The sequence below is a fragment of the Roseomonas sp. BN140053 genome, from assembly GCF_047690175.1.
Classification (GTDB): Bacteria; Pseudomonadota; Alphaproteobacteria; order Acetobacterales; family Acetobacteraceae; genus Roseomonas.
This window is the reverse complement of the sequence record NZ_JBLLEB010000002.1, coordinates 277,379-333,413: the sequence shown is the minus strand read 5'-3', so window position 1 is coordinate 333,413 and position 56,035 is coordinate 277,379. Positions and strand designations below refer to the sequence as shown.

Sequence of the window (56,035 nt, the reverse complement as noted above, 5' to 3'; positions counted from 1 at the left end):
CGCATCGCCGCCAGCACCCGCGGGTCGGGCGGGGTGGTGGCGTGGTTGTCCAGGTAGATCGGGCGGTTCGCCCCAGGGGTGGGTGGCGCACTCATGCCGGGCAAGATGGGTCCTGTGGCGCCGCGACGCGAGAGGGTCTTCGCATCCCCGGCATGTTGGCGCCGCACCCCCGGCCGCGAGGCTGAACCGTGGCCCCCGCCGCGCTGCCAAGCCATGGCCCCGGCCGCACCGTCAGAGCGCGCCGCTAGGCCGCGGCGGGCTGCTCGCGCCGCAGGCGGGACCGCATGGCGGCATAGGCGTCCAGGAAACGCGCCGCGGCGTCGGGCGCGGCATTCCAGGGCAGCGACACGCGGATCGCGCAGCCCGCCTCTGCCCCCAGCCCCATGGCGTCCAGCACGGGCGAGCGCCCCACCTTGCCGGAGGAGCAAGCCGCCCCGGCGGACACCCGCACCCCCGCGAGGTCCAGGGCGATCACCTGGGTTTCCGCGGGCACCCCCGGCAGCACCAGGCAGCTGGTGTTGGGCAGGCGGGGCGCGCCGGCCCCGGCAACGATTGCGCCGGCGCCGGCCTCGATCGCGTCGCGCAGGGTGGCGAGGCGGGCTGCCAGGGCGGGGTCGGCGGCCTCGGCTGCGGCGCCCAGCCCGGCAATGGCGGGCAGCGCTTCCGTGCCGCCGCGCCGGCCGCGTTCCTGCCCGCCGCCGGTGGTGCCGGGGGCGAGATCCAGCCCGGGCCGCAGCAGCAGCGCCCCGGCGCCCTTGGGCCCGCCCAGCTTGTGGCCCGACACCGCCAGGCTGTCGGCCCCCAGTTCACCCAGGGACACCGGCACGCGGCCGCCGGCCTGGACGGCATCGACGTGCAGCCGGGCGCCGTGGCGGCGGCACAACGCCGCGGCCTCGGCGACGGGGTGCAGCACCCCGGTCTCGTTGTTGGCCAGCATCAGGCAGACCAGGGCGGGAGAACCCTCGGCAAGGGCCGCCTCCAGCGCCGCGAGGTCGAGCACCCCGTCCGGCGTGACCGGCAGGCGCGCGGCCGCCGCGCCGCCGCTGGCCTGCGCGTCGGCCGCCGCGAGAACCGCCGGGTGTTCCGTGCTGCCCACCAGCAGCCGGCGCCCGGCGCCCAGGCCGCGGATGGCCAGGGTGTCGGCCTCCGTGCCGCCGGAGGTGAACACCACCTCGGGCGGCCGGGCGCCGAAGCGCTGGGCCACCTGCGCCCGCGCCCGTTCCAGGATGCGGCGGGCGGCGCGGCCATCCGCGTGCACGGAGGACGGGTTGCCGGGAAGGTCGAGCGCCTCGATGGCGGCCCGGCGGGCTTCGGGGCGCAGCGGCTCCGTGGCGTTGGCGTCGAGGTAGAGGCTCACGGCACCGCGCGCGGGGTCACGGCCCGTCCGGGTGGTTGTGGCCGGGACCGGCGCGGTGCGCCCCGTTGTGGCCCCAGCGATAGGGGGGCGCGGCGCGGTCCAGCACCCGGCCTTCCACCACGTCCGCCAGCGTCACCCCGGCCAGGAACAGGCGGATCTGCTCGCCCAGTTCGGCCCACAGGTCGTGGGTGGTGCAGCGTCCGCCGGCCAGGCAGCCCGGGCCGCCTTCCTCGCAGCGGGTGGCGGCGATGGGCTCGTCCACCGCGTCCACGATCGCGCTCACGGCAATGTCGGCCGCCGGGCGCGACAGCCGGTAGCCGCCGCCGGGGCCGCGGGCGGACCCCACCAGCTCCGCCCGGCGCAACCGCGCGAAGAGTTGTTCCAGATAGGCCTGCGACAGCTGCTGGGCACTGGCGATCTCGCCCAGGCTGACCGGGCGGCCCTGGGGCGTGCCGGAATCGCGGGCGCGGCCGGCGAGCTCCACCATGGCCATCACCGCGTAGCGTCCCCGGGTGGACAAGCGCATGCCGGTCAGCTCCACCGTGGATGGGGCAGGGGGGCCGGGCACGGCGCGGGCCTGTGCAACAGGGGCAAAGCATCGCCTCGGCGCGTGAACATAGGCGACATGCCATGATTCCGTTATGAAAACTGCGAACTGACGCCTATATTGGCGCTGCCCCGGGCTTCGTAAGCCCTTCCCGGGGCATCACGGCGGGGTTCGGAATCGGTCAGGCGCGGGACGCTGACCCTATGGCAGGCCAGGCATGGCCGCCAGGGGGCTCCCTGGTCGCGGGCGTTTTCCGGATGTGATCGCACGGCTGGCTGCGATGCCAGGCCAGGGCTTTGGCTCGGGATGCGTGTTCGCGCGCAGCCCCAAGGATGTGGATGCAAGGGTACGATGCCCGAAGTGATGTTTGCCGGCCCGGATGGCCGGCTCGAGGGGCGCTATCACCATTCCAAGCGCCCGAATTCGCCCGTAGCCCTGATCCTGCATCCCCACCCGCTGCATGGCGGGACCATGAACAACCGCGTGGTGCACGGGCTCTACACCCGGTTCCAGGCGATGGGCTTCTCCACCCTGCGCTTCAACTTCCGCGGCGTTGGCAAGAGCCAGGGCCGCTACGACGGCGGCATCGGCGAAATCTCCGACGCGGCCTCGGCGCTGGACTTCCTGCAGACGGTGAACCCCGCGGCGCCCATGCTGTGGGTCGCGGGGTATTCCTTCGGCGCCTATGTCGGCATGCAGCTGCTGATGCGCCGGCCGGAGATGGGCGGCTTCGTGTCGATTTCCGCCCCCGCCAGCCATTACGATTTCGGCTTCCTGGCGCCCTGCCCCTGTTCCGGCCTGATCCTGCACGGTCAGGACGACGAGCTGGTGCCGGAGCCGAGCGTGCGGAAGCTGGTGGACAAGCTGAACACCCAGAAGGGCGTGAAGATCGACTACCGCGTCATGGAAGGCGCCGGCCATGTGTTCACGCCGGAACAGACCGAGCGCGTGGCGGATGCCACCCAGGACCACGTGATGACGGTGCTGAACCGCGCGCGCATGTCGATGGCGGCCGACTGAGCTCCGGTATCCCGGACGAAGCCTGAACGGGCGGAAGGGCGCGAAGCCTTTCCGCCCTCTTTCTTGCCCGAAGCTCCGGTCCGATCGCCGCCGCCTAGCGCTTCCGCGTGGCTCGCGGCCTGCCGGCACGGCCCTTCCGCCCCGTGGCTGCCAGCTCTCGAATCCGGCTTGAAGCAGCTCTGGATACCGGGCATCGCAGCGCGCATGCCCAACGCGAAGCCTTTCCCACACCCGTTCCGGGCGGCCTCGCCGCTGCGCAACTTCCTGGACAAGGAAGCCTCCGGCGGGCTGGTCCTGATGGGCGCGGCCGCCTTCGCGCTGGTGGTGGCCAATTCGCCGCTGCGCTTCGCCTACGCGGAAGCGCTGCACCTGTCCCTCGGCCCGCTCAGCCTGTCGCACTGGATCAATGACGGGCTGATGGCCGTGTTCTTCCTGCTCGTCGGGCTGGAGATCAAGCGCGAGATGCTGGACGGCCAGCTGTCCACTTGGTCGCGCCGCGCCCTGCCCGGGATCGCCGCGGCGGGCGGCATGGCCGTGCCCGCGGTGATCTACGCCGCGCTGAACTGGCACGACCCGGCGACGCTGCGCGGCTGGGCCATTCCCACCGCCACCGACATCGCCTTCGCGCTGGGCGTGCTGTCCCTGTTGGGGCCGCGCGTGCCGGTGACGCTGAAGGTGTTCCTCACGGCGCTGGCGATCATCGACGACCTCGGCGCGGTGCTGATCATCGCGCTGTTCTATTCGGGCGACCTGTCCTTTCCCGACCTGGCCGCGGCGGCCGCGGTGCTGGTGGTGCTGGCGGCGCTGAACCGGGCCGGCGTGCGCCGCCTGTCGCCCTTCCTGCTGCTGGGCCTGGTGCTGTGGGTCTTCACCCTGCGCTCCGGCATCCACGCCACCATCGCGGGCGTGGCGCTGGCGCTGTGCATTCCCATCCGCACCACGCCGGGGACGCCCGACACGGCCGAGGGCTCGCCGCTGCACCTGCTGGAACACGTGCTGCACAAGCCGGTGGCCTTCCTGATCGTGCCGCTCTTCGGCTTCGCCAATGCGGGCGTGTCGTTTGTTGGGCTGGACCCGTCGGTGCTGCTGCAGCCGCTGACGCTGGGCGTGGCGGGCGGGCTGCTGCTGGGCAAGGTGGTCGGGGTGTTCGGCAGCGCCGGGCTGGCCATCCGGCTGGGCCTGGCCGACCTGCCGGCGGGGGCGAGCTGGCCGCAGCTCTTCGGCGTGGCGCTGCTGTGCGGGATCGGCTTCACCATGAGCCTGTTCATCGGGCTGCTGGCCTTTGCCGATGATCCCCTGCTGCAGGACGAGGTGAAGCTCGGCATCCTCGGCGGCTCGGTGCTGGCGGGACTGGCGGGCTGGGCGGTGCTGCAGGTGGTGCCCCGCGAAGCGCCGCAGCCGGAGGTGTCCCGCTAGCGCGCCGCAGGGCGGCGCATCGCGACCCGAGGCTGCCGCGGGGGCAGGGCCGGGGCCGGGCCCACACGCGAACCGGGCATTCCGCGGCCGGTTCGCGGCGGCCGTTGGCGGGCGGTTCGCGGCCGCTCCGCCTCCGGCGCGATACGCCGAGCGCCCGCCTGCTGCGGACGAACAACTGGCCCGGACGTCTCCGCCTCCGGGAACGGGGCCGCCCGCGGCCCTACGCGGCCGCGGGCCGGACGATCATTCCCGCTCCATCCCGGCCTCTCGCGCCAGGCTCGCCCAGCGGGTCAGCTCGTTGCGCCAGAAGGCGGTGAAGGTCGCCACCGGCTCGCCGCCGCCGGCCACGCCGTTCTGCGTCCAGGCAGCCTGGATGGTGGGGGTGGCCAGCACCTCGGCCACGGCGCCGCGCAGGCGCTGCACGATGGCGTCCGGCGTGTTCTTGGGGCCGAACAAGCCGTACCAGGTTTCCATCTGGATGTTGGGGAAGCCGGCCTCCGTCATGGTCGGCAGGTCCGGAAAGGCCGGCGAGCGCGCCGCGCTGGTGACGGCCAGGGCGCGCAGCGCGCCGCCGCGGATCTGCCCGGCCGCCGAGGGCAGCGTTTCGAACATCAGGGTGGTGCGGCCGGCGACGAGGTCGTTGATGGCCGGCGCGCTGCCGCGATAGTGCACGGCGGTCATCTCGATCCCCAGGGCGCGGGCAAACATCGCCCCGGTCAGGTGGTGCAGCCCGCCCGGCCCGCCGGTGGCATAGGTCAGCGACCCCGCAGGCTGCGCGCGCATCCAGGACACCAGCTCCGGCATGCTGCGCGCGGGCAGCGAGGGCGGCACCAGCAGCGCATTGGGCGAGCCGCCGATGCCCGTTACCGGCGTCAGGTCGTTGGCGCTGTCGTAGGGGACGTGCTGCACGGCCGGCAGGATGGCGTGGTGCACGGCACCGAACAGGAAGCGCGTGCCGTCGGGCGGCGACTTGGCGATGTAGTCCGCCCCGATGGCCCCCGCGGCGCCGGCCCGGTTCTCCACCACCACGGTCTGCCCGAGCGGCGTGCGCAGCCCTTCCGACAGCAGCCGCGCCAGCGTGTCCAGCGATCCGCCCGGCGAGGAGGGCACCACCAGCTGCACGGGGCGGCTGGGCCATTCCTGCGCCCGCGCGGAACGACCCGACAAAGGCAGCAGGCCGAGGGAGGCCCCCGCTGCCAAGATGCTCCGCCTGTTCATGGTTCTTCTCCTCCCTGCCAGCCCTGCCGTCGCGCCGTTCCGCGAAGGCCGTCGCGCGGGCACAGTGCCGGGTTTCTGCTGCCCCGTGGTGGGCGATCTTGTCGGTGGGTCCGTTTCCCGGCCGTGAAAACCGGAAACGGCGCCGCCGCGGTTCAGGCCTTGCCCTTGCCGCGCGAGGTCGGCACCCGCGCCAGTTCCCGCACCGCCGCCGGGTCCGGCGAGAAGCCCAGGCCGGGCGCTTCCGGCAGGGTGATCCAGCCCGCTTCCGGCCGCGGCAGGGCGCCGAAGATGCGCTCGGTCACCAGCACGGCGAGGTGGTGGTATTCCACCAGCCCGCCATTCGCGATGCCGGCGTGGAAGTGCATGTTGTGGTGCGTCCAGGCGCCGCCGTTGGCGATCGGCTGGTTGAAGGCCGCGGCCAGCCCCGCCGCGCGCAGGCACTGGGTGTAGCCGCCACCGATGGCGACGTTGGGCTGCAGCACGTCCACCGCCTGGGCTTCCACCAGGCCGCGGAAGCGGTGCAGCAGGCCCTCGTTCTGCCCGGCGGCCAGCGGCACCCGCACCTGCGAGCGCAGCAGGGCGAGCTGGCGCGGGTCGTTCTCGGCGATCGGCTCCTCGAAGAAGCCGATGTTCAGCTCCGCCACGCGTTCCGCCAGCCAGCGCGCGTTGTAGGGGTCCAGCGAGCAGTTGGCGTCGAGGTAGATCAGCGGCTCCGGCCCCACCGCGTCGCGCACGGCACGGACCCGCTGCAGGTCCTCGCGCAGCACGTCCAGCACCGGGCGCGGCTCGTCGCGGCGCTGCTGCGCGTGGTGGCCCACCACCATCTTCAGCCGGGCATTGCCCTGGCCGGCCCAGTGCTTGGCCGCGGATGCCAGCTGGTCGCGGTCCATGGAAGCGAAGCCGAAGGTGACGTAGACCGGCACGCGCGGCCGCGCCGCCCCCAGCAGCCGCCACACCGGCTGGTTCAGCGCCTTGCCCTTGATGTCCCACAGCGCCAGGTCGATCGCCGCCATCGCGTGGCTGGCGTAGCCGGTCTGCCCGCGCGGCGAGAGCAGCCAGTACAGCCGGTCCCACAGCTTCTCGTGCGCCAGCGCGTCCTCGCCGATCAGCGCAGGGCCGGCGACCTCGTTCACCGCCGCGGCGACGATCTCTTCCTCGGTGATGGCGGTCAGGCCGTGGCCGACCAGGCCGCCCTGGGTTTCCACCTCCACCAGCACCAGGGAAAGCGACGCGTCGCGCGCGAAGCCCGGCAGGTCGAAGCGCGCCTCCACGTTCAGGGGGGTGGCGGTCACGCGCGCGATGCGGTGCCGGTCGGCGGTGTCTTGGTTCAAGGGACGTTCCTCACTCGCGCGATTGGCGCGCCGGGGCGGCCCGCTGTCCAGCACGAATACGCGAAGCGGGCTTTCGCCGGGGGCGAAGGCTGGCGGCGGGAGCGAGGTATTCCGCGAAGAGCCGCGCCGGCTCGGTCAGCGCGGCGAAGGAGCGGGCGGCGACCACGTGCTGCCGGCGCGCCCAGGGATCGGCCAGCGGCAGGGCGGCGAGGTCGCGGGCGGAACGCGCCAGGGATTCCGGCAGCACGGCGGCGCCCAGCCCGGCGCGCACCATGCGCAGCGCAGCCTCGAAGGAGCCGACCTGCACCCGCAGGCGAAGCTCCTGCCCGGCCTCGGCCGCGGCGCGGCGCAGGGCGGCGTGCAGCGCCGTGCGGTGGTCCAGCCCCACCAGGTCGAAGGCCAACAGGGCGGCGAAGGGCAGGGGGGCGCCGCGCTTTTCCGGCCACAGGGGATGGCCGGGGGGCACCACCGCCACCAGCCGGTCCTCCTGCCAGGGGCGCCATTCCAGCCCCGGCGTCACCCAGGCGGCGTCCAACAGCGCCAGTTCCACCGCCCCGTCGCGCAGCGCCACCGCCGCGTCGCGGCTGGTCATTTCCCGCAGGTCCAGCCGGCAGGCCGGGTGCGCCGACAGGAAGCCGCCCAGCAGCCCGGGCAGGAACTGCACCACCACCGACACGCTGGCCGCCACGTGCAGGTGGACGCGCCCGCCGGCGCCGATGTCGCCGCTCTCCACCAGCAGGCGCCGCAGCCCTTCCGCCAGGCCGCGCCAGCGTTCCAGCGCCGCCTCGCCCGCCGGGGTCAGGCGCATGCCGCGGCCGCCGCGTTCCAGCAGCCGCGTCCCCAGCGTCGCTTCCAGGTCCGCGATGCGGCGGCTGCCGGCGGCCACCGCGAGGTTCAGGCGGGCGCAGGCGGCGCTGAGGCTGCCGCTCTCGGCCACCGCCTCGAACAGCGACAGGGAGGTGAGGTCGAGCCGTCGCAGGCGGCCGCCCGAGGCCGTGGCATTCTCTCCGCCCGGCAAGCGTCGCACGTCCTGCCCGTCCCCCCACCGCTGCGCCGGCCCCGGCCCGCGCGCGACGACCTTGGCGGAGGGGGATGGCGGCGGGAAGCCCGCCCCGGCGGCGCGGCGAAACTCCGCGCGAGATCGCGCCGGGATCGTCGCCGCGGCCGGCCGCGCGGTGTATCCTGCCGGCGCGATATCGGATGATGAAGTTGCGAGTCGAGGACGACCGGCCGGAAGCGTTCGAGCCTTCCGGCGATGGGAGCGGCATCACCGGGGACGCGGCCAGCCCGGCGCTGCGGGCGGAGGAACGCGACGCGGCCTTCCTGCACGCGCTGGGCGAGCGGCTGCGCGTGCTGCGGGCCCGGCGCGGCATGGCGCGGCGGGTGCTGTCGCAGCATTCCGGCGTGTCGGAACGCTACATCGCGCAGCTGGAATCCGGGGCCGGCAACATCTCCATCCTGCTGTTGCGGCGCATCTCGCGCGCGCTCGGCGTCGGGTTGGAGGAGCTGGTGACGGCGCAGCCGGAACGCTCCATGGAGCGGGTGCGGCTGGACCAGTTCCTGGGCGGCCTGTCGGACACCGAGCTGACGGAAGCGCGCAGCCTGCTGGGGCGCCGCTTCGGCTCGGCCGAGGCGCGGTCCCGGCGCAACCGCCTGGCGTTGATCGGGTTGCGCGGGGCGGGCAAGTCCACGCTGGGCCGGATGCTGGCGGCCCGCCGCGGCATCGCCTTCGTGGAGCTGGACCGCGAGGTGGAGCGCGAGGGCGGCATGGACCTGCGCGACATCTTCGAGACGCAGGGCCAGGAAGGCTTCCGGCGCCTGGAACGGGCCACGCTGCAGCGGCTGGTGCGCGACGGCGAGCCCGCGGTGATCGCGGCCGGCGGCGGCATCGTGGCGGAGGCCGGAACCTTCGGCCTGCTGCTGGACACCTGCCTCTGCGTCTGGGTGCGCGCCTCGCCGGAGGAGCACATGCGCCGGGTGATGCTGCAGGGCGACCTGCGGCCGATGCGGGACAACAACCGGTCCATGGACGACCTGCGGGCGATCCTGGCGAGCCGCGAGGCGCTCTACGCCAAGGCCGACTTCACCCTGGACACCTCCGGCCGCTCGCCGGAGGAGTGCCTGGAGGAGCTGATGGGGCTGCAGGACGGGGCGGGGGGCTGAAAAGCCGGGGGGAAGTATCCCCCCGGACCCCCTTCTATTTTCGGGAGTTTGGGGGTGCCTTCCAGGGCACCCCCAAACTCCCGAAAGAAGGAGGGGGACTGGGGGAGTTCACTCCCCCAGCCTTCTCAGACCCCCGGCTCGGCCCGGCTTTCCAGCGCCGCCCGGAACTCCGCCGGTACGGGGATCGGCTTCATGCTCTTGCCGTCCACGAAGGCGCAGGCGAAATGGCCTTCGAAGCTCAGGCGGTCGCCATTGGCGTGGCCCTGCACCAGGAAGCGCAGCGAGGAGCCGCCCAGCCGTTCCAGGCGCACGGTGATCGCCAGCGCGTCGCGCGGCGTGAGGGGCGAGCGGAAATCCAGGTCCATGTGGACGAAGGGCGTGCCGATGCCGCGCCGGACGTTCAGCTCATACCAGTCGGCATCCAGCACTTCGAGGAACCAGGCCTCCAGCGCTTCCATGCAGAATTGCGGAAAGCGCCCGGTATAGGCGATGCCGGCGGCGTCCACGTCACCCCAGGTGACGCGGCGGTGGAACACGAAGGACATGCGGGGCCTGATACGCTAGTACGTCTCGACGTGGTAGCGGCCGGCCTCGCGCATGGTCGCCCGTAGCGCCGGCCAATCGAAGCCGCCCACGGTGCCAATATTCGCGAAGGCTTCCTCCACCCCGGCCTCCAGGCCGCGCAACCCGCAGACGTAGATATGCGTGGTGGGCTTGCGCAGCAGCTCGGCCAGGGCCTCGGCCCGGGTGCCCATGCGGTGCTGCACGTATTCCTTGGGCGCGTCCGGCAGGCGGGAGAAGCACAGGTCCTGCGCCAGCACGCTTTCCGGCACCTTCTTGAGCGGCCCGAAATAGGGCAGCTCCGCTGGGGTGCGGGCCCCGAAGAACAGGTGCAGCCGCCCGCGTCCGGCCGACGCCAGACGGCGGCGGCGCTCGGTGAAGCCGCGGAAGGGCGCGGCGCCGGTGCCGGTGCAGATCATGATGATGTCGGCATCCGGGTCGTCCGGCATCAGGAAGGTGGAGCCGAAGGGGCCGATCACCTGCACCGTGTCGCCCATGGCGAGGTCGCACATGTAGTTCGACGCGATGCCGCGCAGCACCGTGCCGTCGTGCTGCGGTTCCAGCACGCGCTTCACGGTCAGGGCGAGGTTGTTGGTGTTGGGCCGCTCACCGTCGCGCGCCGAGCAGATGGAGTAGAGCCGCATGGCGTGCGGCTTGCCGTTGGCGTCCACGCCCGGCGGGATCACGCCGATGCTCTGCCCTTCCAGCACGGGGAAGGCCACGGCACCGAAATCCAGGATGATATGGTGCACGTCCGAGCCGGTGTCGGCGCGAGTCACCCGGATATTGCCGGTCACCTTGGCGATGGCGGGGTTGCCGCGGTTGAACAGGTTGACCCGCGGCTTGGAGGCCGAGGCCGGCGCCCGCACCTTGCCGCCCGCGCCCTTGTGGGCGTCTTCCAGCAGTGCCGCGGCCTCGTCATCCAGCGCGTCGACGCTGGCCGTCTCGGCTTCCGGGAGTTCAGGCTTGGGCGGCAACTCGTCCCAGGAGAACTGTTCTTCCAGGGAAAAGGGCTGGATCACCTGGAACCAGTTGTCGATGGCGCCGGTGGGGCAGGGCGCCACGCAATCCATGCAGAAATTGCAGCCTTCCAGCCGCACGACGTAGTTGTTGTCGTCATGCGTGATGGCGTCCACCGGACAAGTGGCCTCGCAGGTGTTGCACCGGATGCAGATTTCCGGATCGATCAGGTGCTGCTTCAGCCCCGCGCTGCCGCCCGTGCTGCCGTCCATGGAACCGCTTCCTTCCCGATCGCGTCACCGCCGCGCTTCCCCGGGCATGGGAGCCCGGGGAAGCGCGGCTCGTCCCGAAGCCTCAGGACTCCCAGATTTTCACGTATTCGAAGTTGCCGGGCTTGTTGTCGATGCCGACCTTCGGCGCGGCGATCCAGCTGGCGTACTCGCCGACCGCGCTCACCGGCTGCATCAGGCTGGTGATGTAGAGGTTGTCCGCCGTGGAGGGCAGCCACTCGTCGCGCTGCGCTTCCCACTGCTCCGCCGTCAGGATCTCGCCGGTGGGGGAGACGTGGTGGCCCTTGAACTCGCCGATGTTGCGGTTGAAGGCGACGTGCGACAGGGACAGGCGGAAGTTGACGCCGGCCTTCTCGATCGCCTTGTTCCAGCGGCCCACGCCGCCGGCGCAATCCGCCACGTAGTCGTCGCGCAGCCGCAGGTTCAGGGCGGACAGGGCCGGCACTTCCTCCGTACCGATGGCGCCGTCGATCATCCGCACCACCGGGTAGGTGGCGTCGAGCAGCTGGTGGTCGTCCTCCAGCTTGTCCTCGCGGTAGCGGCCCTTCATGCCGGCGTTGAAGGCGTTCGCCGCATTGGTGGACACCTCGTTGCCGAACAGGTCCAGCGTCAGGGAGAAGTGCAGGTTGGCCTTCTTCTGCAGCGTCGGCAGGTCGATCACACCCAGGGCGCGGACGCGCTCGATGTCGTAGGGGTCGGTGATGCCGGCCTCCTTCATCGCCTGGCAGGTCTTCTCCACCACGCGCATCACGCCGGTCTCGCCCACGAACATGTGGTGCGCTTCCTCGGTCAGCATGAAGCGGCAGGTGCGGCTCAGCGGATCGAAGCCCGACTGCGCCAGCGCTTCCAGCTGCATCTTGCCGTCGCGGTCGGTGAAGAAGGTGAACATGAAGAAGCTCAGCCAGTCCGGCGTCGCCTCGTTGAAGGCGCCCAGCATGCGCGGGGTGTCCTCGTGGCCGGAACGGCGGCGCAGCAGGTCGTCCGCTTCCTCGCGGCCTTCCTTGCCGAAATACTTCTGCAGCAGGTAGACCATCGCCCAGAGGTGGCGGCCTTCCTCCACATTGACCTGGAACAGGTTGCGCAGGTCATACAGCGAGGGCGCGGTCTTGCCGAGGTGGCGCTGCTGCTCCACCGAGGCGGGCTCGGTGTCACCCTGGATGGTGATCAGGCGGCGCAGCATGGCGCGGTATTCGCCCGGCACTTCCTGCCAGACGGGCTCGCCCTTGTGCTTGCCGAAGGGGATGGTGCGGCCTTCCACGGCGGGGGCCAGCAGCACGCCCCACTTATATTCGGGCATGCGGACGTAGTCGAACTTGGCCCAGCCCTTGGGGTCCACGCTGATGGCGGTGCGCAGGTAGACCAGGGCTTCCTGGAAGCCGTCCGGCCCCATGTCCTTCCACCAGTCGATATAGCCGGGGTGCCAGGTTTCCAGCGCCTTGCGCACCCGCGCATCGCCGGACAGGCCGACATTGTTGGGGATCAGGCCGTCATAGTCGACGTTCATGCCGTCGGGCATCGCTCGCGTTCCCTCTCGTTAACCGTTGCTCAGACCCGCTGCCGGTTGAAGTCCGGCTTCACACCGCTGCCGTAGCGCTTCAGCGCACCTTCCTCGCCCACCGCGTTGGGGCGCTGGAAGATCCAGTTCTGCCAGGCCGTCAGCCGGCCGAAGATCCGGGTTTCCATGGTCTCGGGTCCGACGAAGCGCAGGTTGGCCTCCATGCCGGTCAGCGCGTCGGGCGAGTAGCTCGCGCGCTCCTCCAGCATGATACGGATCTCGTCGTCCCAGTCGGTGTCGTCGTAGGCGAAGGTCACCAGGCCCAGCGCCTCGGCCTCGTCCGCCTCGATCGCCTCGCCGCTGCGGGCCTTCGCCCGCTCCACCGCCTCGGGCTCGCCGTAGAAGCGCGCCTGCAGGCGGGTCAGCCCGTTGCCCATGGGATAGGCGCCGAAGTTCAGTGGGCTCAGGCGCAGTTCGGCGGCGCGGTTGTCGCCCTCGCGCGTGCCCACCAGGATGGCGGAGCGGTCGGCGGCGAAGGCCAGTTCCGCCAGCGTGCCGGCGAAGCAGGAGCCGGGCTCGATCAGCGCGATCAGCGAGCGGGAGGTCACGTCCACCCGCTTCAGCGTGCGCTTCAGGTAGTGCCGCACCTCGCGCACGAACCAGTCGCCGGCATGGGCGTCCAGGAAGGCGTCGTGCGCCAGCACCGCCTCGGGGTCGCCCTCGGTCTTGAACACCCAGACGCCCAGCGCGTCCTCGTTGGCGCGAAGGTGCAGGATGGCGTCCTCCAGCGCGCGCGCCACGGCCAGCGGCCAGAAACCGGCGGCGCCCAGGGCGCGGGCGGCGTCCAGGTCGGCGGGCGGCGCGGCCTCGGGTGCCAGCAGGGTGAGGGTGGCGCGGCCGGCGGCGCGGTCCAGCTCGACCCGCAGGTGCGGGTAGGTGATCGTGTCGCCCTCGATGCGGCGGTCCAGCGGCGTCAGGGCGACGCCGCGGCCGGGCTCGCCGCGCGGGCGGTCGGAGCGGGCGGCGAACTCGGCGGCGCGCTCCTTGACCTTGTTCTGCCAGGCGGAGGGCGGCACCACCTCGTCCACCAGGCGCCATTCCACCGCGCGCTTGCCGCGCACGCCCTCCTCGATGGAGCAGAACACGTCGGCGAGGTCGCGGCGGACCTTGCGCTTGTCGGTGACGCGGGTCAGGCCGCCGGTGCCGGGCAGCACCGCCAGCAGCGGGGTTTCCGGCAGCGCCACGGCGGAGCGGCGGTCGTCCACCAGCATGATGTGCTCGGCCGAGACGGCCAGCTCGTAGCCGCCGCCCGCGGCGGTGCCGGACACGGCGGCGATGAAGTGCAGGCCGGAATTCTCGGCCGAGTCCTCCATGGAGCAGCGCGTCTCGTTGGTGAACTTGCAGAAGTTCACCTTGTGCGCGTGCGACGCCTTGCCGAGCATGCGGATATTGGCGCCGGCGCAGAAGACGTTCTCCTTGCCGGAGCGGATCACCACCGCGCCCACCTCGGGGTGCTCGAAGCGCAGGCGCTGCAGGGCGTCGTTCAGCTCGATATCCACGCCGAGGTCGTAGGAGTTGAGCTTGAGCTCGTAGCCCTCGAACAACCCGCCGGCGGGGTCGGTGTCCATGATCAGCGAGGCGACGGGGCCATCGAATTCCAGCCGCCAGTGGCGGTAGCGTTCCGGATGCGTCTGGAAGTCGATCGCTGTCATCGGTTTCCCGCCCTGCTGTCCGGTATGCACCACCGGTTCATGCATTATATTGCATGAAGGACCGCGGGATCAAGCGCCGGTGCAATATGTTTCTGGCGCCGCCCCGCGCTGACCCCCCGCTTCCCGGCGCGCACAAGGTGACCGGATCGATCCTCGCCGGCCCCCGGTGCCCTCGGCTGGCCGGCCTCTTGCAGGGTAGAACGGGTCGGTGCCGGCCGCGCGGCGGCCTGCGAGGAGAGGATGGGATGGTTCCGAGGCTGACGCTCGACGCGCTGAATGCCGCCACCACGGCGGAGTTCGTGGCCGCCCTGGAGGACCTGTTCGAGCATACCCCCTGGGTGCCCGAGGCGGCGGCGGCCCAGCGCCCCTTCGCCACGGTGGCCGCCCTGCACGCGGCGCTGATGCGGCCGGTGCTGGCCCTGCCGCCGGAGGGGCGCAAGGCGCTGCTCAATCGCTTCCCCGACCTGGCCGGCAAGGCGGCGCGCGGCGGCACCATGGGGGCGGCCTCCGTGTCGGAACATGCCGGGCTCGGGCTGGACCGGCTGTCGGAGGCGGAGTTCGCCACCTTCGAGCGGCTGAACGCCGCCTACCGCGACCGCTTCGGCTTTCCCTTCATGATCTGCGTGCGGCGGCAGACCCGCGACGCGGTGCTGGCGGCCTTCGAGCGCCGGCTGCGGCACGACGAGGCGACGGAACTCGCGGCCGCCCTGGCGGAGCTGGGCTTCATCACCCGCTTGCGGCTGGTGGAGCGCGTGGACGGGCCGGGTGCCCCCGCCACGGCCGGCCGCCTGTCCACCCACGTGCTGGACACGCTGCGCGGGCGCGGTGCCGCGGGCCTGCGGGTGGAGCTGTTCGAGGTCGGCGGTTCCGCCCGGGCCAGGCTCGCGGAAGCGGTCACCAATGCCGAGGGACGCACGGATGCGCCCCTGCTGGGCGGGGCGCCGCTGCGCGTGGGCCGCTACGAGCTGGTATTCCACCTCGGCGCCTACTACGCCGCGGCGGGCGTCGCGCTGCCGCGCCAGCCCTTCCTGGACGAGGTGCCGATCCGCTTCGGCATCGACGAGCCGGAAGGGCACTACCACGTGCCGCTGGTGGCCAGCCCCTGGACCTACACCACCTATCGCGGCAGCTGAGCGGGGCCGGGCATCCCCGGCGACATGCGCGCGACACGTCCGGCCCGGGCGGGGTAGGGCGCGAAACCGCCCGGCCGGTTCAGATGAACTGGCCGCGCAGGAAGCCCAGGGCGGGCAGGGGGGTCCACTTCTTGGGCAGGTCGGCCCGCCGGATCGGCGCCACGCTGTAGCGCGGCACCGGCTGGGAGGAGGAGCGCAGGAAGCTCGCGTAGGCCGTGACCTGCTGTTCCCGCCAGGAGCGGTCGGCCAGGGCGGCGCCGCGGTTGGGGAAGATCTCGGCGATCCGGTTGTTCTTGCCCACGGACGCCACCACGGCCCAGAGGGTGTCGTCGCGGGCGCGGTCCAGGCTGATGATCTGGTTCATCGGCGAAGGGCCAGGCTCATGCGGGAGAAACTCCGGAAAGAAAGGGAACCGGGAGCGGGAAAGCTCTCGGCGGGGTGCGCCGGTCAGCCACCCGGCGCGACCGGCCAGGGCGGGGCATCCCGGATCGGGCCGAGCAGCCGCGCGAGGTTGCCCCCCACGCGGCCCAGCGCCTCGGCCCAGGGGAGGACGGCGAACTGGGCGATCTCCGGCACCCGGGTCCCGTCGGGCAGGCGGACGGTGGAGGTGCAGCGGAGCGCCGCCGGGTCCGGCATCTCGGCCGCCGCGCGGAACCAGGCGAACAAGGCCAGGTCCTTGGTCCGGAGATAGGCGTGCACGCCGAGCGAAACCAGGGCTTCCGCCGGGGCGCGGAGCCCGGTTTCCTCCCGCAGCTCGCGCAGCGCGGCCGCGGCGTGCTCTTCGCCGGCCTCGGCCAGGCCTTTGGGAATGTCCCACAGCGGAAACCGCGGCGGGCGGCCGAGCAGGATGCGCTCCCCGTCGGTGACGATCACGCCGCAGCTGGTGCGCCGCGGCGCGGGCCGACGTTTCCGCCCCTCGGCGGCGCTCGCCGGCAGGGCCGGTCCGGGGCTCCGGGCCGCGGCCGCCCGAAGCGTCGCTGGTGCTGCCGCGCGTGGCTCGGATCGCATGCGGCGGTCAGCCTAGCACGCGGCGGCGCGGCGGGCGGAAGCCCGTTCCCGGCGGGGCGGAAACCATCAGCCGCCCAGGCGCAGGTGCTGCAGCAGCAGCACGGTCTTGGCGTCCACGATCTCGCCGGCCTGCACCATCGCCCAGGCCCGGGACATCGGCATCTCCAGCACCTCGATCTGCTCGCCTTCCTCCGGCAGGCCGCCGCCCTGGCCGGACCGGTCCTGCGGGTCGTAGGACGCCACGAAGAGGTGCAGCTTCTCGGCGAAGGCGCCGGGGCTGGGATACAGCGTGAAGACGTGCCGGACGTCGCGCACCCGCAGCCCGGTTTCCTGCTCGGCCTCCTTGCGCACGGTTTCCGCCGGGTCGTCCCCCGGTTCCACCAGCCCGGCGCAGGCTTCCACCAGGAAGGCGGGGTCGCCGTTCACGAAGGGCGGCAGCCGGAACTGCCGCACCAGCACCACGGTGTCGCGGGCGGGGTCGCGCAGCAGCACCGCCGCGCCCGGGCTGGTGCGGTACACCTCGCGCTTCAGGGTCTGCCAGCTGCCATCCGCGCGGCGCTGCTCCAGGGTGACGCGCTGCAAGGGCCGCCAGTTGTCCGACAGGGTCTCGATCTCCCGCACCCTGATCCCGTCTTCCGCCATGGCCGCTGCAAAACCCCTGTTCCGTGTTCCCAGCGTTGCCCGAGGGGGCACGGTTTCCCAGGGGGCACATCGGGGTGGCAGATCGGGCCGCCGGCACCGGCCACCGGGGTCCCGCGCCGCGCGGGGACCGCGGCCGGGGGAAATGGCGGCGCGGTGGTTCGTGCCCGGCGCCGGGCGCGGTAGTGAGCGGGAATGCCCGCGCCGCCGCAGCCCGAAACAGCCCTCTACGCCGCGGCGAAAGCCTTCCTGCAGGGCCGCGGCTTCGTCGTGAAGGGGGAGGTCTGCGGCTGCGACGCCGTCGGGCTCCGCCCCGCGCCGGAGGCCGGGGGGCGGCCCGGCGTCGCGGTGTGCGAGCTGAAGCTGGGCTTCAACCTCGAACTGGTGCTGCAGGGCGTCGACCGGATGGCGGCGGCCGACGAGGTGTGGCTGGCCGTGGCCGCCACCCGGCGCGGGCGCGACCGCGACACCCGCGTCCACAAGCTGTGCCGGCTGCTGGGCTTCGGCCTGCTGGCGGTGGAACCGCGGCGCGGCCGGGTCGAGGTGCTGGTGGAGCCCGCACCCTACCGGCCCCGCCCCAGCCCGAAGCGGCGCGCTGGCCTGCTGCGCGAGCATGCCCGGCGCCAGGGGGACCCCAATGCCGGCGGCTCCACCCGGGCCCCGATCATGACGGCGTATCGCCAGCAGGCGCTGGCCTGCGCCGAGGGGCTGCGGGGCGGTCCCTGCCGCCCGCGCGACCTGCGCGACGCCGCCCCCGAAGCCGGGCGCATCCTGCTGCGCAACGTCTACGGCTGGTTCGAGCGAGTGTCGCCCGGCCTGTACCGGATCACCGCGGCCGGGGAGGACGCGCTGCGACGCTGGGGCCCGGGCCTGGCGGCCGCGGCGGAGGACCCGTAACGGCAGGGGCCGGAACCGGTCAGGGGTGCCGCGCCCCCGGCCCGGCCGGGGCGCGCCAGCTCCGGGCGGCATCCTCGGCCCGGCGGCGCACCGCCTGCCACAGCACCAGTTCCCGGCGCGCATCCGCCAGGGCCCGATGGGCGGGCGGCCCGGCGGCCTCGTCGCCGTGGCGCGCCGCGTCCAGGATGCGGGCGGCCAGGGCCGCCCGCTCCTCCGCCGGGATGCCGCCCGCGTCCAGGGCGGCGGCAACGGCCCGTTCCTGCGCCTCGTCCGTGTCGCGCAGGCGCAGCGCGTGGCGCGGCACCCCCGCGGCCCGCAGCAGGCGGCTGAGCCACTGCCCGTCCCAGGAGGGGGCGCTGGCATACAGATCGTGGCCTTCCAGCTGGTCGAGCATGCGCCGCGCCACGGCGTCGTGCGGCTCGCCCTCCGCCCGCAGGGTCGCGAGGGACAGGCGGTGGATCGCCTCGGCTTCCGGCGCCCATTCCGTCCAGTCCGGGGCGGGGCGGATCAGGTGGCTCTCGCCGTCGCCGCTCTCGAAGACCCAGGCAACCTCGACGGGAAAGCCGTGCTTGCCCAGGGAGGACGCCTCGAAATCCACGAACACGGTTGCCATGCCGCTGCCGTCCTTTCCGGGATGGGGTGCCGCCGCTGCCGCGGGGCACGGCGCCGCCCGGCCCGGCGCCACGCCCTACCTGGCGGAAACGCCCGAACACCCTTCCCGGACGGGGGCGGCGTGACGTTTCGGCGTGAAGGCCGTTGCCTTCCGGCGCAGCGGGAGGGTGGCATGGCGGTGTTCTTCACGGCCGACACGCATTTCGGCCATGCCGGCGGCCGGGCGCTGTATCGCCGTCCCTTTCCCACCGTGGCGGCGATGGACGCGGCCATGGTCGAACGCTGGAACGCCACGGTGTCGCCGGCGGACGAGGTTTGGCACCTCGGCGACGTGGTGGTCGGCACGCGGGTGACCCCGTTTGCCCTGCTGGAACGGCTGCAGGGGCGCAAGCACCTCGTCGCCGGCAACAATGACAGGCCCGAGGTCACGGGCTGGTCGGGCTGGAGCAGCGTCCAGCCCTATGCCGAGCTGACCCTGGACGGGGTGGGGCTGGTGCTGTGCCACTACGCCTTCCGCACCTGGCGCAACATCGGCAGGGGCTGGTGGAACCTGCACGGGCACAGCCACGGCCGCATGCGGCCCATGACCCGGCAGGTGGATGTTGGGGTGGATGCCTGGGACTTCCGGCCGGTGACCCTGGCCGGGATCATGGCGTCGCGGCCGGGCGGACGGAACAGGGCGGCGCGCGACGCAAACCCGCCCGCGGACTGAGCCGGGACCCGGCGCGAAGCGGCCGGGGCGGCGGGCGGGGCGGCCCCGGCGTCGCCCGGTGCCGCAGCTACGCCTTGGCCTGCGCCGCGGCGACCTGCTCCGCCAGGCGGTCCAGCAGGGGGTCGCGGATGCCCAGGTGGCGCAGCCCCTCGCGCGTGTTGAACAGGTATTCCGCCGAGCTGCCGAGCTGGCCCCGCGCGGTGGCCAGCCGCCGCACCGTGTCCGCCTCGCTGAGGCCGCTGCAGCATTGCGGCCCGGCGGGGTTGATGGTGAAGGCGATGCCGCTGCCGAAGGCGTGCCCGTCGCGGTCCAGCAGCGGCACCCAGTGGGGGGTATAGGCGCCGGTCAGCATTTCCCGGCGCCACAGCACCGAGAGCTCCTCCTCCAGGATTTCCTCCGCCACCCGCAGGGCCACGCCGGTGCATTCGCCGCCGGGTTCCAGCGCCAGCACCAGCCCGGGATTCTCGGGCGAGCCGCGGCCGGCCGGGGTGGACAGGCAGAAGGAGCGCCGCCAGCCCTCCACCCGCGCGATGCGGCGCTCGGCCACGTGCACGGTGGGGTTCCAGATCAGCGAGCCGTAGCCGAACAGCCAGGCGCCGCGGCCACGTTCGGGGCGGGCCGCCAGGGTGTCGCGCAGCGACCGTTCCCGCTCCTCGTCGGTCAGCAGGGTGGCGCCGGGCAGGGCGCGCACCATCCGCTGCAGCGATCCGTCCAGCAGCCGTTCCCGCGTCAGCACCTGCGGCGCCGGGACGAAGCCGCCCGCGGAAGGCGACGGCGCCGTTGCTTCGGGCGCTGTCCCGATGGGAACGGCAACGGCGGGGCCCACGGGATGGGGCGGGGCGTTGCTCATGCCGGAAAGGGCCGGCGTGTCGGGCAGGTGTGCGGCATGCGCATCGGGCGATCCTGTGGCTGCTTCACCCGCGGGGGCAGCAGATGCCGAGGCGGTCGGGAGGGGGGAGGAAACCACAGCCCGCGGCTGCGCCGCAAACCGGGCGGCGTCGCGGTCAGGCGGCACGGCGTTCGGCCGGGGGCACGGCGCTGCCGGCCGGTGGCACGGCGGCGCCGGCCGGGGACGCCGTGGTTCCGGCCAATTGCCCCGCGGGTGAGAGGCCGGAGCCGCTGATCTCCGTGCGCTGCCGGGGCAGGGCTTCCGGGTATTCGCTCTGCAGGAAGCCGATCAGCTTCTCGCGCACCTCGCAGCGCAGGTCGAAGGTGGCGCTGCCGCCGCGGGCGCTGACGAGGATGCGCAGTTCCAGCATGTCGCCGGGCGTGTCCGTCACCTGCAGCACCGCCACCTTGCCATCCCATAGCCGGGTGCCGCGCACGATCTGCTGCAGCTTTTCCCGCATGCGGTCCAGCGGCACGGTGTAGTCCACCCGCAGCAGCACGGTGCCGATCAGGTCGGAGCTCTCGTAGGTCCAGTTCTGGAAGGGCTTCTCGATGAAGTAGGTCAGTGGCACGATCAGCCGCCGCAGGTCCCACAGCCGCACCACGACGTAGGTGCCGGTGATGTTCTCGATCCAGCCCCATTCGCCTTCCAGCACCACCGCGTCCTCCACCCGGATCGGCTGGGTCATCGCGATCTGGATGCCGGCCAGCAGGTTGCTCAGCAGCGGCCGCGCCGCGAGGCCGAGCAGCAGGCCCGCCGCACCGGCCGAGGCGAAGAGGCTGACGCCGTATTGCCGCACCTCCGGGATGGTCATCAGCGCCGCCGACACGGTGACGATCAGCAGCAGGGTCTGCGCCGCCCGCAGCAGGATGCGCACCTGGGTGACGTGCTTGCGCGCCAGCAGGTTGTCCTCGACGTCCAGGCGGAAGCGCCGGAGATAGACCTCCGCCCCCAGGGTCATCGCCGTGACCAGGTTCCAGCCGACCACGAGCACGAAGATGAACAGTAGCGCCTGCGCCACGGCCAGGGTGGTGGCGTGGGAGAACGGCGCCAGCGGCAGCGTCATCCCCAGCGCCAGCAGCACCAGCATGGCGGTGATCGGCCCCTGGCTGCGCACCGTCAGCGCCTGCAGGAAAGGGCGGTCCAGATAGGCCGCGAGCCGGCGCAGGCCGCGCATGCACCACCGGGTCAGCAGCAGCGCCAGCCCGGCCGCGGCGACCAGCATCGCGGTGCCGGCCACCCCCGCCGGGATCCAGGCGGTGGCGAGCCCGGCGCGGTCCAGCCAGGCAGCAGGGGTGTCGTTCGGCATGAGACGCCTTTCACGGCGTCCCCGGTATGGGGGCGCGCGCTGGATACGGGCCTGTCCCGGCCGCTTCCTCACCGTTGCTGGGTTGATCGGGGTTAAACACTGCCGGGCCGGAGAGGATGCGTCCTCCCTGGCCTGTTACGCGCGGTTGCCGGGGGCCGGGCGTCGCGGGTGCGACACGGGAGGGGGGCGGGATGCCGCGTGCCGCGGGGGCGCGTGCCGCGGCGGCCCGGACGGCGGTGCGGAGGGCGGCGCGGCGGCCGCCGGTTCTACTCGACCCGGATCTCCGCCGTGCGGATCACCGGCGCCCAGCGTTCCCGGCTTTCGCGCACGAGGTCGCGCATCGCCTCCGGCGTGCGGCCGAAGGGCTCGGCCTGCACGTCCGCCAGCTTGTCGCGGAAATCCGCCGTGTGCACGGCCTGGTCGATCGCCGCCGCCAGCCGGCCGCGGATCTCCGCCGGCGTGCGGGGCGGGGCGCCGATCGCCGTCCAGGTGTCCGACACGAAGCCGGGCACCAGCTCCCCCACCGCGGGAATATCCGGAAAGGCCGGCAGCCGGTCCCGCCCGGTGACCGCCAGCAGCTTGAGCCGCCCCGCCGCGACCTGGCCACCCATCGTGAGCAGGTTGTCGGCGCTGACATCCACCTCCCCCGAGAGCAGCGCGGTCAGCAGCGGCGCGCTGCCGCGGTAGGGGACGTGCATCATGCGCAGCCCCGTCATCATCTCCAGCAGCTTGAAGGTGAGATGGGCGATCTGCCCGCTGCCCTGCGAGCCATAGGTCAGGCGGTCCGGCTGTTCCCGCACCCGGGCGAGCAGCTCGGCCAGGCTGGACACCGGCAGGTCCTGGCGGGCGACCAGCACGTTGGGATAGGTGGCGAGCACGCTGACCGGCTCGAAGCCGCGCGGGTCGTAGTTCAGGTCGGGATAGAGCAGGTCGGCGTTGAAGCTCATCTGCGGCGCGCAGAGCAGCGTGTGGCCGTCGGGCTGGGCGCGCGCGACCTGGGCGGCGCCGACATGGCCCGCGCCGCCCGCCCGGTTGTCCACCACCACCGGCTGGCGAAAGGACGCGCGCAGCTTCTCGGCCACCGCGCGCGCCAGGGTGTCCAGCGTGCCGCCGGGCGGAAAGGGCACCACGATGGTCACGGCCCGGCTGGGAAAGGCGTCCTGCGCCCGGGCGGGGAAAGGCGTCGCGCCCAGGGCCGCGCCGGCGAGAAGGGTGCGGCGTGCGACGCCCCGCGACGCGCCGGTTCCCCGGGGCGTGTTCCCGGGCGGGTCACCTTCCTGGTGCTGCATGCCGTTTTCCCCCTTGCGCCGCATGGCCGCCCGCTGTTTCGCGCGGGTCCGCGGGGAGTGTGGCCGGGCCCGGTCCGGGGTGGCAACCACCTCCGCCATCCCCCCGACCATCCGCGGCTCCCGCCGGCCCGGTGCCGGCGCCCTGCCGCTTCCGCAGCCCCGGCCCGTCCGGGGAGTGGTTGGCAGGACGCCCCAGGTGTGAAATCCTGAACGGCATTAGCGATCTGCGAATGAGAAGACCGGTCGCGAGGAGCTGTCCGAGGTCCATGATGGGTACCACTCCGATCACCCGGCGGCGCGCCCTGGCCCTGGCAGGCGGCGCCCTGGCGGTGCCGCAGCTCGCGCGCGGCGCCGAGGTGAACTGGCCGACGCGCTACGTGCGCATCATCGTGCCCTTTCCGCCCGGCGGCGCCGCCGAGGCCCTGGCGCGCATCCTGGGCGAGCGGCTGAGCCACCGCTGGGGCCAGCCGGTGGTGGTGGAAGGCCGGCCCGGCGCCGGCACCACCATCGCGGCCTCCTATGTCGCGACCCAGCCGCCGGACGGCTACACGCTGTACAACTCGCCCGGCGGGTCGCACGCCGTGGCGGCCAGCCTCTACGGGCCGCTGAGCTACGACCCCGTGCGCAGCTTCACCGCGATCGCGCTGATCGCCACCCAGCCCTACATCATCGCCACCGGGCCGAACTCGCCCTTCCGCACGCTGGGCGACTTCATCGCCGCGGCCCGGGCCAGGCCGGGCGCGCTGACCTATGCCTCCACCGGCGTCGGCGCCGCGCCGCACCTAGCCATGGAACTGCTGAAAAGCATGGCCAACATCGACGTGCTGCACGTGCCCTTCAACGGCGCCGGCCCGGCCGCGACGGCCATGGTGGGCGGGCACGTGGACGTGGTGGCCGCCGACGGCTCGCTGACGGGGACGCTGCGCGACGGCACGCTGCGCGGGCTGGCGGTGACCACGCCGCAGCGCTGGCCGCTGCTGCCCGAGCTGCAGGCGGTGGCGGAGGTGGCGCCGGAGCTCGCCGGCTACGACATGTCCGGCGGCGGCAGCCTCTTCGCGCCGGCCGGGCTGGCGCCGGAGATCACGGTCAAGATCAACCGCGACGTCATCGACAGCCTCAAGGACCCCGAGGCGCGGCGGGCGCTGGAGGTCGCCGGCTACCAGCCGGGCGCGCCGCTGACCCCGGAGCAGACGCGCGACGCCACCGCGGCGGATGTGCGCAAATACGGCGACCTCGTCCGCAAGATCGGTCTGGCGCGGAACTGAGCCGGCGGGCGCGGCCCGTTCCGGCGTGACATGGCGGGCCGCGATGCGGCCCGGGAGAGCACGGACAGGACATGACGGAATACCCCGACGCTTCCGGCGCCGCGCCCACACGCCTCGCGGCCGATATCGGCGGCACCTTCACCGACGTCGCGGCGCTGGAGGAGGGAACGGGGCGGCTGCTGTTCGGCAAGTCGCTCTCCACGCCCGGCGCCCTGGTGGAAGGCATCTCCGCCGGGGTGGACAAGGCCGGCACGCGCTTTCGCGACGCCGAGGTGTTCCTGCACGGCTCCACCGTGGCGATCAACGCCCTGCTGGAGCGCAGCGGCGCCCGCACCGCCCTGCTGGTCACGGAAGGGTTCCGGGACATCTACGAGATCGGCCGCATCAACCGGCCGGACGCCTACAACCTGTTCTTCCGCAAGCACGTGCCGCTGGTGCCGCGCTCCCTGCGCTTCGAGATGGGTGAGCGCGTCACCGCCGATGGCGAGATCCATCGCCCGCTGGACGAGGCCGGCGTGCACGCCGTCTGCGACCAACTGGAAGCGTTGGGCATCGAGGCGGTGGCGATCATGCTGCTGCACTCCTACCGCGACCCGACGCATGAGCAGCGGGTCAAGGCCATCGTGCAGGGGCGGCTGCCGGGCGCCTTCGTGTCCGCCTCGCACGAGTTGTCGCAGGAATACCGGGAGTTCGAGCGCTGCTCAACGGTGGCGGCCAATGCCTTCATCGGCCCGCGCGTGCGCGACTACGTGTCCGGCATCGACCGGCACCTGAAGGAGGCGGCGTTCAACGGCGCCTTCCTGCTGGTGCAGTCCACCGGCGGCCTCTACGAATCCGCGCAGGCGCAGGTGCAATGCGTGCGCATGCTGGAATCCGGCCCGGCCGCCGGGGTGATCGGCGCGCGGGCGCTGTGCCACGAGCTGGGCCTGGAAGACGCCATCGCCTTCGACATGGGCGGCACCACCGCCAAGGCCGGCGTGATCCACGGCGGCGAGGCGCTGACCCGCACCACGGCGCTGGTGGGCGGCTACGCCGAGGCGCTGCCCGTGCAGATCCCGCTGATCGACATCTTCGAGGTCGGCACGGGCGGCGGCTCCATCGCGGGCGTGGCGGAGGGCGGCGCCCTCACCGTCGGGCCGCAGAGTGCCGGCGCAGTGCCCGGCCCGGCCTGCTACGGCCGTGGCGGGGAACGGCCCACCGTCACCGACGCCAACCTGGTGCTCGGGCGGCTGGGCGCCGAAAGCTTCCTGGGCGGCGAGATGCGGCTGGACCGCGCCGCCGCTGAGCGCGCCGTGGAGCGGCACGTGGCGCGGCCGCTGGGGCTGAGCGTGACGGAGGCGGCCGCGGGCATCCTGCGCCTCGCCACCACGGCCATGTCCTACGCGGTGAAGGGCGTCTCGACGGAGCGCGGCCTGGACGCCGCGGCCTTCTCGCTGATCGGCTACGGCGGCGCGGGGCCGCTGCATGCGGCCGGGGTGGCGCGCGAGATCGGCATGAGCCGGCTGATCGTGCCGCGCTCGCCCGGGCATTTCTGCGCCTTCGGCATGCTGTTCTCCGACCTGCGCTACGACTTCGTGCGCACCCGTCTGATGCAGCTGAACGGGGCGCCTTTCGACGAGATCGAGCGCCTTTTCACGGACATGGTGGCGGAAGGCCACGACGCGCTGGACCGCAGCGGCCTGCGCCCGGCGGAGGTCGCGGTGACCCGGGCGGCCGACATGCGCTACGTCGGCCAGGAACACGCCGTCACCATCGAACTGCCCGAAGCGCTCTTCGCGGCACAGGACCGGGCCGGCATCAAGCGCGCCTTCGACGCGGTGCATGCCGTGCGCTACGGCACCTCCGCGCCGGAGGAGCCGGCGGAGATCGTCAGCCTGCGCGCCACCGTCACCGGTGTGCTGCGCAAGCCCCGGCTGGACCGCGTCGAGCGGGGCGGGGCGGAACCGCCGCCGGAAGCCCGTCGCCCCGCGCGCGACGTGTATTTCCCCGAGGCCGGGGGATGGGTGCGCACCCCCGTGCTGGACCGGGACAAGCTGCTGGCCGGCAACCGCCTCGAAGGCCCGGTGCTGGTGGAGGAGCACGCGTCCACCACCGTGGTGCTGCCGGGCGACGTTCTGGAGGTGGACGAATTGGCCAACCTGGTGATCCGCCTGGGGGGAGCGCGGCGATGAGCGGTGCGGCCGTGGACGCGGTGCTGACCGCGATCGTGCGCAACGGGGTCCTCGCGGTGACGGAGGAGATGAAGACCAACCTCACCCGCACCGCCTACAACATGATCATCTACGAGGCACTGGACTTCACCGTCGGGCTCTTCACGCCCGAGGGCGACACGGTGAGCATCGGCATCGGGTTGCCGATGTTCACCCGCGGCATGGCGGAAACCGTGCGCGCCAAGATCCGCCATTTCGGCCCGGATGGCATCCGGCCGGGCGATATCCTGGTGACCAACGACGCCTACCTCACCGGCAGCCACCTCAACCACTTCACCTTCACCATGCCGGTGTTCCACGAGGGCGTGCTGGCCGGCTTCACCTGCTGCATGGCGCATTGGCAGGACGTGGGTGGCGCGCTGGGCGGCGTGACCACGGATATCTACGCCGAGGGGATTCAGATCCCCATCGTGAAGTACCAGTCCGCGGGCGAGGTCAACCAGATGCTGGTGGACATCATCCGCATGAACGTGCGGGTGCCGGAACGCGCCATGGGCGACCTGCGCGCCCAGGTCACCGCCGTGACATCGGGCGAGCGCCGCTTCCGCGAACTGCTGGACCGCTACGGGCGCGCGGAAACCCTGGCTGCGATCCGCGCCATCATGGACCAGTCCGAAGCCCAGGCCCGCGCCCGCGCCCGCGAAATCCCCGACGGAACCTACGAGGCGGAAGCCTTCATGGACGACGACGGCGTGGACACGGGCCAGACCATCCCCATCCGCGTGAAGGTCATCGTGTCGGGCGACGAGGTCACGGTGGACCTGTCCGGCGTCAGCCCGCAGGTGCGCGGCTTCTTCAACTCCGGCGAGACCACGGGGATGGCCTGCGCCGAGGTGGCCTTCAAGTGCCTGACCTCGCCCTCGGACTATCCCATCAACCAGGGCAGCTTCCGGCCCCTGAAGGTGGTGCTGCCCGCCGGCACGGTGGTCAGCGCCGTGCGTCCGGCGGCGATGCGCTGGTGGATGACCGTGCCGATGACGGTGATCGACACGATCTTCCGCGCGCTCGCCCCGGCCATGCCGGACCGCATCATCGCCGGCCACCACGCGGACCTGCTGGCCTGCATGATCCACGGCATTTCGCCGAAGGACGGGCGGTTCTACATCGGCTCCTTCGGCCCGCTGGGCGGCGGCTGGGGCGCCAAGCTCACGGAGGACGGGGTCAGCGCCACCGTCTGCCTCAACGACGGCGACACCCACAACGCCCCCGTGGAGCAGGTGGAGAGCAAGTATCCCGTGCTGATCGAGAAACTGGCGCTGCGGCCGGATTCCGGCGGCCCGGGCCGTTTCCGCGGCGGCCTGGGCATCGAGCGCACGGTGCAGGCGCGCGCCCCGCTCTCCTTCAGCACGCAGACGGAACGCGCCAACTGCCCGCCCTGGGGGCTGCAGGGCGGCACGGACGGCGCGGGCAACCAGGTCACGCTGCGTATCCGCGGCGAGGAGATCGCCGGCCTGCCCAACGCCAAGGTGCTGACCCGCCGCCTCGCGCGCGGCGACGCCTTCACCGTGCGCTCCGGCGGCGGCGGCGGCTTCGGCCCGGCGCTGGAACGCGACCCCGAGCGCGTGGCGCTGGACCTGCGCGAGGGCTACATCAGCCGCGAGGCGATGGAGCGCCATTACGGCGTGGTGCTGACGGAAGCCGGCGCGGTGGACACGGACGCGACGGCGGCGCTGCGCCGTGACATGGCTGGCGCCGCCCCGGCCTGAGCGCTGGCGCGGCAATTGATCGCAAGGGGAGGGGAGACGTTCATGGCCGAGTACAAGCTGGTGACGTATCGCAGCGGAACCGGGAAGCCGCGCGCGGGCCTAGTGGTGGGCGACCGGGTGCATGAGATCGCGCAGCTCGCCGGCGGGTCGGATTACGCGACGATGCTGGACGTGATGGAGGACTGGGACGCCGCACGGCCGATGCTGGAAGCCGCCGCGAACAGCGACGGCGTCGGCGGCCGCGCGCTGGCCGAGGTGGAGCTGCTGGCACCGCTGCTCTACCCGCCCACCATCTACTGCGCCGGCGCCAACTATTCCGACCACGTGGCGGAGATGGCGGCCAATACCGGCCGCCCGGCCGGGCCGGACCCGCGCTCGCAGGGGCTGCTGTCCTGGCACTTCATCAAGGTGTCGCGCGCCGTGACGCATCCCGACGCCACGGTGACGCTGCCGCACGCTTCCAAGAAGGTGGACTGGGAGGTGGAGCTCGCGGCGGTGATCGGCCGCCGCGCTAAGGACGTGTCCGTGGAGAGCGCGCTGGACTACGTCGCCGGCTACACCGCGGCCAACGACCTGTCGGCGCGCGACCTCGGCGCGCGGCCGGGCGTGCCGGATGGTTCGCTGTTCAAGGCGGACTGGATCGGCCAGAAATGCTTCGATGGCGCTTGCCCGCTGGGGCCCTGGATCGTGCCGGCCTCGCAGATCGGCGACCCGCAGGCGCTCGGGCTGCGCTGCTGGGTGAACGACGTGCTCAAGCAGGACAGCGACACCGGCAAGATGATCTTCTCGCTGGCCGAGCAGATCGCGCACCTGTCCAGCCGCATCACCCTCTACCCCGGCGACGTGGTGCTGACCGGCACGCCCGCCGGGGTCGGCGCGGGGCGGGGCGAGTTCCTCAAGTCCGGCGACGTCGTGCGCGTCTGGGTGGAGAAGATCGGCGAACTGACCAACCGGATGGCCTGACGCCGCGGGCGAAGCGCATCGGGTGCGGGGCTGCCCGGCAGAACCCGCGCCCGCGGCTCATCCTGGCCCGGCATTGCCGCGGCCTGGCGATTCCCGGCCCGCAGCGTGGCTGGCCGGGTGACGGCGCCATCGGGCGCCGGCAGGAGGAAAGACATGGCGACGCTGCCGGCCGAGAGCGCCGTGATCATCACCGGCGGTGGCCCCTGCGGCCTGATGCTGGCCATCGAGCTGGGGCGCCGCGGCATCGCCGCGCTGGTGCTGGACGACAAGCCGGGCACCGCCTTCAACCCGCAGGCCAATGCCACCCAGGCCCGCACCATGGAGCATTACCGCCGCCTGGGCTTCGCGGAGGAGATCCGTGCGGCGGGCCTGCCCTCCGACTACCCCACGGACATCGCCTATTTCACCCGCTTCGCCACGCATGAGCTGGCGCGCTTCCGGCTGCCTTCCGCGCGGCAGGCCAAGACGACGGTGTCTTCCCTGTCCGGCGACTGGAGCGCGGCGGAACTGCCGCACCGCGTGTCGCAGAAGCTGGTGGAGCGCGTGCTGCGGCGCCACGCGGAGGCGGCGGGGGCCATCCTGCATTACGGCTGGCGGCTGCTCGATTTCTCCGACGAGGGCGGCCACGTCACCGTCACCGCGGCCCCCGTGGCGGGCGGCGCGCCGCAGGTGGTGCGCGGCAGCTTCCTGGTGGGCGCCGACGGGCCGCGTAGCCGGGTGCGCGGCGGGCTCGGGCTGCGCTACGGCGGCGCCTCCGGCACCGCGCGCGACTTCATGGGCGGGCGCATGTACGCGCTGTACCTGCGCTGCCCGGATTTCTACCGCGTGGTGCCGCACGCGCCGGCCTGGATGCACGTCACCTACAACCGCGACCGCCGTGCCTTCATGGCGGCGGTGGACGGACAGGCGGAATTCGCCTTCCACACCCAGCTGCGCGACGGCGAGGACGAGGACAGCATCACCGAGGCCGACGCCCGCGGCATGTTCGAGCGCGCCGTGGGCAGGCCGGTGGCGGTGGAGATCCTGTCGCGCCTCGCCTGGACCGCCGGGCACGCACTGGTGGCGGAGCGCTTCGGCCGCGGCCGGGTGCTGCTGGCCGGCGATGCCGCGCACCTGTTCACCCCCGCCGGCGGGCTCGGCTACAACACGGCGGTCGAGGATGCCGTGAACCTCGGCTGGAAGCTCGCCCACGTCCTGCAGGGGAGGGCGCCGCTCGCCCTGCTGGACAGCTACGAGGCGGAGCGCCTGCCCCTGGCGCGGCGCAACACCGGCTACGCCCGGCAGCTGGCGGATTCCCTGGGCTACGTCCCCGCGCCGCCCGAGCTGGAGGACGAGACCCCCGCCGGCGAGGCCGCCCGCCGCGCCGCCGGCGAGCACCTGGAAGCCCACGCCCGGCGGGAGTTCAACATCCCCGGCATCACCTTCGGCGGGCGCTACGACGGTTCCCCGATCATCGCCGGCGACGGCACCGCGCCGCCGCCGGACGCGATGAACCGCTACCAGCCCAGCGCCTGCCCGGGCGGGCGCCCGCCGCATGCTTGGCTGGGGGAGGGGCGGTCCCTGTTCGATAGCTTCGGGCCGGAATGGACGCTGCTGCAACTCGGGCCGCAGCCGGCCGGGGCGGAGCCGTTCCGCCGCGCCGCGCAGGAGGCGGGGCTGGACCTGCGCGTGGTCCCCGTGGCGTCGGACGCCGTGCGGGACCTGTACGAGCGCGACCTGGTGCTGATCCGGCCCGACCAGATCGTGGCGTGGCGCGGCAACGACGCGGCGGAGGCGGCAGCGGTGCTGGCGCGGGTGACGGGACGCCGGGCCGGGGAGGAAAGGCCGGGGGAGTGAACTCCCCCGGGCCCCCTCCTTCTTTCGGGAGTTCGGGGGTGCCCTGAAAGGCACCCCCGAACTCCCGAAAACAGAAGGGGGTCCGGGAGGATACTTCCCCCCGGCTTCCTGTTCTCAGCCCTCCAGGCCGAGGATGCGCTCCGCCATCTCCAGGTGCAGGCGTTCCACCATGCGCCCGTCGAGCTGCAGCACGCCGGCCGCGGCCTGCGCCGGGTCGGCAAAGGCGGCCACCACCGCGCGGGCCCAGTCCAGTTCCTCCGCCGTGGGAGCGAATACGGCGTTGCACGGCGCCACTTGGCTGGGGTGGATCAGCGTCTTGCCGTCCAGGCCGAGGTCGCGGCCCTGCTGGCACTCCGCCCGGAACGCCTCCGGGGCGTTCACCGCGTTGAACACGCCGTCGAGGATGGCGAGTCCGTTGGCCCGCGCGGCGGCTAGGCAGGTGGCGACCCAGGGCAGCAGCGCCGCGCGGTCGGGGGTGACCCGCGTCCGCAACTCCTTGGCCAAATCGTTCAGCCCCATCACCAGCACGGCCAGCCGCGCGCCCGGCTGCTGCGCCGCATCGGCGATGGGCAGCGCTTCCAGCATCGCCCGCGGCGTTTCCATCATGGCCCAGAGGCGCAGGGCCGGCGATGCTCCCGCCGCATCCAGCTGCCGCGTCGCGGCCAGGATATCCGCGGGCCGCTGCACCTTGGGCAGCAGCACCGCGTCCGGCCCCGCCGCGGCGGCCGCGGCGAGGTCGTCCAGGCCCCAGGGCGTATCCAGGGCGTTGACGCGGATCACCACCTCGCGCGACCCGAAGCCGCCCGCGCGCACCGCGTCGCAGACCTGCTGCCGCGCGGCATCCTTGGCCGCCGGCGCCACGGCATCCTCCAGGTCGAGGATCACGGCGTCGGTGTCGAGGCCGCGTGCCTTCTCGATCGCCCGGGCGTTGTTGCCGGGCATGTAGAGGGCACTGCGGCGCCGGCGGTGCGTCACAGGCCGCTGTCCGTCAGCGCCGCGCGGGACGCCCGCAGCGCCTGCGCCGCGTCCTCCCGCGTGCCGACCCAGACGTCGTCGGCCGCCTTCACCTGCCGCATGATCTCGTCGAACACCCAGTGCCCGGCGGGGCGGCCGTAGACGTGGGTGTGGATGGTCACGTCCAGCATCACGGGACGGGTTTCCCGCTCCCGCATGGCGGCGAAAGCGTCGACGAACTGTTCCAGCATGGCGCGGGCGTTGTTGCCGTAGCGGATGGCGCTGGGCAGGTCGTTGACGTCCATGGTCAGCGGGATCGCCACGATCTCGCGCTCGCCCTCGCGCAGCAGGTAGGGCAGGTCGTCGTCGTTGCAGTCGCCGTGGTGGCCGTACCCGGCCTCGGCCAGCAGCCGCGCGTGGATGGCGCTGCCGGTGCCGCGCGGGCTGATCCAGCCGGTGGGCGCGGTGCCGGTCAGATCGGCGATGAGGCCGGTAGTGCGGCGGATGTTCTCCCGCTGCCCGGACTCGTCCAGGTACACGGGGATCACGTCCATGCCGTAGGAATGCGCAATCACCTCGTGCCCGCCGCGATGGATGGCGCGCACCGTGTCCGGCCACGTCTCCGCCAGCACGCCGTTGGTCATCACGCTGGTGCGGATGCCGTGGCGCGCCGCGGTTTCCAGTGCCCGCCAGATGCCGCGCGTCGGCCCGTAGAGCCCCCAGGACGCCGCGTTGGCGTCGAAGAAGCCGGGCTTCAGCGGGTTGCCCATCGGGCCGATGCCGGGGACCTGGCCCTCCGACCAGCCCTCATAGGCGATGTTGAAGATCACCCCCACGCGGGCGCCGCCGGGCCAGCGGAAGCCCGGTCCCAGGCGCTGGACGCTGCCGCCCTCGCTCACGCCGCAGCACCCGGCGCGTCGGCGATCGGGCTGCGGAGCACGCCGATGCCCTCGACCTCCACCTCGCACACGTCGCCGGGCCGCATGAAGATCGGCGGCTTGCGCGGGTAGCCGACGCCGGCCGGCGTGCCGGTGATGATCACGTCGCCGGGCTCCAGCGTCATCACCTCCGACAGGATGGCGACGGTCTTCGCCACGGAGAAGATCATGTTGCCGGTGTTGCCGTCCTGCAGCACCTGCCCGTTCAGCGTCGTGGTGATACGCAGCGGCGCGGCCCCCGGCGGCAGTTCCTCGGGCGTCACCATCCACGGGCCGAAGGCGCCGGTCGCGTCGAAGTTCTTGCCCATGGTCCATTGCGCCGACTTGCGCTGGTAGTCGCGCAGCGAGCCGTCGTTGAAGCAGGAATAGGCACCGACATGCGCCAGCGCCGCGTCCTCGCTCACCGCGCGCGCGGTGCTGCCGATGATGATCGCCAGCTCCGCCTCGTAGTCCAGCTTGTCGGAAGCCGCGGGGCGCAGGATCGGCTGGTCGGGACCGACCAGCGAGGAGTTCACGCGCAGGAACACCGCCGGGTAGTCCGGGATCGGGTTGCCGCCTTCCTTGGCGTGGTCGACGTAGTTCAGGCCGATGCAGATCACCTTGCCCGGGTTCGGGACCGGCATCAGCAGCTCCACCGCGGACAGCGGACGCGCCTCACCGGCCGTGGGCGGCTCCCCGGCGGCCAGGGCGGCGAACAGCGCGGCCGTCGAGCGCCCGGCCTCCCCGGCGATCTCCCGGACCTCGTCACCGCGGCAGAGCCCGAAGCGGTGTTCCCCGCCGGAGCGGAAGGCGACGATCCTCATGCACTTCTCCTCATCTGTATCGAAGCGGCGCGCAGCGGCCGACCGCCCCTGTGCCCGCTTCGCGCGAACAGCGCTATAGGCCCAGCAGCTTCGCCGCGTTGCCGCCGGCGATGGCCGCGCGCGTGGCGTCGTCGAAGGAATCCACGGCCGCGAGATGCCCGAGCGGGTCGTATTCCGCCATGTCGAAGGGGTAGTCCGTGCCCAGCATCACCCGGTCGGCCCCGAACACCCGCACGAGGTATTCCAGCTGGTGCGCGGTGAACACCACCGTGTCCAGGAAGACCTGCCGCAGGTAGGTGCTGGGCGGGCGCGGCAGCCCGGCGTGCGCGTCGCCGCGGGCGCCCCAGGTGTGGTCCATGCGGCCGCTATAGGCGGGCAGGAAGCCGCCGCCATGCACGGCCAGGATCTTCAGGCGCGGGTGCCGTTCCAGCACGCCGTCCATGATCAGGTTGTACAGCGCCAGCGTGGTGTCCAGCGGGTTGCCCAGCACGTTGTTGCCGTAGAAGCGCTGCATCCGCGCACCGTCGGTGAAGCCGGCCGGGTGGATCACCACCAGCGCGTCCAGCCGCTCCGCCGCTTCCCAGAAGGGGGCGAAGTCCGGGTCGGAGAGTTCCCGCCCGGCAACGTTGGTCAGGATCTGCACGCCCTTGAAGCCGAGCGGGCCGAGGCAGCGCTCCAGCTCGCGCACCGCCTCGCCCGCATCCTGCATCGGCACGCCGCCCAGGCCGAGGAAACGGTCCGGCCGCCGCGCCGCGAACTCCGCGATGCCGTCGTTGACCATGCGCGTGGCGGGCACCGCCACCTCCAGCGGCAGGGTGTAGTAGCACTGGCCCGGCGGCGCCTTGATCGCCTGCAGGTCGATGCCCATCGCGTCCAGCTCCGCCAGCCGCGGCTCGACCTGCGTCGAGACCGCGCGGCGGTCGCCCTCCTGCTTGCGGTTCAGGGCGCGGGAGTCCGGGGTGGCGAAGCGGAACAGCGGCGCCTGCGACGGGTCGAGGTGCGGCCCCGCCAGCGCCGCCGCTTCCGGCACGGCGATGTGGGAATGGATGTCGATCACCCGGTCCGTCGGCCGCGGCGGCGGGCCGGGCGGGCGCGGCGGGCGGGCGGCGGACGGGCCGTAGCGGTTCTCGCCCGCGGCGGGCGGGGTGACGGTGTCGCTCATGGCGTCTCCTGGATGGTGTCGGGCGCGGCGAGGCCGGCCACCGCCCGGAACAGGTCGAGCACGGGCTGCCGCTGCAGCCCGCGGGTGATGAACACCAGCCGCGAGCGGCGGTCGGCATCGGGCCAGGCTTCCAGCTCCAGCGGGCGATGCAGGATGTGCTGCACGGCGTGCACCACCACGGGGCCGCGGCATTCCCGCACCGCGACGATGCCCTTGACCCGCAGCAGGTCGGCGCCGCGCAGCTCGCACAGCAGCCCCAGCGCCGCGGTCAGCGCGGTCCAGGGCAGGGGATGCTCCAGCACCAGGGTAAAGCTCGCCAGCTCCCCCCCGTGCGGCGCGGCGTCGTCCGCCACCAGGAACCCGGCCGGCGCCAGCGGGCTTTCCTCCAGCAGCAGCGCCGGCGGCGCGACGCCGTTTCCGGCCAGCGTCACCGGCGCGCGCGGGTTCAGCCCGCGCAGCACCGCGCGCAGCGACGCCTCGCCGCCGGGCGGCGCCAGGTCGCCCTTGGTCAGCACGATGCGGTCGGCCACCGCGACCTGCCGCCGCGCTTCCGGCGCCCCCGCCAGCGACGCCGCCCCGGTGGCGAGGTCCACCGCCGCCACCACGGCCTGCAGGTGGTATTCCCGCGCCAGGGCGCGGTCGCTGAGGAAGCTGCCCAGGATCGGCGCGGGGTCGTCGGCGCCGCTGGTTTCCAGCACCACGCGCTGGAAGGGCGGGACGTCGCCGCGGTGTCGCGCCGCCAGCAGGTCGCGGAAGGTGGTGTCCAGCCCCGACCGCGCGGTGCAGCACAGGCAGCCATTGCCCAGCAGCACCACCCTCTCGGCGGAAGGGGCCAGCAGGGCCTGGTCGATGCCGACCTCACCGAACTCGTTCACCACCACCGCCGTGCCGGCGCCCTCGGGCTGATCGAGGAAGTGGCGGATCAGCGTGGTCTTGCCCGCACCCAGGAAGCCCGTCACCACCGTGACGGGCACGCGCGCCCCGCGCGGCCGGCGCTGCCGCCGCCCGAAGGGCTGGTCCCCGTGGCCGAAGGGCGGCAGCAATCAGAAGTCCATCTCGAGCACGTAGAGGCCGCCGAGATGCCGGTCCACGGTGTAGACGATGCCGCGCTCGTCCACGAAGACGTCGTTGATCTGGATCGCCCCCGTGGGCGCGTTGCGCGGCGCGGCGGGCACGAAATGCGCGATCTCCGACGGGCGGTACGGGTCGGAAATGTCGAAGGCGCGCAGCCCGCCGTTGAAGAAGGTGCCGATCACCACCTGGTCGGAGAACCAGGAGGTCGGCAGCGGCACGTTCTCATGCAGGTTGTGCGCGCCGCAGCGGCCGCCGCGCTTGGCATAGGCCGCCACGTCCGGCATCGGGCAGGTGGAGATCGGTACGGGCCGCGTTTCGTCGCGGTTGTCCACCATCCAGATCATCTTGGGCCAGTCCGCGCCGCCATCCACCGTGCTCTCGTCGGTCACCACCAGCAGGTCGCGCTCGAACAGCGGCAGCACGGTGTGGGTGAAGCCGTAATAGGGCGGCGAGTTGTCCCAGCGCGACACCACCTTGGGGTTCGCCTTGTCGGCAATGTCCAGCACGATCATCCCGGCATCGAGGTAGCCGAGATAGGCGCGGTCCGGCCGCTGCGGATACACGTTGGTGTTGTGCGCCCGGAAGCCGGAATCCCACCGGCCGCCGTGCCGTTCCGGCGGCGGCGCGGCGTCGCCCTCGCGCGTGCCGGGCAGCCACCAGCGGCCGACCTCGCGGGGACGGGTGGGGTCGCGGATATCCACCGTGCGGTAGCACTGGTGGTCCTTGGGGTTGCGCGGCTGGAAGTCCGCCGCACCCGCGGCCATGTGGACGTATTCGCCGTCGCAGAACCACAGCTGGTGCACGCCGCGCGAATGCGGCCCCGAGGCGTCGAAGAAGGCCACGGAGCGCGGCTCCTCCGGGCGGGAGATGTCGAAGATCTCGAAGCCCGCGGGCTGCTGCCCGACCTGCTGCGTCTGGTAGGCCACCACCATGGTGTCGCCCACCACCTCCAGCGAGTTGGAGCGCATGTGCTGCTGCGGCAGCGAGGTCTGCACCACCACCTTGAGCGCGCGCGGGTCCGTCACGTCGATGCCGGTGAAGTTCTTGGGCGCGCTCTCATGCGCGCTCCAGAGGATGCGGCGGCCATCCTTGGCGATCTGGATCGACAGCCCTTCGCCCATGCCGCCGAAGCCGTTCAGCTCGTGGTGCGACAGCAGCCGGAAGTTCCAGATGGCGGAGGGATCGGCATCGGCGCGGGTCATGCTCACTCGGGCTGGCTCCTTCGGGCGGTCAGTTGATGGGCGTTTGCAGGTTCAGGCGCTTGGCGATGCTGGTCTGCCGCTCCACGTCGCGCCGCAGGAAGGTCGCGAAATCGTCCGGCGTCGAGGCGACCGCGAGCAGGGCGGTGTCGTCCAGCACACGCTTCACCTCCGGTGCTTCCAGGGCGCGGGCAGTTTCGGCCTGCAGGCGCAGGATGCGGTCCGGCGGCGTGCCCGCGGTGACCCAGAAGGCGTACCAGCTGGCCAGCTCGGCTTCGGGGTATCCGGCCTCGCGCATGGTGGGCACGTCGGGCAGCACGGGGGCGCGGTGCGGGCCGGTGAACACCAGCGGGCGCAGCTCGCCGTCGCGGATCTGCCCGATCACCGTGGGCAGCGAGGCGAAGGTCATGTCCACGTTGCCGGCGATCACCTCGGTGACGGAGATGCCGGTGCCGCGATAGGGCACGGTGATCAGGTCGATCCCGGCTTCCAGCTTGAACAGCTCGCCCGACAGGTGGGTGGTGTTGCCGAAGCCGGACATGCCGTAGCTCATCTCGCCCGGGCGGGCGCGCGCCGCCTGCACCACCGCCGCCACGTCGCGCCAGGGGCGGTCGGGCCGCACCACCAGCACCAGCCCGTAGGTGTCGGCGATGCGCGTGACGGGCGCCAGGTCGCGCAGCGGGTCGTGCGGCATCCGCACGCCCAGGCCGATATTGGCGGTCAGCGCCGCCGATTGCAGCAGCAGCGTGTAGCCGTCGGGCGGCGCCTTGGCGACGATGTCCTGCCCCACGATGCCGCCGCCGCCGACGCGGTTGTCCAGCACCACGGGCACGCCCAGGGACTGGCGCAGCCGCTCGGCCAGGGGGCGTCCCAGCACGTCCAGCGGCCCGCCGGCGGCGTAGGGGACCACCATCCGGATCGGGCGGCTGGGGAAAGCTTCGGCGCCTGCGGGCTGCGCCGCGGCGGATCGCACCCAGGGTGCCGCGGCAAGACCCGCGAGCAGGGTCCGCTTCGCGATGGGGTTTCCGGCCATTCTCTTCTCCTCCCTCGGCGACCCGTAGCGGTCCGGGTCGGGCGGCGGCCGCCGGACCTCACGGTGCGGCCGTGGCGGAGAGGCCCGCCCGGCCGTGGGTTCGATCGGGCGTGACACCCGCGATGATGCGCCGTCGGCGACGGCGCAGCGGTCGGATCAGTTCGTCGGGGGCTCCAGGCCCAGCCGCTTGGCCACGGTGATCTGGCGCTCCACGTCGCGCTGCAGGAAGGTCGCGAACTCGGCCGGGGTGGAGGCCACCGGGATCAGCGCGATCTCGTCCAGCACGCGCTTCATCTCCGGCGTTTGCAGCGCCTTGGCGATCTCGCGCTGCAGCTTCTCCACCCGGTCGGCCGGGGTGCCGGTGGGGGCCCAGATGCCGTACCAGCTGGTGACGTCGAATTCCGGGTAGCCGACCTCCCGCAGCGTCGGCACCTCGGGCAGCACGGGCGCGCGCTGCGGGCCGGTGAACACGATCGGGCGCAGCTGCCCTTCCTTGATCTGCCCGATCACCGTGGGCAGCGAGGCGAAGGTCATGGACACGTTGCCTGCCATCACATCCGTCACCGCCGGCGCGGAGCCGCGGAACGGCACGGTGATGATGTCCACCTTGGCTTCCTGCTTGAAAAGCTCGCCGGCGATGTGGGTGATGTTGCCCACCCCCGCCATGCCGTAGCTCAGCGTGCCCGGCGCCGCCTGGGCACGGCGCACGAGGTCGGCCACGTCGCGGATCGGGCTGTCGGGGCGCACCACCAGCACCAGGCCGTAGCTGCCGGCGATCTCCGTCACGGGCGCGAAGTCGCGCATCGGGTCGTGCGGCATGCGCATGCCGATGCCGATATTGCCGGTGAAGGCGCTGGTGTGCAGCAGCAGCGTGTAGCCGTCGGGGCGCGACTTCGCCACCACGTCGGAACCGATCACGCCGTTGGCGCCGGCCCGGTTGTCCAGCACCATCGACACGCCTAGCGAGGCGCCCATGCGCTCCGCCAGCGGACGGCCGAGCACGTCCAGCGGCCCGCCGGGCGCGAAGGGCACGATCACCCGGATGGGGCGGCTGGGGTAGGGGTCGTTGTCCGGCGCGGCCGGCTGCGCCCAGGCGGCAGGCGCCAGGGGCAGGGCCGCGGCGGCGGCCAGCAGCCTCCGCCGTGCGATCAGGGTGTCGGTCATGTCCGCTTCCTCCCGTTGGGGCGCGCCCCGGCCGGGTTCGCGCCCAGCTTCGTGGCCACCCAGTCCGCCATGCAGTCCACCACCAGCGTGCCGTTGTCGGCGCCGCAGTGTTCCGCGCCGCCATCGGCCCGCCGGAAAATGCGCAACTCTCGCTCCGGCGCGTTCACCGCGCGCTCCACCGTCCGCTCGGCGTGCCAGAGCGGGATCTGCCGGTCGTTCTCGCCATGCACCACCAGCAGCGGGCAGGTGATGTGCTCGGCCACGCCCTCCAGCGTCATGCGGGCGGCCACCGCGCGGGTTTCCTCGATCGTCGGCGTGTTCAGCACCCAGCCCAGGTGCTCGGCGAAGCCGGGCACCGAAGGCTCGCCCGTGCCGCCCAGCCGGTCCGCCACCGCGGCGCCGTAATCGTAGATGGCGCCCCAGGCGACGCAGCAGCGCAGGCGCTTCTCGAAGGCCGCGGCGCGCGGGGCGTAATAGCCGCCCAGGCTCAGCGCCGCGATGCCGACGCGCCCGGCATCCACGTCGTCGCGGGTTTCCAGGTAGTCGACGCAGGCGCCGGCCCAGAGCTCGGCTTCCGGCACGGCCGGCAGGTTCAGCAGCCGCAGCGCCGCGCCCACGCCGGGATGGTCCACGATCAGCAGCGACACGCCGCGGCGGCGGTATTCCTCGGCCACGGCGGCGTAGATGATCTCCTTGGTGAGATCGAGCCCGTCGAAATGCACCAGGCAGGGCGCGCGGCCTCCGCCGGGCGCGCGGGAAAAGATCGCCGGCAGCCGGTGCTCGCCGAAGGGCACCTCCACCAGCTCCACGTCGTCGCCGCGGCACAGCATGCCGCGCGCGAAACTGTCGATGGCGCGCCGATACACCGCGAGGCGCCGCGGGTGGTGGTGGCTCGGCATGCGCTCGGCCAGCAGCCCGTAGAGCCCGGCACGCAGGTATTTCCGGCCGGCGGAGAGCGGGTGTCCCGCTTCCTCATCGGCCTGCCCGAGGCGTTCCACCCGCTCCGCCATCCGCGCCCAACTCGTGAGCCAGGCGTCCTGGGCTGCCGGACCCTTCTTGTCCGGCAGATCGCGCAGCGGGCGGCAGGCCTCGTCCACTTCGGAGATGTGGCCGCCACGGTTCATCGCGGACATCACCGCGAGGCTCCAGGGGTAATAGTCCGGAAAATACTCGAACAAGGCTCAGGCTTCCTCCCAGGACGAGCGGGCCGGCGTTGAGTCGCCGGTCCCGCATCACGCATGCGCCATCCGTCAGGCGGCGGCGCGCAGCCCCAGGATGGCGCGCGCCTCGGCCGGGGTGGCGAGCTCGCCGCCCATGTCGTCCACGATGCGCGCGGCCTTCTCGCAGAGCTGGGCGTTGTTCTTCGCCAGCTCGCCCTTGCGGATGTAGATGTTGTCCTCCAGCCCGACGCGCACGTGGCCGCCCAGCGCCCAGGCCTGCGCCACGGCGGGGAATTCCCACCGCCCGATGCCGAAGGCCGCCCACATCGCGTCCTTGGGCAGCAGCGAATGCGCGTAGGCCAGCGTTTGCAGCGTGGTGTCGAAGCCGTAGCGGATGCCCATCACGATCTGGAACAGCGGCGGCGCGTCCAGCGTGCCGTCGGCCAGCAGCGCATGCGCGAGGTGGATGTCGCCGCTGTCGAAGACCTCCAGCTCCGGCTTGGAGCCGGCCTCGCGCATCGCCTGCGCCATCACCTTGACGTTCTTGGGCGTGTTGATCACCACGGAGGAGCCCGCGAACATCGTGTTGAGGTCGAGCGTGCAGATCTCGGGCTTCAGCGCGACGATGTGCTCCACGCGCTTCAGCGGGTGCATCAGCGTGGTGCCGGGCGCGGCCTTGCTCGGGTCATCCTCGCTGGGGATGAAACGCTGCCCGGGGCCGGTGGTCAGGTTGATGATCAGGTCGGTGCCGGAATCGCGGATGCGCTGCATCACCTCGCGGTAATGCTCCAGCTCCATGCTGGGGCGGCCATCCTCGTAGCGGACGTGGATATGCGCGACGGCGGCGCCGGCCTTGGCGGATTCGATCGCGGCGGTCGCGATCTGCTCGGGCGTGCAGGGCAGGCCGGGATGCTGCTGCACCGTGGTGATGTTGCCGGTGACGGCCACCGTCAGGATCGTCTTCTTCGCCATCCGCCTTCTCCGTGTGTTCCGCGCCAGGGGCGGCGCGCCGGGGTTTCGCCCCGGTCCGCGGCGCTGCCCTTGACGGCCATGCCCAACAACTGTTTCATTCGAACGATCGTTTGAGTGTCACGCGAGATTGGGCAAGTCAAGGCTTCGAGTGGTGCAGGGCGCCAAACCCAGGGATGAGAGTGACAAGCCCGGCCCGGAAGCCGGGCCCTCGTCGCGCGAGCGCATCCTGGCGGCGGCCGCCTGGCTGTTCGCCGAACGCGGGCTGGCCGCGGTGGGGCTGCGCGCCATCACCGCGGAAGCGGGCGTCAACCTCGCCGCCGTGAACTACCATTTCGGCTCCAAGGAAGGGCTGCTGGAAGCGCTGTTCGAAACGCGCGCGCAGCCCATCGCCGAAGCCCGGCTGCGGCTGCTGGGGGAATGCCGGGACGAACCGGGCCGCCCGCCGCTGCTGGAACAGCTGCTGGACGCCTTCCTGCGCCCGGCCTTCACCCTGGGCGTGGAGCCGGCGCTGGGCGGCGCGGCCTTCGTGCGGCTGCGCGCGCGATTGGCCGCCGAGACGGAGGCCATGGCGGGGCGCATCCTGCAGCGCGCCTTCGACCAGTCCAGCGGCCGCTTCCTGGACGCCATCGCTGCGGCGTTGCCCGACCTGCCGCGGGCGGAGGTGGAATGGCGCTTCCACTTCCTGCTCGGCACCATGGTCTACACCATGGCCAACAACGGCCGCATCCAGTCGCTCACCCACGGGTCCTGCGACCCCGGCGACCTGCAACAGGCGCTGCGCAACCTGATCCCCTTCGTCGCTGCCGGTTTCCGTTCTGCCCCTTTGGCGGCCCCCGCGTCCGCCGGCCCGCGCAGCATCCCGAACCACCAAGGAGACGCCTGATCCATGGCCGATTACGAGAACACCGCCGACGGCACCCGGCCCAAGCTGCCGATCTCCGCCGTGCACGAGGCCGCCGAGCGGCTGAAGAACTGGGGCCGCTGGGGTCCCGACGACGAGATCGGCACGCTGAACCACGTGCAGCCCGACGACATCGTCCGCGCCGCCGGCCTGGTGCGGAAGGGCAAGGTGTTCTCGCTGGCGCTGAACCTGGACAACAAGGGGCCGCAGGGCGGCCGCACCAAGTTCCCGCCCGTGGGCCGCTTCAACCCCGTGCACACCATGCTGCGCACCGGTACGGACGCGTATTCCGGCGTGCTGGACAAGCGCGGCATCCGCTCCGCCGACGACCTCGTGCTGCTGCCGCTGCAGGCCGCGACGCACTGGGACGGCCTGGGCCACATCTTCTACGGCGACCACATGTGGAACGGCTACGATTGCCGCGAAGTCTCCTCCTTCGGCGCCGCCAAGGCCGGCATGGAGAAGACCAAGGAGAAGTTCGTCGGCCGCGGCGTGCTGCTGGACGTGGCGCGCCACCTGAAGATGGAGTTCCTGCCCCCCGGCTTCGCCATTACCTCGCAGATGCTGGAAGACACGGCGGTGGGCCAGGGCGTGCAGGTCGGCCGCGGCGACTACCTGCTGTTCCGCACCGGCCAGATGGAGATGAAGATGGCCGAGGGGAACTGGGACGACTATCCCGGCGGCGACGCCCCCGGCCTGGCCTTCGAAACGCTGGACTGGCTGCAGAACAAGGAAGTCGCGGCGGTGGCCAGCGACACCTGGGGCATCGAGGTCCGCCCCAACGAGAGCGACGAGGCCAACCAGCCCTGGCACTGGATCTGCATCCCGATCATGGGCCTGACCATGGGCGAGATCTTCAAGCTCGACGAGCTGGCCAAGGACTGCGACGCCGAGAAGACCTACGACTTCATGTTCGTCGCCCCGTCGCTGCCCATCACCGGCGCCGTGGGCTCGCCGGTTAACCCGCTGGCGATCCGCTGACGGCAGGATGAACCGTGCCGCCCCGGCTTGGGGGCGGCACGGGATGCGTCGCGGGCCCCGTCCCGCGGAAACGAACCGAAGAACCCTGGAGGAACCATGCCCCCCAACCGCTCGCGCCTCGGCGGCCCCGACCGCCGCACGCTCCTCGCCGCGCTGGCGGGAACGGGGCTGGCGATGCCCTTCATTGCCCGCGCCCAGGGCGCCTATCCCGACCGCCCGCTGCGCATCATCGTGAACTTCGCGCCCGGCGGGCCCACGGACATCATCGCCCGCCTGCTCAGTGTGCCGCTCTCGGCCGCGCTCGGTCAGCCCGTGGTGGTGGAGAACCGCGCCGGCGCGGGCGGCAATATCGGCATCGCCGCCACGGCGCGCTCGACGCCCGACGGCTACACGCTGCTGATCACCTCCTCCGCCTATGTCGTGAATCCCAGCCTCTACTCCAACGTGCCCTACGACGCCTTCCGCGACTTCGCGCCGGTGGCCGAGCTCGGCACCTCGCCCAACATCATCCTGGCCAACCCGGCCTCCGGCATCACCTCGCTGGGGGACCTCGTCGCCAAGGCCAAGGCGGCGCCGGGCACGCTCAGCTACGCCAGCCCGGGCAGCGGCACCACGCCGCACCTGGCGGGCGAGCTGCTGAAGCTGCGCGCCGGGGTGGACATCCTGCACGTGCCCTTCAACGGCGCCGGGCCGGCGATCCAGGCCATCCTGTCCGGCACCGTGCCGGTCGCTTCCACCGCCCTGCCGCCGGCGCAGCCGCAGGTGAAGGCGGGGGCGCTGCGCGGCCTGGCCGTGACCGGCGCGCAGCGCTGGCCGGACCTGCCGGACGTGCCCACGGCCGAGGAAGCCGGCGTGTCCGGGCTGGTGTCGGAAACCTTCCAGGCGCTGCTCGCCCCGGCCGGCACGCCCAAGCCCATCGTGGACCGGCTGACGCGCGACACGCTGGCCGTGCTGGCGCAGCCGGCGATGCGGCAGCGCCTGCAGGAATCCGGCTTCGCCGTGCTGGCGGGCGGGCAGGACGCCCTGGCCAAGCGCATCGCGGAGGAAGTGCCGATGTGGCGCGACGTCATCACCCGGTCGGGCGTCAAGGCGGACTGAAGGGGGCGGGGAAGGCCGGGGGAGTGAACTCCCCCGGACCCCCTCCTTTTTTCGGGAGTAAAAGAGCCACCGGTCCCAGCGGCGCACCCGAAAACTCCCGAAAATAGAAGGGGGTCCGGGGGGATACTTCCCCCCGGCTTGCTTTCCTCAGCAAGCCGCAAAAGGGTCCGGTGACCCAACAGGAAGGACGGCCAATGCGCATCCTGGACATCCGCGAGAAGGCCGTGCCCGTGGCCTCCGCCATGCGCAACGCGGCCTTCGACTTCGGGGAAATGACCTCCTCCGTGGTGGCGGTGGTCACGGACCGCGTGGTCGAGGGGCGGCCCGTGGTGGGCTTCGCCTTCAACTCCACGGGCCGCTACGCCTGCGGCGCGCCGATGCGGGCGCGCTTCATTCCGCGCCTCCTGGCGGCCGCGCCGGACAGCCTGCTCGACGATGAGGGGGTGATCGACCCCGAGCGGACGCTGGCCGTCATGCTGAAGCGCGAAAAGCCCGGCGGCGACGCCGAGCGTTCCGTCCCGGTCGGCACGATTGAGACGGCGCTCTGGGACGCCGCGGCCAAGGCGCGGGGCCTGCCGCTGCACGCCCTACTGGCGCGCCGGTACGGCGTCGGCACGCCCGCCACCCGCGTGCAGTGCTATGTCGGCGGCGGCTGGTACCGGCCGGGTGAGGGCGTGGCGGAACTCCAGGAGGAGCTCCGCCGCCATCGCGGCGACGGCTACCGCATGGTCAAGATCAAGGTCGGCGGCCTGCCGGTGGCTGAGGACCAGCGCCGCATCGAGGGTGCGCTGGCCGTGCTCGGCGACCCGTCATGCTTGGCCGTGGACGCCAACGGCGCCTTCGACCGGGAGCGCGCCCTGGCCTATGCCGCCATGCTGGCGCCCTACGGCCTGCGCTGGTTCGAGGAACCGGCCCCACCGCACGACTACGCGCTCTACGCGGAGGTCGCGGCCGCCTACGGCCCGGCGCTCGGCACCGGCGAGAACCTCTACGCGCCGCAGGACCTGCGCAACATCATCCGCTTCGGCGGGCTGCGGCCGGACCGCGACGTGCTGCAGGTGGACCCGCCGCAGGCCTTCGGCCTCGCCACCTTCGCCGGCATGGTGGCGGAAGCGGAGCGCGACGGCTTCTCCCGCTCTCAGGTCTTCCCGCATGGCGGCAACCAGATGTCGCTGGCGGCGGTGGGCGGGCTCGGGCTGGGCGGCTGCGAGAGCTATCCCGGGGTCTTCGGCGCCTTCGCCGGCTATGCCGACGATGCCCGGGTGGAGGATGGCTGGCTGAAACTGCCCGACCGACCGGGCATCGGCTTCGAGGGGCAGGCGGCGCTCTTCGCCGTGATGCGGGACCTGGTTCCCGAACTGGCCTAGACCCGACCCGCGCAAGGCGGAAACGGTTGCGGCACGGCCCCACGGCGGCCGTGGCCAGAGTGGCAGAAAACGCCCCAAATGGCAGAAAGCGCCGGAAGTGGCAGGAATCGCAGAAGCTGTCACAGGCGACGCCGGGCTTGACGGCCAGCCCCTTGAAGTTGTAGGATTATTTTCCGAGAACGGGCGTTCTGAGGCAGCCGCCGGTAAGAAAGTAAGAGAGTAAGGAAGTAAGGCGAAGCACCGCTTCGGTCGTGTGCCCGGGCGCGAACCGCAGCGGCCCCTAGCGGCCCGGCGCCGGACGGCCGGACACGACATGCCCGGCTTCCCGCGCCAGCCTCAGCCCGTCCAGCGCCGCGGCCACGGTCAGGATCGCCAGGGCCGCGAAGGCGACGTGGAAATCCTCCAGCCCCGGCGTCCCGTCCCAGTGCCCGGTGGCCAGGCCGGACAGCCGCAGCGACACCGCGCCCACCGCGACGCCGAAGCCGAGGCCGAACTGGAAGGCGATGCTGAACAGCGTGTTGGCCCCGGGCATCCAGGGCTCCGGCACGTCCGCGAAGGCCAGGGTGTTGAGCGCGGTGAACTGCAGCGACCGCGATGCGCCGGAGACCACCAGCAGGGCCACGATGGCCGGCACCGGCATGGCGGGGGACAGGGCGACGCAGCCCAGCATGGTGGCGGCCTGCACCAGCCCGTTCGCCACCAGCACGGTGCGGAAGCCCCAGCGACGCAGGATCGGCGAGGTCAGCGGCTTCATGCCGATGTTGCCGATAAACAGCGGCAGCACGAGCAGCCCGGCATGGAAGGGGTCCAGCCCGAAGCCCAGCTGGAAGAACAGCGGCAGCAGGAAGGGCATGGTGCTGATCAGCACCCGCATCGCCGTGCCGCCCAGAAAGGTGATCCGGAAGGTCGCGACCTGCAGGGCGGAAAAGTCGATCAGCGGGTGAGGATGCCGGCGCAGGTGATGCCGCAGCGCGAAGCCCAGCGCCACCGTGCCGAGAACCAGCAGACCCAGGCGCCACGACGAATCCTCGCCGCTGCCCAGCAGGTCGAGGCTGAGCATGGCGCCGATGCACAGGAGCGCACCGAGCAGGAAGCCCAGCCCGTCGAAGGGCTTGCGCGGCTGCCGCGCGATCTCCGGGATCATGCGCCAGGCGAGCAGCGTGCCCACCAGGCCGATCGGCACGTTGATCAGGAAGATCCAGCGCCAGGACGCGTACTCGGCGATGAAGCCGCCCAGCGGCGGGCCGAGGATCGGCGCGGTGAGCGCGGGCCAGGTCAGCACCGCCATGGCGCGCATCAGGTCCTGCTTGGCGGTGGTGCGCAGCACCACCAGGCGCCCGACCGGCACCATCATGGCGCCGCCCACGCCCTGCAGCACGCGCGCGGCGATGAAGCTCTCCACCGAGTTCGCCAGGCCGCACAGCACGGAGCTGGCGGTGAACAGCAGGATGGCGGCGGTGAACACCGGCCGCGCCCCGAAGCGGGTCGCCAGCCAGCCGCTGGGCAGGATGAACACCGCCACCGTCAGCAGATAGGCGGAGATGCCGGCATGGAGGTCCACCGCCGTGGTGTTCAGCGACTGCGCCATCTGGGGCAGCGCGGTGACGATCACCGTGCCGTCCAGGAACTCCATGAACAGGGTGGCGGCGACCAGCAGGGCGACGCGGTTCATGCGGGCGCGCGCCCCCGTGCCGGGCCCATTTCCCTGGCGAAGCCCTGAACCATTCCCCCGACCCCTCCGGCGTAGCGCGTGCCGAGCATGCCGCAGGGGGACGGAGCCCGCCAACGGGGGCGGGGCCGGTCTTCGGTGCGGCCAGGTCGGCCGCGGCCCGACGGGTTGCGCGGTCCCGTTCCGTCGGCAAGGAACAACCGCCGTCGCGCCGGCCAGGCAGCCTCCGGAGCGCCGCGGTCGGACGCTCCGCACCGGCACCGCCATCCTGGCCCCGGGACCCGGCGCCTGCGCCCCTCATGCCCGCGGGGCGCAAAGCTTGCCGCGGCCCGACCCCGAGATGGCGGCGCGGGTCGCGGCCTCCGGCGTGGAGGAGGGGCTGGTGGCCCGCTCAGCGCGGGTCCTGGCCGGTGGGGATCAGCCGCACCCGCTTGCCCTGCACGCCCAGGGCGAGCCGGCCGGAGCGCAGCGCCAGCGCATCCTCCCCGAAGACCCGGCGCCGCCAGCCCGTCAGCACCGACAACCCGTCGCTCTCGCCGGCCGCGAGGCGGTCCAGCTCCTCGCCATTGGCCAGCAGCTTGGCGGCGACGCCGTGCTCCTCCGCCTTGGCGGCCAGCAGCACCTTGAGCAGCGCCACCAGGGCCGGGGAAGGGTTGGGGCCGGAGCGTTCCCGGGGCAGCTCGGGCAGGGCGTCGTCCGGCAGTTCGCGCGCCTCGGCCAGGGCGGCGATCAGCCCGGCCCCGGATTTGCCGCGCGCGAAGCCTTCCGACACGCCGCGCGCCCGGGCCAGGGCGGCGGCGTCCTGCGGCATGGTGGCCGCGATCTCCAGCAGGCTCTCGTCGCGCACCAGGCGCTGGCGGGGCACATTGACCCGCTGCGCCTCGCGTTCCCGCCAGGCGGCGGCGGCGCGCAGGGCGGCCAGGAAGCGGCGGTTGTTGGTGCGCGGGCGGAGCCGTTCCCACACGGTGTCCGGGTCGGTGCGATAGGTCGCGGGGGTGGTGAGCGCCCCCATCTCCTCGGCCACCCAGTCCAGCCGGTTCTCGCTTTCCAGCCGTTCCTTCAGGGCGAGATAGACCCGCCGCAGATGGGTCACGTCGGCGGCGGCATAGGCGATCTGGGCGGGGGAGAGCGGCCGCGCGGCCCAGTCGCTGAAGCGGTGCGCCTTGTCGATGCTGGCCCCCGCCAGCCCGCGCACGAGGCTGTCATAGGAGGCCTGGTCGCCGAACCCCGCCACCATGGCCGCGACCTGGGTGTCGAACATGGGCCGCGGCGTGTCGCCGAAGCGCAGCAGGAAGATCTCCACGTCCTGCCGGGCGGCGTGGAACACCTTGAGCACGGACGGGTCGGCCAGCAACTCGCCCAGGGGCGCGAGGTCGAGCTCGGGGGCCAGGGCGTCCACCACGGCCACGTCCCGCTCGCTGCCGAGCTGCACCACGCAGAGTTCGGGCCAGTAGGTCCGCTCGCGCATGAACTCCGTGTCCACGGTCACGAAGGGTTCCTCGCGCAGCCGGGCGCAGAGGGCGGCCAGGGACGCACTGTCGGTGATCAGCACCGGATCGGGATCGGAGACCGGGGAGCGGCGGTTCATCCGGCGCTTCTAGAGCAGATCGCCGCGGGCCGGAAACCGTGGCACCCTGCGTCCGGTGCCCCCTTCCGGGTTCCCGGGTATCGCGCCGCATGGCTGGGGCGCGGCATCCCGGCCGGTGATGAGGCGTTGCCACAGGCGACCCCGCCCCGTGCCACCCCGGTACGGCGGTACCGGCCCGGCCCGCTCCCGGGCGCGGCCCAGGGACTGATCCAAGGAGATCACGCATGGAACAGCGCAGCCTCGGCCGGTCCGGCATCGCCATCCCGCCCCTGGTGTTCGGCGGCAATGTTTTCGGCTGGACGGCCGACGAGGCGACCTCCTTCCGCCTGCTCGACGCGCTGGTGGAAGCGGGGTTCAACGCCATCGACACGGCGGACGTGTATTCCCACTGGGTGCCGGGGCATCAGGGCGGCGAGTCCGAAACGGTGATCGGCCGCTGGCTCCAGCGCCGGGGCCGCCGCGACGACGTGCTGATCCTGACCAAGGTCGGCATGCGCATGGGTTCGGGCGAGCAGGGCCTATCGCCCGACTGGATCCGGCGGGAGGTGGAAGCCTCCCTGCGACGCCTGCAGACGGATACCATCGACCTCTACCAGGCCCATCGCGACGACGAGAGCACGCCGCTGGAAGACACGCTGGGCGCCTTCGCCGAGTTGATCCGGCAGGGCAAGGTCCGCGCCATCGGGGCCTCCAACTACAGCGCGGCCCGGCTGCGGGAAGCGCTGGACACCAGCGCCCGGCTCGGCCTGCCGCGCTACGAGAGCCTGCAGCCGCTCTACAATCTGATGGAGCGGCCGGGCTTCGAGGCCGAGCTGGGCCCGCTCTGCCGGGAGGAGGAGGTGGGGGTGATCCCTTATTCCTCCCTGGCCTCGGGCTTCCTGACGGGCAAGTACCGGAGCGAGGCCGACCGCACCAAGAGCCCGCGCGGCGAGCGCACCACCCGGTACCTGGACGCGCGCGGCCGACGCGTGCTGGCCGCCCTGGACGAGGCTGCGGCGCGGCTCGGCGCCACGCCGGCCCAGGTGGCGATTGCCTGGCTGGTGGCCCGGCCCGGGGTCACCGCTCCCATCGCCAGCGCCACCAGCACGCAGCAGCTGGAAGACCTGTTGAAGGGAGCGCAGCTCTCGCTGGACCGGGAGGCGATCGAGGCGCTGGACCAGGCGAGCGCCTGAGAGAAGGGGCTGCTCGCCTCGCTGCCCACCCCGGTCGTGCCCGCCTCGGCCACGGCGGCGGAGTGGGGGCGGCGGCCTGCCCTGCTCGGGCTTGACAGGGCGGGGCAGGGTCCCCCTTCTCCCCACCTTTCCGAACACCGCAGGGTTTTTTCATGCACGCCTACCGCACCCACAACTGCGGCGCACTGCGCGCCACCGATGCCGGGATCACCGCCCGGCTGTCCGGCTGGGTGCACCGCAAGCGCGACCATGGCGGGCTGCTCTTTCTCGACCTGCGGGACCATTACGGGCTGACCCAGTGCGTCATTCCCCAGGGCTCCGAAGTCTTCGCCGCGGCCGATGCGGTGCGGCCGGAAAGCGTGATCACGGTGACCGGCGAGGTGGTGGCGCGTGAGGCGGGGACGGTGAACCCCCGCCTGCCCACGGGCGAGATCGAGCTGCGGGTGCGCGAGCTGGTGGTGCAGTCCGCCGCCGATGTCCTGCCCTTCCAGGTGGCGACCGACGACGACGCGCCGGAGGAGATGCGGCTGCGCTACCGCTTCCTCGACCTCCGGCGGGAGCGCCTGCAGCGGAACATGATCCTGCGCGCGAAAGTCATCCACGACATCCGCGAGCGGATGATCGCCGCCGGCTTCAATGAGTTCCAGACGCCGATCCTGACCAGCAGCTCCCCCGAGGGTGCGCGCGACTTCCTGGTGCCGGCCCGCCTGCACCCCGGTAAGTTCTACGCGCTGCCGCAGGCGCCGCAGCAGTTCAAGCAGCTCACGATGGTGGCGGGCTTCGACCGCTACTTCCAGATCGCCCCCTGCTTCCGCGACGAGGCCGGCCGCGCCGACCGCACGCTGATGTTCTACCAGCTCGACGTGGAGATGAGCTTCGTCACCCAAGAGGACGTGTTCCAGACGATGGAGCCCGTCGTGCGCGGCACCTTTGAGGCCTTCGCGGCCGGCCGCGGCATGGATGAGGGTCCCTGGCGGCGCATTCCCTACGCCCAGGCGATGCTGGATTACGGCTCGGACAAGCCGGACCTGCGGAACCCGCTCATCATCCGCGATGTCACCGCCCAGTTCGCCGGTTCCGGCTTCGGGCTGTTCGCCAAGATCGCGGCCTCGGGCGGTGTCGTGCGCGCCATTCCCGCGCCGGGCGCCGGCGGCAAGCCGCGCGGCTTCTTCGACAAGCTGAACGAGTGGGCGCGCGCCAAGGGTGCCGGCGGCCTCGGCTACATCGCCTTCGATGCCGATGGCGCGAAGGGCCCGATCGCCAAGAACCTGGAGCCCGAGCGGGTGGAGGCCATCCGCGCCGCCTGCGGCATCGGCCCCGGGGATGCCGTGTTCTTCGCCGCCGGCAAGGTGGAGGAGGCCGCAAAGTTCGCGGGCACCGTCCGCACCCGCATCGGCCAGGAGCTGGAACTGCTCGAGAAGGACGTGTTCCGCTTCTGCTGGATCGTCGACTTCCCGATGTTCGAGCTGAACGAGGAAACGGGGAAGGTGGACTTCAGCCACAACCCCTTCTCCATGCCCCAGGGCGAGATGGAAGCGCTGGAGAAGCAGGACCCGCTGACCATCCCGGCCTTTCAGTACGACATCGTCTGCAACGGCTACGAGATGGCCTCCGGCGCGATCCGCAACCACAAGGCCGAGATCATGGTGAAGGCCTTCGGCATGGCGGGCTATCCGGAGAGCGCGGTGGAGGAGCGGTTCGGCGGCATGCTGAACGCCTTCCGCTACGGCGCCCCGCCGCACGGCGGCATGGCGGCCGGCATCGACCGCATCGTGATGCTGTTGGCCGAGGAGCCGAACCTCCGCGAGGTCAACATGTATCCCATGAACCAGCAGGGCGAGGACCTGATGATGGGCGCCCCCAGCACGGTCGAGCCCGGCCGCTGGAAGGAACTCCACATCAAGCCCGATCTGCCGCCCGCCAAGGGTGCCGGAACCAAGGCGAGTGCCTAGATGAAGCCCCGGAACCCGAAGGACGGATCGATGCGCCTGCGCCATGTTTCCATGCTCGGTCTCGCGCTGCTGGCCGCCCCGGCCGCGGCGCAGGCCCCGCAGCCCGCCGTGCCTCCCGCTCCGGTGCCGCCGGTCGCGGCTTCCGTGCCCAACCAGATCCCCGGCGCGGCGGCCATGGCCTCGCACCGTGCCGCCTATCGCCTGACGCTGGACCGGGCGCGGGACAACAGCGACGTCGCCCAGGCGCAGGGCGCCATGATGTTCGAGGTGCTGGACGCCTGCGAGGGCTGGACCACCCGGCAGCGGCTGACCCTGCAGATCACCGACCGTGACGGGCAGCAGGCCGAGACGGTCTCGGACTACAACACCTTCGAGAGCAAGGATGGCCGCCGCCTGCGCTTCTCCATGACGCAGAGTTCCGGCGGCGCGGTCAGCCAGCGCATCCTGGGCGAGGCCACGCGCGAGGCGGACGGTTCCGGCACGGTGCGCTACGAGCAGCCGCAGGCGCGCGAGGAGCGGCTGCCGCCGGGGACGCTGTTCCCGATGATGCACACCATTCAGGCCATCGAGACGGCCCGCGCCGGTCGCCGCCTGCTGCTCGCCCCGCTGATGGACGGCACCAGCGAGGAAGGGGCGCAGGACAGCACCACCGTGATCACCGGCTGGGAGGCAAATCCGCCGGCGCAGCCGCGCTTCCCGCTGCTGAACCAGCCCAGCGGCCAGATGCGCATCGCCTTCTTCGGCAAGAAGGAGAATGGCGGCGGGGCGGGCACGCCCGACTACGAGATCGGGCTGCGCTACTACGCCAACGGCGTGGCCGACGACATGAAGATGGACTTCGGCGAGTTCACGCTGAACGGCCGGCTCGACACGCTGGAAGCCATTCCCGGCGGTTGCTGAGTGGAGCAGGGAAGGCCGGGGGAGTGAACTCCCCCGGTCCCCCTCCTTCTTTCATGAGTAAAAGAGCACGGGCGGCCACGGGCACGCCCTCAAACTCCCGAAAATAGAAGGGGGCCGGGGGGATACTTCCCCCCGGCTTGCTGCCCGCTACGCCGTGGCCCCGACCTGCCGCGGCGCTTTCCGGTGCCGCCAGCGGTCCAGCACCAGGTAGATCACCGGCGTGGTGTAGAGCGTCAGCAACTGCGAGGCGATCAGCCCGCCGATGATGGCGATGCCGAGGGGCTGTCGCATCTCCGCCCCCACGCCGTGACCGACGGCCAGCGGCACGGCGCCGAGCAGCGCGGCCAGGGTGGTCATCAGGATCGGCCGGAAGCGGTCGCGGCAGGCGGCCAGGATGGAAGCCTCGCTGCCCAAGTTCTCCGTGCGCTCGTGTTCCAGGGCGAAGTCCACCAGCATGATGGCGTTCTTCTTCACGATGCCCATCAGCAGGATCACCGCGATCAGCGAGATCACGCCGAACTCCGTGCCCGTCGCCAGCAGCGCCAGCAGCGCGCCCAGCCCGGCCGTGGGCAGGGTGGACAGGATGGTCAGCGGGTGCAGGAAGCTCTCGTAGAGCACGCCCAGCACGATATAGATCGTCACCAGCGCCGCCACGATCAGCAGCGGCTGCGAGCGCGAGAAGTCCCGGAAAGCCGCCGCGTTGCCGCCGTACTGGGAGCGGATGGAGCCGGGCAGCAGCACCTCGCGCTCGGCCTGCTGCACCAGCGCCTGTGCTTGGCTGAGCGACACGCCCTCGGCGAGGTTGAAGGTGATGGTGGCCGCCGGGTACTGGCCCTGGTGGGTCACCCGCAGCGGCGCGACCTCGCGTCCTACCCGGGCCACGGCGCCCAGGGGCACCGGTAGGTTGTCACGGCCCGGCACGAAGATGCGGTCGAACTGCGTGGCGTCCTGCTGCAGCGCCGGGTCGATCTCCAGGATCACCCGGTACTGGTTGCGGGTGGCGTAGACCGTGGAGACCTGGCGCTGCGAGAAGGCGTTGTTGAAGGCGTTGCTGATGGCGGTGATGGAAACGCCCAGCCGGGCGGCCGCATCGCGGTCGATCACCAGCCGCTGCACCAGCCCGGAGCGCTCCTGGTCGGAGGACACGTCGTTCAGCCCGGGCACGGTGCGCAGCTTCTCGACCATGGTGTTGGTCCATTGCCGCAGCTCGTCCAGGTCGGTGCCGAGCAGCACGTACTGGGTGCTGGCATTGCCGGGACGGCCGCCGATGAACAGGTCCTGCTGCGCGCGTAGATAGGCCGCAGCGCCGGGGATGTGGTTCAGCGGCTCGCGCAACCGGTCGATCACCTGCGCCGCGCTGACGTCGCGCTGGTCGCGCGGCTTCAGCGCGATGAAGAGCTGGCCGGAGTTCGTGGCGCCGGCGAAGCCGCTGCCGACGGAAGCGCCGACGCTGGCCACCGCCGGGTCGGCGGTGATGATGCGCGTCACCTGCTGTTGCAGGCCCATCATGGTCTCGAAGGAGGTGTCCGGCGCGGCCTGGGTGCTGCCGGCCAGCAGGCCCGTATCCTGTTCCGGGAAGAAGCCCTTGGGCACGATGACGTAGAGCCAGACGGTCAGCCCCACCAGGCCGAGGGTGAGCAGCAGCATGGAGCGCCGGAAGCGCAGCGCCACGCGCAGAGAGCGCAGGTAGCCGCGGATCAGCGCGTCCATCCCGGCCTCGAAGCCGCGGGCGAGGCGGCCCGGCGGCTTCGGCTCCGCGTGGGAGCCGAGCCGCGCAGCCACCATGGGCGTCAGCGTGAGGGAGATCACCGCCGACAGCACCACGGCCACGGTCAGCGTCGCCGAGAATTCCCGGAACAGCCGCCCCACCAGCCCGCCCATGGCCAGCAGCGGGATGAACACCGCCACCAGCGACACGGTGATGGAGACGATGGTGAAGCCGATCTCGCGCGCGCCTTGCAGGGCGGCCTCGATCGGCGGCACGCCGCGTTCGCGCAATCGGGCCATGTTCTCGATCATCACGATGGCATCGTCCACCACGAAGCCCACCGAGATGGTCAGCGCCATCAGCGAGAAGTTGTTCAGCGAGTAGCCCAGCCACCACATCGCCACCAGGGTGCCCAGCAGCGACAGGGGTACGGCCACGCTGGCCGCCAGGATCGGTGCGAGGCGGCGCAGGAAGATGGCCACCACCATGATCACCAGGGCGATGGTGATCAGCAGCGTCCATTCCACCTCCTCGACGCTGGCGTGGATGGTGCCGGAACGGTCCGTCATGACGTCCAGGTGGACGCCCCCGGGCAGCAGCGCCCGCATCTGCGGCAGCATTGCCTGAATGGAGCTGACCACCTCCAGCACGTTGGCGTCGGCCTGCTTGTAGACCTGCATCAGGATGGCGGGCCGGTCGTTGAACCAGGCGGCCTGGCGACGGTTGCGGCTGCCATCGGTCACCCGGGCGATGCTGGAAAGGCGGACGATGCCCTCCTCCGTCGCCTTCACGATCACGGAGCCGAATTGCGCCGCCCCGCTGAGGCGGGCGTTCATGCTGATGCTGGCGCTCTGCTCGGGCCCATCGATCGCGCCCAGGGGCTGGGTGACGTTGGCGCGGCTCAGGGCGGTGCGCACGTCCTCCAGGGAGATCCCAGCGGCGGCGATGGCGGCCGGATCCACCGCGACCCGCACCGCCGGCTGGTCGGCGCCGCCCACCTGCACCTGCGCCACGCCCGTGGCCTGCGACAGGCGCTGCGCCACGATGCTATCGGCCACGTCGTAGAGCGCCACCTGCTGCAAGGTGTCGGAGGTCATGGCCAGGATCAGCACCGGCGCGTCGGCCGGGTTGATCTTGCGGATCGAGGGCGGGTTGGGCAGGCCGGAGGGCAGGTCCTGCCGCGCGGCGTTCACGGCGGCCTGGATATCGCGCGCCGCGCTGGACTGCGTGCGCGACAGGTCGAACTGGATGATGACGTTGGCGCTGCCGGTGGAGGAGAAGGAGGTCATCTCCGTGATCCCCGGCACCTCGCCGATATGGCGTTCCAGCGGCGCCGTCACCGTGGCCGCCATGGTTTCGGGGTTGGCGCCGGGCTGGCTGACGCTGACCACGATGGTGGGGATGTCCAGCCGCGGCACCGCCGAGACCGGCAGCCGGTCCCAGGCCAGGAAGCCCGCCAGCATCAGCCCGATGGCCAGCAGCGTGGTGGCCACGGGGCGCTGCACGAAGGGGCCGGAGATGGAGAACATGGCGCGCCCTACTCGGCCGGGGCCGGGGCTGGGGCCGCGGGTTCCCGCCAGCGTCCCACCAGGGCGCGCAGCCGTTCCAGCGCGATATAGATGGCGGGGGTGGTGAAGAGGGTGATGACCTGGCTCAGCAGCAACCCGCCCACGATGCTGACGCCCAGGGGGAGGCGCAACTC

The 56,035-nt window shown here is 72.3% G+C and carries 49 protein-coding genes (2 of these 49 cut by a window edge); 18 read left to right on the top strand and 31 right to left on the bottom strand.

Annotated features, from left to right (window positions below; genetic code table 11):
- The 3 genes from ACLIBK_RS03650 to ACLIBK_RS03640 all read right to left on the bottom strand — a co-directional run.
- Window positions 1-95, bottom strand: the start of a protein-coding gene (locus ACLIBK_RS03650; protein WP_415385863.1) for a cysteine desulfurase family protein. 1,123 nt of this gene lie to the left of the window's left edge; only the first 95 of its 1,218 coding nucleotides appear in the window; the start codon lies at window positions 93-95; the stop codon falls past the left edge of the window.
- A gap of 149 nt (window positions 96-244) precedes the next feature.
- A complete protein-coding gene (locus ACLIBK_RS03645; protein WP_415385862.1) occupies window positions 245-1,357 on the bottom strand; it encodes a cysteine desulfurase family protein in 1,113 nt (370 codons plus the stop codon).
- Between the two features lie 16 nt (window positions 1,358-1,373).
- Window positions 1,374-1,883: an Rrf2 family transcriptional regulator gene (locus ACLIBK_RS03640; protein WP_415385861.1), complete on the bottom strand. Its 510-nt coding sequence runs from the start codon at window positions 1,881-1,883 to the stop codon at window positions 1,374-1,376.
- A gap of 372 nt (window positions 1,884-2,255) precedes the next feature.
- On the opposite strand from ACLIBK_RS03640, the gene ACLIBK_RS03635 reads away from it, so the two are divergent.
- Both ACLIBK_RS03635 and nhaA read left to right on the top strand, forming a co-directional pair.
- Complete coding sequence (locus ACLIBK_RS03635) at window positions 2,256-2,924, top strand: alpha/beta hydrolase (RefSeq protein WP_415385860.1); 669 nt, start codon at window positions 2,256-2,258, stop codon at window positions 2,922-2,924.
- 204 nt (window positions 2,925-3,128) lie between these two features.
- On the top strand, window positions 3,129-4,340 hold the full coding sequence (gene nhaA / locus ACLIBK_RS03630) for a Na+/H+ antiporter NhaA (RefSeq protein ID WP_415385859.1): 1,212 nt from the start codon (window positions 3,129-3,131) through the stop codon (window positions 4,338-4,340).
- 243 nt (window positions 4,341-4,583) lie between these two features.
- Here nhaA and ACLIBK_RS03625 read toward each other — a convergent pair whose 3' ends face one another.
- The 3 genes from ACLIBK_RS03625 to ACLIBK_RS03615 form a co-directional block, all read right to left on the bottom strand.
- On the bottom strand, window positions 4,584-5,558 hold the full coding sequence (locus tag ACLIBK_RS03625; protein ID WP_415385858.1) for a Bug family tripartite tricarboxylate transporter substrate binding protein: 975 nt from the start codon (window positions 5,556-5,558) through the stop codon (window positions 4,584-4,586).
- Window positions 5,559-5,710: 152 nt separating this feature from the next.
- On the bottom strand, window positions 5,711-6,889 hold the full coding sequence (locus tag ACLIBK_RS03620; RefSeq protein ID WP_415385857.1) for a mandelate racemase/muconate lactonizing enzyme family protein: 1,179 nt from the start codon (window positions 6,887-6,889) through the stop codon (window positions 5,711-5,713).
- Between the two features lie 10 nt (window positions 6,890-6,899).
- Window positions 6,900-7,916 carry a LysR family transcriptional regulator gene (locus ACLIBK_RS03615; protein WP_415385856.1) on the bottom strand — a complete coding sequence of 339 codons (1,017 nt, stop codon included), beginning with the start codon at window positions 7,914-7,916 and terminating at the stop codon, window positions 6,900-6,902.
- Between the two features lie 173 nt (window positions 7,917-8,089).
- Between ACLIBK_RS03615 and ACLIBK_RS03610 the strand changes: the two genes are divergently transcribed.
- Entirely contained in the window at window positions 8,090-9,052 is a 963-nt protein-coding gene (locus ACLIBK_RS03610) for a helix-turn-helix transcriptional regulator (protein ID WP_415385855.1), read from the top strand.
- 125 nt (window positions 9,053-9,177) lie between these two features.
- Here ACLIBK_RS03610 and ACLIBK_RS03605 read toward each other — a convergent pair whose 3' ends face one another.
- The 4 genes from ACLIBK_RS03605 to boxC form a co-directional block, all read right to left on the bottom strand.
- Window positions 9,178-9,597: an acyl-CoA thioesterase gene (locus ACLIBK_RS03605; protein WP_415385854.1), complete on the bottom strand. Its 420-nt coding sequence runs from the start codon at window positions 9,595-9,597 to the stop codon at window positions 9,178-9,180.
- Between the two features lie 15 nt (window positions 9,598-9,612).
- On the bottom strand, window positions 9,613-10,845 hold the full coding sequence (gene boxA / locus ACLIBK_RS03600; protein ID WP_415385853.1) for a benzoyl-CoA 2,3-epoxidase subunit BoxA: 1,233 nt from the start codon (window positions 10,843-10,845) through the stop codon (window positions 9,613-9,615).
- Window positions 10,846-10,927: 82 nt separating this feature from the next.
- Window positions 10,928-12,379, bottom strand: a complete 1,452-nt coding sequence (boxB, locus tag ACLIBK_RS03595) for a benzoyl-CoA 2,3-epoxidase subunit BoxB (protein ID WP_415385852.1) — start codon at window positions 12,377-12,379, stop codon at window positions 10,928-10,930.
- Between the two features lie 29 nt (window positions 12,380-12,408).
- Window positions 12,409-14,070: a 2,3-epoxybenzoyl-CoA dihydrolase gene (boxC, locus tag ACLIBK_RS03590; protein ID WP_415385851.1), complete on the bottom strand. Its 1,662-nt coding sequence runs from the start codon at window positions 14,068-14,070 to the stop codon at window positions 12,409-12,411.
- A 245-nt stretch (window positions 14,071-14,315) separates the two neighbouring features.
- On the opposite strand from boxC, the gene uraD reads away from it, so the two are divergent.
- Window positions 14,316-15,203: a 2-oxo-4-hydroxy-4-carboxy-5-ureidoimidazoline decarboxylase gene (uraD, locus tag ACLIBK_RS03585; RefSeq protein ID WP_415385850.1), complete on the top strand. Its 888-nt coding sequence runs from the start codon at window positions 14,316-14,318 to the stop codon at window positions 15,201-15,203.
- Between the two features lie 79 nt (window positions 15,204-15,282).
- Here the strand turns inward: uraD and ACLIBK_RS03580 are convergent, their stop codons facing one another.
- The 3 genes from ACLIBK_RS03580 to ACLIBK_RS03570 all read right to left on the bottom strand — a co-directional run bounded on the left by ACLIBK_RS03580 (window position 15,283) and on the right by ACLIBK_RS03570 (window position 16,832).
- Complete coding sequence (locus ACLIBK_RS03580; protein ID WP_415385849.1) at window positions 15,283-15,567, bottom strand: hypothetical protein; 285 nt, start codon at window positions 15,565-15,567, stop codon at window positions 15,283-15,285.
- 83 nt (window positions 15,568-15,650) lie between these two features.
- Complete coding sequence (locus ACLIBK_RS03575; RefSeq protein ID WP_415385848.1) at window positions 15,651-16,211, bottom strand: NUDIX hydrolase; 561 nt, start codon at window positions 16,209-16,211, stop codon at window positions 15,651-15,653.
- A 66-nt stretch (window positions 16,212-16,277) separates the two neighbouring features.
- Entirely contained in the window at window positions 16,278-16,832 is a 555-nt protein-coding gene (locus ACLIBK_RS03570) for an NUDIX domain-containing protein (RefSeq protein ID WP_415385847.1), read from the bottom strand.
- A gap of 213 nt (window positions 16,833-17,045) precedes the next feature.
- On the opposite strand from ACLIBK_RS03570, the gene ACLIBK_RS03565 reads away from it, so the two are divergent.
- Window positions 17,046-17,747: a DUF2161 domain-containing phosphodiesterase gene (locus tag ACLIBK_RS03565; protein ID WP_415385846.1), complete on the top strand. Its 702-nt coding sequence runs from the start codon at window positions 17,046-17,048 to the stop codon at window positions 17,745-17,747.
- Between the two features lie 19 nt (window positions 17,748-17,766).
- On the opposite strand, the gene ACLIBK_RS03560 is transcribed toward ACLIBK_RS03565, so the two are convergent.
- The gene (locus tag ACLIBK_RS03560) at window positions 17,767-18,360 is read right to left on the bottom strand and encodes a transcriptional regulator (RefSeq protein ID WP_415385845.1); all 594 of its coding nucleotides are present in this window, start codon (window positions 18,358-18,360) and stop codon (window positions 17,767-17,769) included.
- Window positions 18,361-18,531: 171 nt separating this feature from the next.
- Here ACLIBK_RS03560 and ACLIBK_RS03555 point away from each other — a divergent pair, with 171 nt between their 5' ends.
- Entirely contained in the window at window positions 18,532-19,071 is a 540-nt protein-coding gene (locus ACLIBK_RS03555; protein ID WP_415385844.1) for a metallophosphoesterase family protein, read from the top strand.
- A 67-nt stretch (window positions 19,072-19,138) separates the two neighbouring features.
- On the opposite strand, the gene ACLIBK_RS03550 is transcribed toward ACLIBK_RS03555, so the two are convergent.
- The 3 genes from ACLIBK_RS03550 to ACLIBK_RS03540 form a co-directional block, all read right to left on the bottom strand.
- Window positions 19,139-19,921 carry a gamma-glutamylcyclotransferase gene (locus ACLIBK_RS03550; RefSeq protein WP_415385843.1) on the bottom strand — a complete coding sequence of 261 codons (783 nt, stop codon included), beginning with the start codon at window positions 19,919-19,921 and terminating at the stop codon, window positions 19,139-19,141.
- 154 nt (window positions 19,922-20,075) lie between these two features.
- Entirely contained in the window at window positions 20,076-21,269 is a 1,194-nt protein-coding gene (locus ACLIBK_RS03545) for a mechanosensitive ion channel family protein (RefSeq protein WP_415385842.1), read from the bottom strand.
- A 266-nt stretch (window positions 21,270-21,535) separates the two neighbouring features.
- Window positions 21,536-22,558: a Bug family tripartite tricarboxylate transporter substrate binding protein gene (locus ACLIBK_RS03540; RefSeq protein ID WP_415385841.1), complete on the bottom strand. Its 1,023-nt coding sequence runs from the start codon at window positions 22,556-22,558 to the stop codon at window positions 21,536-21,538.
- Window positions 22,559-22,824: 266 nt separating this feature from the next.
- On the opposite strand from ACLIBK_RS03540, the gene ACLIBK_RS03535 reads away from it, so the two are divergent.
- The 5 genes from ACLIBK_RS03535 (at window position 22,825) to ACLIBK_RS03515 (ending at window position 30,538) form a co-directional block, all read left to right on the top strand.
- The gene (locus ACLIBK_RS03535; protein ID WP_415385840.1) at window positions 22,825-23,823 is read left to right on the top strand and encodes a Bug family tripartite tricarboxylate transporter substrate binding protein; all 999 of its coding nucleotides are present in this window, start codon (window positions 22,825-22,827) and stop codon (window positions 23,821-23,823) included.
- Between the two features lie 71 nt (window positions 23,824-23,894).
- Window positions 23,895-25,994 carry a hydantoinase/oxoprolinase family protein gene (locus ACLIBK_RS03530; RefSeq protein ID WP_415385839.1) on the top strand — a complete coding sequence of 700 codons (2,100 nt, stop codon included), beginning with the start codon at window positions 23,895-23,897 and terminating at the stop codon, window positions 25,992-25,994.
- Complete coding sequence (locus ACLIBK_RS03525; protein ID WP_415385838.1) at window positions 25,991-27,739, top strand: hydantoinase B/oxoprolinase family protein; 1,749 nt, start codon at window positions 25,991-25,993, stop codon at window positions 27,737-27,739. The genes ACLIBK_RS03530 and ACLIBK_RS03525 overlap by 4 nt, the downstream gene beginning before the upstream one ends.
- A 42-nt stretch (window positions 27,740-27,781) precedes the next feature.
- On the top strand, window positions 27,782-28,702 hold the full coding sequence (locus ACLIBK_RS03520) for a fumarylacetoacetate hydrolase family protein (RefSeq protein WP_415385837.1): 921 nt from the start codon (window positions 27,782-27,784) through the stop codon (window positions 28,700-28,702).
- Between the two features lie 153 nt (window positions 28,703-28,855).
- A complete protein-coding gene (locus tag ACLIBK_RS03515) occupies window positions 28,856-30,538 on the top strand; it encodes an FAD-dependent oxidoreductase (RefSeq protein ID WP_415385836.1) in 1,683 nt (560 codons plus the stop codon).
- Window positions 30,539-30,652: 114 nt separating this feature from the next.
- Here ACLIBK_RS03515 and ACLIBK_RS03510 read toward each other — a convergent pair whose 3' ends face one another.
- The 10 genes from ACLIBK_RS03510 to ACLIBK_RS03465 all read right to left on the bottom strand — a co-directional run bounded on the left by ACLIBK_RS03510 (window position 30,653) and on the right by ACLIBK_RS03465 (window position 40,997).
- Complete coding sequence (locus tag ACLIBK_RS03510) at window positions 30,653-31,513, bottom strand: HpcH/HpaI aldolase/citrate lyase family protein (protein ID WP_415385835.1); 861 nt, start codon at window positions 31,511-31,513, stop codon at window positions 30,653-30,655.
- Window positions 31,510-32,391: a polysaccharide deacetylase family protein gene (locus ACLIBK_RS03505; protein ID WP_415385834.1), complete on the bottom strand. Its 882-nt coding sequence runs from the start codon at window positions 32,389-32,391 to the stop codon at window positions 31,510-31,512. The genes ACLIBK_RS03510 and ACLIBK_RS03505 overlap by 4 nt, the downstream gene beginning before the upstream one ends.
- Window positions 32,388-33,233 (bottom strand): fumarylacetoacetate hydrolase family protein, encoded by an 846-nt coding sequence (locus tag ACLIBK_RS03500; RefSeq protein ID WP_415385833.1) that lies wholly within the window; start codon window positions 33,231-33,233, stop codon window positions 32,388-32,390. Before ACLIBK_RS03500 ends, ACLIBK_RS03505 begins: the two co-directional genes overlap by 4 nt.
- A gap of 73 nt (window positions 33,234-33,306) precedes the next feature.
- Window positions 33,307-34,395 carry an amidohydrolase family protein gene (locus tag ACLIBK_RS03495; RefSeq protein WP_415385832.1) on the bottom strand — a complete coding sequence of 363 codons (1,089 nt, stop codon included), beginning with the start codon at window positions 34,393-34,395 and terminating at the stop codon, window positions 33,307-33,309.
- Window positions 34,392-35,438 (bottom strand): CobW family GTP-binding protein, encoded by a 1,047-nt coding sequence (locus tag ACLIBK_RS03490; protein ID WP_415385831.1) that lies wholly within the window; start codon window positions 35,436-35,438, stop codon window positions 34,392-34,394. The genes ACLIBK_RS03495 and ACLIBK_RS03490 overlap by 4 nt, the downstream gene beginning before the upstream one ends.
- Window positions 35,439-36,677: an LVIVD repeat-containing protein gene (locus ACLIBK_RS03485; RefSeq protein ID WP_415385830.1), complete on the bottom strand. Its 1,239-nt coding sequence runs from the start codon at window positions 36,675-36,677 to the stop codon at window positions 35,439-35,441. It abuts the gene before it with no gap.
- 22 nt (window positions 36,678-36,699) lie between these two features.
- Window positions 36,700-37,701, bottom strand: coding sequence for a Bug family tripartite tricarboxylate transporter substrate binding protein (locus tag ACLIBK_RS03480; RefSeq protein WP_415385829.1), 1,002 nt, complete (start codon window positions 37,699-37,701; stop codon window positions 36,700-36,702).
- A 156-nt stretch (window positions 37,702-37,857) separates the two neighbouring features.
- Window positions 37,858-38,865, bottom strand: coding sequence for a Bug family tripartite tricarboxylate transporter substrate binding protein (locus ACLIBK_RS03475; protein ID WP_415385828.1), 1,008 nt, complete (start codon window positions 38,863-38,865; stop codon window positions 37,858-37,860).
- The gene (locus tag ACLIBK_RS03470; RefSeq protein ID WP_415385827.1) at window positions 38,862-40,043 is read right to left on the bottom strand and encodes an alpha/beta hydrolase family protein; all 1,182 of its coding nucleotides are present in this window, start codon (window positions 40,041-40,043) and stop codon (window positions 38,862-38,864) included. The genes ACLIBK_RS03475 and ACLIBK_RS03470 overlap by 4 nt, the downstream gene beginning before the upstream one ends.
- 72 nt (window positions 40,044-40,115) lie before the next feature.
- Complete coding sequence (locus ACLIBK_RS03465; protein WP_415385826.1) at window positions 40,116-40,997, bottom strand: 3-keto-5-aminohexanoate cleavage protein; 882 nt, start codon at window positions 40,995-40,997, stop codon at window positions 40,116-40,118.
- 151 nt (window positions 40,998-41,148) lie between these two features.
- On the opposite strand from ACLIBK_RS03465, the gene ACLIBK_RS03460 reads away from it, so the two are divergent.
- The 4 genes from ACLIBK_RS03460 to ACLIBK_RS03445 all read left to right on the top strand — a co-directional run bounded on the left by ACLIBK_RS03460 (window position 41,149) and on the right by ACLIBK_RS03445 (window position 45,344).
- Window positions 41,149-41,880, top strand: coding sequence for a TetR/AcrR family transcriptional regulator (locus ACLIBK_RS03460; protein ID WP_415385825.1), 732 nt, complete (start codon window positions 41,149-41,151; stop codon window positions 41,878-41,880).
- Window positions 41,881-41,883: 3 nt separating this feature from the next.
- A complete protein-coding gene (locus tag ACLIBK_RS03455) occupies window positions 41,884-42,879 on the top strand; it encodes a cyclase family protein (protein WP_415385824.1) in 996 nt (331 codons plus the stop codon).
- A 96-nt stretch (window positions 42,880-42,975) separates the two neighbouring features.
- On the top strand, window positions 42,976-43,977 hold the full coding sequence (locus tag ACLIBK_RS03450; protein ID WP_415385823.1) for a Bug family tripartite tricarboxylate transporter substrate binding protein: 1,002 nt from the start codon (window positions 42,976-42,978) through the stop codon (window positions 43,975-43,977).
- A gap of 194 nt (window positions 43,978-44,171) precedes the next feature.
- The gene (locus tag ACLIBK_RS03445; RefSeq protein ID WP_415385822.1) at window positions 44,172-45,344 is read left to right on the top strand and encodes an enolase C-terminal domain-like protein; all 1,173 of its coding nucleotides are present in this window, start codon (window positions 44,172-44,174) and stop codon (window positions 45,342-45,344) included.
- Between the two features lie 280 nt (window positions 45,345-45,624).
- Here ACLIBK_RS03445 and ACLIBK_RS03440 read toward each other — a convergent pair whose 3' ends face one another.
- On the bottom strand, window positions 45,625-47,016 hold the full coding sequence (locus ACLIBK_RS03440; RefSeq protein WP_415385821.1) for an MFS transporter: 1,392 nt from the start codon (window positions 47,014-47,016) through the stop codon (window positions 45,625-45,627).
- Between the two features lie 388 nt (window positions 47,017-47,404).
- The gene (gene rnd, locus ACLIBK_RS03435) at window positions 47,405-48,601 is read right to left on the bottom strand and encodes a ribonuclease D (RefSeq protein ID WP_415385820.1); all 1,197 of its coding nucleotides are present in this window, start codon (window positions 48,599-48,601) and stop codon (window positions 47,405-47,407) included.
- Between the two features lie 224 nt (window positions 48,602-48,825).
- Here rnd and ACLIBK_RS03430 point away from each other — a divergent pair, with 224 nt between their 5' ends.
- The 3 genes from ACLIBK_RS03430 (at window position 48,826) to ACLIBK_RS03420 (ending at window position 52,625) form a co-directional block, all read left to right on the top strand.
- Window positions 48,826-49,773, top strand: coding sequence for an aldo/keto reductase (locus ACLIBK_RS03430; RefSeq protein ID WP_415385819.1), 948 nt, complete (start codon window positions 48,826-48,828; stop codon window positions 49,771-49,773).
- Window positions 49,774-49,925: 152 nt separating this feature from the next.
- A complete protein-coding gene (gene aspS, locus ACLIBK_RS03425) occupies window positions 49,926-51,725 on the top strand; it encodes an aspartate--tRNA ligase (RefSeq protein WP_415385818.1) in 1,800 nt (599 codons plus the stop codon).
- 30 nt (window positions 51,726-51,755) lie between these two features.
- Window positions 51,756-52,625 carry a cell envelope integrity EipB family protein gene (locus ACLIBK_RS03420; protein ID WP_415385817.1) on the top strand — a complete coding sequence of 290 codons (870 nt, stop codon included), beginning with the start codon at window positions 51,756-51,758 and terminating at the stop codon, window positions 52,623-52,625.
- Between the two features lie 147 nt (window positions 52,626-52,772).
- On the opposite strand, the gene ACLIBK_RS03415 is transcribed toward ACLIBK_RS03420, so the two are convergent.
- Both ACLIBK_RS03415 and ACLIBK_RS03410 read right to left on the bottom strand, forming a co-directional pair.
- On the bottom strand, window positions 52,773-55,862 hold the full coding sequence (locus ACLIBK_RS03415; RefSeq protein ID WP_415385816.1) for an efflux RND transporter permease subunit: 3,090 nt from the start codon (window positions 55,860-55,862) through the stop codon (window positions 52,773-52,775).
- A gap of 8 nt (window positions 55,863-55,870) precedes the next feature.
- Window positions 55,871-56,035 carry the 3' end of an efflux RND transporter permease subunit gene (locus ACLIBK_RS03410; RefSeq protein ID WP_415385815.1) on the bottom strand. It continues 2,937 nt past the right edge of the window, so the window shows 165 of its 3,102 coding nt (coding positions 2,938-3,102); its start codon lies beyond the right edge, outside the window; the stop codon is at window positions 55,871-55,873.

Bases quoted from the DNA above. Each gene is read 5' to 3' on its own strand.
- ACLIBK_RS03640 (WP_415385861.1), bottom strand. From the start codon at position 1,883: ATGCGCTTGTCCACCCGGGGACGCTACGCGGTGATGGCCATGGTGGAG.
- ACLIBK_RS03475 (WP_415385828.1), bottom strand. From the start codon at position 38,865: ATGACCGACACCCTGATCGCACGGCGGAGGCTGCTGGCCGCCGCCGCG.
- ACLIBK_RS03610 (WP_415385855.1), top strand. From the start codon at position 8,090: ATGATGAAGTTGCGAGTCGAGGACGACCGGCCGGAAGCGTTCGAGCCT.
- nhaA (WP_415385859.1), top strand. From the start codon at position 3,129: ATGCCCAACGCGAAGCCTTTCCCACACCCGTTCCGGGCGGCCTCGCCG.
- ACLIBK_RS03415 (WP_415385816.1), bottom strand. From the start codon at position 55,862: ATGTTCTCCATCTCCGGCCCCTTCGTGCAGCGCCCCGTGGCCACCACG.
- ACLIBK_RS03605 (WP_415385854.1), bottom strand. From the start codon at position 9,597: ATGTCCTTCGTGTTCCACCGCCGCGTCACCTGGGGTGACGTGGACGCC.
- ACLIBK_RS03445 (WP_415385822.1), top strand. From the start codon at position 44,172: ATGCGCATCCTGGACATCCGCGAGAAGGCCGTGCCCGTGGCCTCCGCC.
- ACLIBK_RS03430 (WP_415385819.1), top strand. From the start codon at position 48,826: ATGGAACAGCGCAGCCTCGGCCGGTCCGGCATCGCCATCCCGCCCCTG.
- ACLIBK_RS03525 (WP_415385838.1), top strand. From the start codon at position 25,991: ATGAGCGGTGCGGCCGTGGACGCGGTGCTGACCGCGATCGTGCGCAAC.
- ACLIBK_RS03580 (WP_415385849.1), bottom strand. From the start codon at position 15,567: ATGAACCAGATCATCAGCCTGGACCGCGCCCGCGACGACACCCTCTGG.
- boxB (WP_415385852.1), bottom strand. From the start codon at position 12,379: ATGCCCGACGGCATGAACGTCGACTATGACGGCCTGATCCCCAACAAT.
- ACLIBK_RS03575 (WP_415385848.1), bottom strand. From the start codon at position 16,211: ATGCGATCCGAGCCACGCGCGGCAGCACCAGCGACGCTTCGGGCGGCC.
- ACLIBK_RS03450 (WP_415385823.1), top strand. From the start codon at position 42,976: ATGCCCCCCAACCGCTCGCGCCTCGGCGGCCCCGACCGCCGCACGCTC.
- aspS (WP_415385818.1), top strand. From the start codon at position 49,926: ATGCACGCCTACCGCACCCACAACTGCGGCGCACTGCGCGCCACCGAT.
- ACLIBK_RS03550 (WP_415385843.1), bottom strand. From the start codon at position 19,921: ATGAGCAACGCCCCGCCCCATCCCGTGGGCCCCGCCGTTGCCGTTCCC.
- ACLIBK_RS03565 (WP_415385846.1), top strand. From the start codon at position 17,046: ATGCCCGCGCCGCCGCAGCCCGAAACAGCCCTCTACGCCGCGGCGAAA.
- boxA (WP_415385853.1), bottom strand. From the start codon at position 10,845: ATGGACGGCAGCACGGGCGGCAGCGCGGGGCTGAAGCAGCACCTGATC.
- ACLIBK_RS03535 (WP_415385840.1), top strand. From the start codon at position 22,825: ATGATGGGTACCACTCCGATCACCCGGCGGCGCGCCCTGGCCCTGGCA.
- ACLIBK_RS03495 (WP_415385832.1), bottom strand. From the start codon at position 34,395: ATGAGCGACACCGTCACCCCGCCCGCCGCGGGCGAGAACCGCTACGGC.
- ACLIBK_RS03440 (WP_415385821.1), bottom strand. From the start codon at position 47,016: ATGAACCGCGTCGCCCTGCTGGTCGCCGCCACCCTGTTCATGGAGTTC.
- ACLIBK_RS03540 (WP_415385841.1), bottom strand. From the start codon at position 22,558: ATGCAGCACCAGGAAGGTGACCCGCCCGGGAACACGCCCCGGGGAACC.
- ACLIBK_RS03635 (WP_415385860.1), top strand. From the start codon at position 2,256: ATGCCCGAAGTGATGTTTGCCGGCCCGGATGGCCGGCTCGAGGGGCGC.
- uraD (WP_415385850.1), top strand. From the start codon at position 14,316: ATGGTTCCGAGGCTGACGCTCGACGCGCTGAATGCCGCCACCACGGCG.
- ACLIBK_RS03515 (WP_415385836.1), top strand. From the start codon at position 28,856: ATGGCGACGCTGCCGGCCGAGAGCGCCGTGATCATCACCGGCGGTGGC.
- boxC (WP_415385851.1), bottom strand. From the start codon at position 14,070: ATGACAGCGATCGACTTCCAGACGCATCCGGAACGCTACCGCCACTGG.
- ACLIBK_RS03530 (WP_415385839.1), top strand. From the start codon at position 23,895: ATGACGGAATACCCCGACGCTTCCGGCGCCGCGCCCACACGCCTCGCG.
- ACLIBK_RS03560 (WP_415385845.1), bottom strand. From the start codon at position 18,360: ATGGCAACCGTGTTCGTGGATTTCGAGGCGTCCTCCCTGGGCAAGCAC.
- ACLIBK_RS03500 (WP_415385833.1), bottom strand. From the start codon at position 33,233: ATGAGGATCGTCGCCTTCCGCTCCGGCGGGGAACACCGCTTCGGGCTC.
- ACLIBK_RS03465 (WP_415385826.1), bottom strand. From the start codon at position 40,997: ATGGCGAAGAAGACGATCCTGACGGTGGCCGTCACCGGCAACATCACC.
- ACLIBK_RS03420 (WP_415385817.1), top strand. From the start codon at position 51,756: ATGCGCCTGCGCCATGTTTCCATGCTCGGTCTCGCGCTGCTGGCCGCC.
- ACLIBK_RS03555 (WP_415385844.1), top strand. From the start codon at position 18,532: ATGGCGGTGTTCTTCACGGCCGACACGCATTTCGGCCATGCCGGCGGC.
- ACLIBK_RS03480 (WP_415385829.1), bottom strand. From the start codon at position 37,701: ATGGCCGGAAACCCCATCGCGAAGCGGACCCTGCTCGCGGGTCTTGCC.
- ACLIBK_RS03545 (WP_415385842.1), bottom strand. From the start codon at position 21,269: ATGCCGAACGACACCCCTGCTGCCTGGCTGGACCGCGCCGGGCTCGCC.
- ACLIBK_RS03625 (WP_415385858.1), bottom strand. From the start codon at position 5,558: ATGAACAGGCGGAGCATCTTGGCAGCGGGGGCCTCCCTCGGCCTGCTG.
- rnd (WP_415385820.1), bottom strand. From the start codon at position 48,601: ATGAACCGCCGCTCCCCGGTCTCCGATCCCGATCCGGTGCTGATCACC.
- ACLIBK_RS03520 (WP_415385837.1), top strand. From the start codon at position 27,782: ATGGCCGAGTACAAGCTGGTGACGTATCGCAGCGGAACCGGGAAGCCG.
- ACLIBK_RS03455 (WP_415385824.1), top strand. From the start codon at position 41,884: ATGGCCGATTACGAGAACACCGCCGACGGCACCCGGCCCAAGCTGCCG.